This window comes from Alphaproteobacteria bacterium (assembly GCA_017308135.1).
GTDB lineage: Bacteria > Pseudomonadota > Alphaproteobacteria > CACIAM-22H2 > CACIAM-22H2 > Tagaea.
Genome location: JAFKFM010000006.1, coordinates 394,150 through 448,032 on the forward strand (window position 1 = coordinate 394,150; position 53,883 = coordinate 448,032).

Here is a 53,883-nt window from a genome sequence, read left to right on the forward strand (position 1 = left end):
ACGATGTCGCGCGCGAGGTCTGCGGGATAAGGCTCGATCGCCAGGCGCGCACCTTGGCGCACACCGTGGGGGGCGGCATCCGGCTTGGCGATGCGGATGCGCGCGTCGAGCACGATGGCGCCGTCTTCGTCGGCCAGCAGCGGATTGATGTCGAACTCGACCACCGCATCAAGTTCGCAGATCAACCGCGACAAGCGCACGAGGGCGCGTTCGATGGCGGCGAGATCGGCGGGCTTGCGGTCGCGATAACCTTTCAGCAAGCGCGACACGCGCGTCGCCGCGATCATGTCGCGCGCGAGCTTCACGTTCAGCGGCGGCAGCGCCATCGCCGTATCGCGCAGCACTTCGACCGCCACGCCGCCTTGGCCGAACAGCAAGACGGGCCCGAATTGCCGGTCGACCGACGCGCCCAGAATCAATTCATGCGCATGCGGGCGGCGGATCATCTCCTGCACCAGGAATCCCGCGATCGTCGCGTCGGGCTTGTTCGCGCGCACGCGTTCGATCATCGCGGCGGCGGCGACGCGCACCGCATCCGGCCCGTCGAGATTGAGGGCCACACCGCCGACATCGGATTTATGCAGGATTTGCGGCGAGACGATCTTCAACGCCACGCGGCCGCCGATCCGGGCGGCGGCTTGCGCGGCACCTTCGATATCGGCAACCGTTTCGGCCTTGGGCATGCCGAAGCCGTAGCCGCCCAGCACGGCGCGCACTTCGGGATCGGTCAGCCATTCGCGGCCCGATTCGAGTGCGGCCGCGACCGTGCGCTTGGCCGCGTCCGGATCGGGGCAAAGATTGTCCGGTGCGGCTTCGGGCACTTCCATCAGGCTTTCCTGCGCGCGGCGATAGCGCACGAGATGCATGAAGCCGCGCACCGCCTTGTCCGGCGTCTCGTAGGACGGGATGCGCGCATCGGCGAATTTGCCGCGCGCGTCGATGGCGCTTTGCGTATCGCCAAGCCACGCCGACAGCACGGGCACACGCGCCCCCTTCGCGGCTTTGATCGTCGCGTCGGCCGCATCGGTCGACGATGCGATCGCCGTCGGGCAATTCAAGACGAGCAGCGCGTCGAGATTGCGGTCTTGCAACAAGGCTTCGACCGAGGCGGCGTAACGTTCGGGCGGCGCATCGCCGATGATGTCGACCGGATTGCCGTGCGACCACGTCTTCGGCAGCACGGCATCGAGCTTGGCGATCGTGTCGGGGGCGAGATCGGCCAGATGCCCGTCCTGGTCCATCAGCGTATCGGTCGCGAGTACGCCCAAGCCGCCGCCATTGGTGAGGATCGCCAAACGGTCGCCCGCATGTTTGGGCGGATTGGCGAGGGTGGCGACCGCATCGAAGAGTTCATCCACGTCGTAAACGCGCAGCATGCCCGCACGCCGAAATGCCGCATCATAGACCGCGTCGGAGCCCGCCAGCGCGCCGGTATGCGAGGCGGCGGCCTTCGCCGCTTCCATATGCCGCCCGGCCTTGATGACGATCACGGGTTTCAACCGCGCGGCGGCGCGCGCCGCCGACATGAATTTGCGCGCATGGGTGATCGCTTCGACATAAAGCAGGATCGCGCGCGTACGCCCATCGAGGGCGAGCCAATCCAGCATGTCGCCGAAATCGACGTCGGCCATCGAACCGAGCGAGACCATATGCGAGAAGCCGATCTTGCGCGGGTGCGCCCAATCGAGCACGGCGGTCGCCATCGCGCCCGATTGGGTGACGAAGGCGAGATCGCCCTTGGGCGGTGCCAAATGCGCGAAGGTGGCGTTGAGCCCTGCGCCGGGTACAAGCACGCCCAAGCAGTTGGGTCCGACAATGCGCATGAGATTGGGCTTGGCGGCGTCGAGCATCGCCTGTTCCAGCGCCTTGCCCTCGCCACCCGGCAATTCGCCGAACCCGGCCGTCAGCACCACCGCCGCTTTGCATCCGCGCGCGGCCAATTCGCCGATCACGCCGGGCACGGTCTTGGGCGGCGTGCACACGACCGCGAAATCGGGGGCCGTCGGCAGCGACGCCACGTCGGGATAGGTGTAGACGCCCTCGATCGATTTGTATTTCGGGTTCACCGGCAAGATCGGGCCTTGGAACCCGCCGGCGAACAGATTGCGCGCGAGCACATTGCCGACCGAGCCCGGCTTGGGCGAGGCGCCGATCAGCGTCACGGCTTTCGGGGCGAACATATGGTCGAGATTGCGGATCGACATACGGGTTCCTCGCGCTATGCTGCGTCGCAACATAGTCCATTCGCGCCGGTGTCGGGAGTATGACAGAGGCGCGCGCGAAAATGCCGCAGCTTGTGCTAATCACCCAAGAATGCCGGGTTATTCCTCGATTCTGATTTATGTCGGCCTCGATCTGGTCGGCGACGGGCTGCTGAAGCTGCCTTTCGCGCGGCGTCTGCGCGCCAATTGGCCGGACGCGCGAATCGTGTGGTGTGCCGGCAAAGGCCCCAGCGTCTACGCGACCACGCTGAAGCCGCTGGTCGATGGCTTGATCGACCAGACGATCGAGAATGCCGGTTTCGGCGCGTCCTGGGGCGATTTGCTGACAAGGCCTTTGGGCGGCCGCGACTTCGATCTGGTGATCGATACGCAGCGCCGTTTTTCGACGAGTCTGGCCGTGCGCCGCGTGCGGCATAAACGCTTCGTGTCGGGCTCGGCCGGTTGGTACCTGTCGGACGGCAAACCGCGCGACGCCGCCAAGCCGCGGTCGATGGATGCGCAGCTGTCGCAATTGATCGAAGCGGCGGGCGGCGACCCAAATATCGCGACGGCACCTTTGCGTTTGCCGGCGCAAGCCCTTGCCGATGCGCGCACGCTGCTGCCCGACGGGCACGCTTACGTCGTGCTCGCACCCGGTGCCGGCAATCGCGAGAAATGCTGGCCGTTGGATCGCTTCGTGGAACTGGGTGCACGGCTTGCCGCGCGCAATATCGTGCCGGTGTTCCAGCTCGGCCCCAACGAGACCGACTGGGAAGCATCGTGCCGCGCGGTGCCGAATGCGATCCTGCCGATTCAAGATGCGACGACACGCGGGATGGAAACCTCGCCCGCCTTGACCATCGCGCTTGCCCAACGCTGCAAGGCCGCCGTCGCGAACGACGCGGGCGGCGGGCATATGCTGGCGGCGGGCGATGTGGGGCTCGTGTCGCTGTTCGGCCCGACCGATCCCGCGAAATTCGCCCCGGCCGCGAAACGTCTGACCGTGATCCGCGCGCAGGATTTCGGCGCCGAGACGATGGACGCGATACCGCTGGATGCGGTCGAGAAGGCGTTATCCGCTTATCTGTGATCGCTTTCCGGCATCGGGAAACCGGCGCATCAAAACCAGAACCAGCACGATGCCGGGCAACGCCGCGAGCGTCGTCGCGGCGAAGAACAACACCCAATCGAGTTGTGCGGCGAGCCAGCCGCCCCACGCCGAGAGTGTCGTCCGCCCGACCGAAGCGAGGGCCGACAGCAGCGCGTACTGCGTGGCCGTGTAGGCGACGTTGCACAAGCCCGAGAGATAGGCGACGAACGCCGCCGAGCCCATCCCGCCGGTGAAGTTTTCGACGCCGATCGTCACGACCAGCAAGGCCACGTCGTGGCCGACGATCGCTTGCAGGCAGTAGATCAGATTCGACATGGCTTGCAGCACGCCGCAGACGAGCAATGCTTGATAGACGCCGCGCCGATGGACGATTACGCCGCCGGCGGCGAGGCCCGCGAGTGTGGCCGCCACGCCGAAGATCTTGGAGATATTTGCGACCTCGAGCCGCGTGAAGCCGGTCGAGACGTAGAAGGCGTTGGCCATTACGCCCGCCAGCGCGTCGCCGAATTTATACGCGACGACGAAGACCAGGATCAGCACCCAGGACGGGCGCGTGGCGAAATCCGCGAAGGGTCCGACGACGGCGCTTTGGAACCACGCGACGATCGAGCCTTGGGGCTTATCGTCTTGGATCGCCGATTGCGCGGGCTCGCGCGTGAACAACACGGTCAGCGCGCCCACACCCATCAGCGCCGCCATGATCGCGAAGCTGATGGACCAGCCGCCGAACTCCGCCGCGTAAAGCGCCCCCGCCGACGACGCCATCATGCCGAAGCGATACCCGAATTGCGTGGCGGCGGCACCCGCCCCTTGCTCTTCGGGCTTGAGAAGCTCGATACGGTAAGCGTCGATCACGATGTCCTGGCTTGCCGACAGCACCGCGACGATCACGGCGGCGAGCGCCGTCATCGCCGGATCGATGCGCGGATCGGTCGAGCCTAAAAATAGAATCGCGCCGGCGAGCGCCATTTGGATCGCCAGCGCCCAGCCGCGCCGCCGGCCGAGCATTCGCGTCCACGGCCCAAGGCCCAAGCGATCGATCGCCGGCGCCCACAGGAACTTGATCGTGTACGCCATGCCGACCAGCGAGAACGCGCCGATCGCCGTGCGGCTGACGCCCGATTCCGCCAGCCAGAAGCTGAGCGTGCCGAAGGTCAGCGGCAGCGGCAGGCCCGACGAGAATCCCATGAACAGCACCGCAAGCAGACGCGGACGCGCATAGACGGCGAGCGAGGCATACCATGGTGTCTTGTCGGAAACGGAGTCGGTCATTGGGTCAAGTTCGGCCGGTCGAATCGAAGCGCGGAATCATACAAGCCTTCGCGGCGTTCGCGAAATCGACCGCTCGGCGGACGGATTTGTCCGCGGCGGCGGACGAATCCGGGCAGAACATCCGAAGGCTGATAAGTCGTCCTACTAGAGTAGGAAAATAATTCTTCGCGAGAGTGGATATGTCGCCGGACACGATGTTAAGAACGACGACCCCTCGCGTTCGACGACGGAACACGGGTTTTCGATGCCCGCAGAACTGGTACTTCTGAGTCCGCTGCTGCGCCGCCTGTTTGATCATTGGCGCGGTCTATCGCGCGAGATCGACGGCGCTTGGACATTGCCCCAGCCGCGCATGCTCGATCCCGTCGCGGTCAAATGGGCGCTGGGCTGGATTTCGCTGGTCGACGTGAAAGGCGTGCCGCCGGATTGCGAATTCCACTACGCGATCGACGGCACCTGGCAGGCCGAACGTTACGGCTTCGACATGACCGGAAAATCGCTCGATGCCTATCCGGAACCCGAAACGCGCGCGATGATCCGCGAATCCTATCTCGACGTCGCGGCGGCGGCCCAGCCGCGCGCGCATTTGCGCGATCTGACGCTCGACGGGCGGCGCCGGCGTTACGAATCGCTGCTGTTGCCGTTCGGCGAGGCGGGCCGCGTCACACGATTGGCCGTGGCGCTCGATTTCGAAGACCATAAAAAGAGTTAGCCGGCGACATATTTTGTTCTGTGGACGCGACGCGGCGGCGGGCGCAACATCGCGGGGTATGGTATTCGACCCTTCGATCATTCGCGACGCGCGACAAAAACGATTTCACGAGTATTGGCGCGGGAAAGCGGCCGGACGCGAAATGCCCTGCCGCGCCGATGTCGATCCGGTCGATTTCGCCTGGATGCTGGGCTGGGTCACGCTGGTGGAGCCGCTGCCCGACGGCGATTGGCGCTTCGTCGTCGACGGATCCAACATCGCCGCCGTGTTCGGCGACGACATGACGGGCAAACGTTTGTCCGAATACAAGCTGCCGGCGGTGCGCGACGTTCTGGTCGCGACTTTCGCGGCCGCCGCGGCGGCGCGCGGGCCGTATTTCCTGACCTACGACATCGACTACGATCTGCGCCATTGGCGCTACGACGGGCTGCTGCTGCCGCTTGGCGACGAAAGCGGCAGTGTCGTCCGATTGATCTCGACCGTCGTGCTGGAAGGCGGCGGCCGGCGTTAGCCGGCTTCCGCCGTCTTCTCCGCCCGCTTGCGCAGATTGGGATCGAGCAGCTTCTTGCGCAGACGGATCGATTTCGGCGTCACCTCGACCAGCTCGTCGTCGGCGATATAGGCGATCGCCTGTTCGAGGCTGAGAATCTTCGGCGTCTGCAGCACGACGTTCTCGTCCTTGCCCGAGGCGCGGACATTGGTCAGCTTCTTCGCCTTCAGCGGGTTGACCTCGAGATCGTTGTCGCGCGTGTGCTCGCCGATGATCATGCCTTCATAGACCGGCACGCCCGACGTGATCATCATCGGCCCGCGATCTTCGAGGTTCCACAGCGCGTAGGCGACCGCGACGCCGTCGGCGTTGGAGATCAGCACGCCGGTGTGGCGGCCGTCGATCGGCCCCTTCCAGGGCTGATACGAGTGGAAGATCTTGTTCATGATCCCGGTGCCGCGCGTGTCGGACAGGAACTGGCCGTGATAGCCGATCAGGCCGCGCGACGGGACCAGGAACGTCAAACGCACCTTGCCGCCGCCCGAGGGGCGCATGTCGGTCATTTCGCCGCGGCGCTTGCCCAGCGTTTCGACGACGATGCCCGAATGCTGTTCGTCGACGTCGACCTGCACTTCCTCGATCGGCTCCAGCTTTTCGCCGTTCTCGCCGGTCTTCAGCAGCACGCGCGGACGGCCGACCGAAAGCTCGAAGCCTTCGCGGCGCATCGTTTCGATCAGCACGCCCAGCTGCAATTCGCCGCGGCCCGCGACCTCGTAGGCTTCGCCGGTTTCGGTTTCGCGCACGCGGATGGCGACGTTGCCTTCGGCTTCGTTCATCAGACGGTCGCGGATCATGCGGCTCGTCACCTTGGTGCCTTCGCGGCCCGCCAGCGGCGAATCGTTGACCGAGAAGGTCATGACGAGCGTCGGCGGATCGATCGGCTGCGCGGCGATCGGTTCGGTCACCGAAGGCTCGCAGATCGTGTCGGCGACGGTGGGGCCCGTCAGGCCCGCGATGGCGATGATGTCGCCCGCTTCGGCGCTGTCCACCGGCACGCGGTCCAGGCCGCGGAAGGCGAACAGCTTGGTCAGACGGCCGTCTTCGATCAGCTTGCCGTCGCGCGTCATCGCTTTGACGGCCATGTTCACTTTGGCGATGCCGGTATGGATGCGGCCCGTCAGAATGCGGCCGACATACGGATCGTATTCCAGCGTCGTCGCCAGCATCTTGAAGGCGCCGGTCGTATCGGCGACCGGCGGCGGCACGTGGCGCAGGATCAGGTCGAACAGCGGATCCAGATTCTCGCGCGGCGCTTCCAGTGATTCCGCCGCCCAGCCCGAACGGCCCGACGCGAACAGCGTGGGGAAGTCGAGCTGGTCGTCGTTGGCGTCCAACGCCGCGAACAGATCGAACACTTCGTCGTGCACTTCGTGGGCGCGCGCGTCCGAACGGTCGACCTTGTTGATGACGACGATGGGGCGCAAGCCCCGCGCCAGCGCCTTCATGGTCACGAACTTGGTCTGCGGCATGGCGCCTTCGGCGGCGTCCACCAGCACGACAACGCCGTCGACCATCGACATGATGCGCTCGACTTCGCCGCCGAAATCGGCGTGGCCGGGCGTGTCGACGATGTTGATGCGCACGTTCTTCCACACGACCGAGGTGCATTTGGCGAGAATGGTGATCCCGCGTTCGCGCTCGAGGTCGTTGGAGTCCATCGCGCGTTCGGCCACCTGTTGGTTGGCGCGGAACGTGCCGGATTGTTTCAGAAGCTGATCGACCAGGGTGGTTTTACCGTGGTCGACATGCGCGATGATCGCGACGTTACGAATTTCCATATGTGTCTTAGAGCGCGCCTTTGGACGCGGCCAATTCCTTCAACGAAGTTTCGGGACGTGCACCGTAGTGCGAGATGATTTCGGCGGCGCAGATGGAGCCCAGACGCGCCGCTTGCGCGAGATCGCGGCCTTGCGCCAGGCCCAGCAGGAAGCCGGACGCGTAAAGATCGCCCGCGCCGGTGGTGTCGACGACCTTGACGCCCGGCTCGGCGGGAACGGCGACGACCTTGTCGCCCTGGATCGCGACCGAGCCCTTTTCGGAGCGCGTGACGGCGAAGATGCGATCCTTCTTGGCGCGCGCGAAGGGCAAAGCTTCTTCGAACGACTTCACCTGGTAAAGCGACAGCAGCTCCGCCTCGTTGGCGAAGACGATGTCGCAATGATTGTCGGCGAGGTCGCGGAAATCGGCGCGGTGACGATCGACGCAGAAGGAATCCGACAACGTCAGCGAAACCTTGCGGCCGTGCTTGTGGGCAAGCTGTGCCGCTTTGCGGAACGCGTCCTTGGCGGCCGGCTTATCCCACAAATAGCCTTCCATGTAGGTGATGCCCGAGGCCGCCACGACCGCTTCGTCGATCTGGTCGGGGCCGAGATCGACGCAAGCGCCCAGATAGGTCTGCATCGTGCGCTGCGCGTCCGGGGTCACGAAAATCAGGCAGCGCGCGGTCGAGGGACCCGACGTCGCGGGTGCGGAGTCGAACGCCACCCCTTGCGCGCGGATGTCGTGACGGAAAATCGTGCCGAGCTGGTCGTCGCGCACGCGGCCGATATACGCACCCTTGCCACCCAGATTGGCGAGGCCGGCGATCGTATTGCCCGCCGAGCCGCCCGAGCATTCGCGCCCCGGGCCCATCGCGGCGTAAAGTTCGCCGGCGCGCGCCTCGTCGATCAGCGTCATCGCGCCCTTGGCCAGATTATTGGCCGCCAGGAACGGATCTTCGCAGCGCGCGATCACATCGACGATGGCATTGCCGATACCCAGCACGTCGTACTTGGTGCTCGTCATAACGACTCCGGAGAGGGCGGAAAATTGCGCCGGACCATATAGGCCGTTGCGGCGGCGCACAAGAACCGATTGGCGGGCCAAAAATGGCGCCTTATCGGGCACTTGCGCCCCAACCGGGTTACCGCCATATCCCCGGTCATGGCTTCGTCATCCGCCGGCGGCATGTCGCTCTTCCGCGCCCTGTTCCTCGCTTTCGCCCAATTGGGCGATCCGCGTTTACGCGCCCCCCTGGTCAAAAGCCTGGTGCTGACGATCGCAAGCTTCGTCGCGATCTGGGTGGCGATGGGCTGGGTCGTGGCCCATACGCGGATCTTCGAGACGCTGTGGCTCGACTGGACGATCGATGCGCTGGGCGGGCTCGCCTTGGCGGTGCTGAGCTTCGTGCTGTTCCCGGCGGTCGTCGTCGCGTTCGTCGGCCTGTTCCTGGACGAGGTCGCCGACGCGGTCCAAGCGCGCCACTACCCCGACGCCCCAAGCCCGCGCCGCCGTCCGCTGATGATCGAAATATTTTCCTCGCTGCAGCTCGTGGCGCTGGCGATCGTGCTCAATCTGCTCGTGCTGCCGCTCTACTTCGTGCCCGGCCTCAATCTCGTCATCTTCCTGGCGACGAACGGCTTTCTTCTGGCGCGCGAATACGTCACCATGCTTGCCGCACGGCGCCTCGATTCGCACGAAGCGCGCCGATTTTGGAAATCCCGGCGCGGCCAAGCGTGGCTCGCGGGAATTTCCTTCGCGGCTTTGTCGGCGATCCCGGTCGTCAATCTGGCGGTTCCGGTACTGGCGGTGGCGGCGACGGCGCATCTGGTCGAATCCTGGCTTCCTGCATCCGGCGAATGAGCCCCGGAAGCGGGGGGAAGGAACGGAACCATGTTTCGACGCAAAAAGGACGAGAGTGACGAAATGAAGACGCCCGCCGCCCCGCCGCAGGCTTCCGCTCCCGCTTCGCCGGCCGAGCCCGAAGCCGAAGCCATTCCTTCGCGCCCCTTCCCGCGCCCGACCGCGCCGGCCGCGGGCTCGCTGGCGCGTTCGCCCGTCAGCCCCGTCGCCACGCGCCCCGCGATCCCCGCGTCGCGCGCCAACGAACAGGCCGAAGGCCGCAAGCTGATCGTCGGCAAGGAGATCGTTCTCTCCGGCCAGATCACGTCCTGCGAACGCTTGGTCGTCGAAGGCCGGGTCGAAGCCTCGCTCAGCGACAGCCGCTCGATGGAAATCGCCGATAGCGGCGTCTTCAAGGGCATGGCGGAGATCGAGAACGCCGATATCGCCGGCACGTTCGAAGGCACGTTGACCGTGCGCGAGAAGCTGGTCATCCGGGCGGGCGGGCGCGTCACCGGCACGATCCGCTACGCGCGCATCGAGATCGAGGAGAACGGCCAGATCGCCGGCGAGGTCTCGGTCGATACCAGCCGTCTCGCCAAGGCGGATACCGGCAACGACGGCGGTTGATCGCTTGAAGCGGTTGGCGATCGCGGGAATGGCCCTGACCCTGGCGGCATGCGCCGGGGCGGGCGAACCCGTTCCCGCCGCCGCACCCGCGACACCATCGCCTGCGCCGGTCGCGGCGCAAAGCCCAGCACCGGCCGCACCCCAACAGCAAGCAACGCCCCAGATCGCCGCCGTCGCCCCCGTCGCGGGCGTGCGCGGCTTGATGGGTATGACGCGCGAAGCGATCGGCGCGCGTTTGGGCCAAGCGGGCTTCGTGCGCCGCGACGGCCCGGCCGAAGTGCTGCGCTTTCGCGGCAATACGTGTCTGCTCGACGTCTTCGTCTATCGCGAGGCGGACAACACCCAGCGCGTGACGCATGTCGACGCGCGCACGTTGCAGGGCCGGCCGACATTGCCGGACCCGTGCCTCGACTCGCTGGAAAAAGAAAAGAAGGGCTAAGCGGCGGGCGGCTGCGTCTTCGGTTTGAAGGCGCAGATATCCGCGACGACGCAGCGCCAGCATTCGGGCTTGCGCGCCTTGCACACGTAACGCCCGTGCAAAATCAGCCAGTGATGCGCATGTAGTTTGAAATCGGCGGGCGTGACTTTCTCGAGCTTGTCTTCGACTTGGCGCGGGTTCTTGCCTTTGGCCAATCCCGTGCGATTGCCGACGCGGAAGATGTGTGTGTCGACCGCGATGGTCGGCTCGCCATAGGCGACGTTCAGAACGACATTCGCGGTCTTGCGCCCGACGCCGGGGAGTTCTTCGAGTTTCTCGCGCGCGCGCGGAATGCCGCCCGCGTAATCGCGCAGCAGGATTTCCGACAGCGCGATCACGTTCTTGGCCTTGGTGTTGTAAAGCCCGATCGTCTTGACGTGGTCCTTTAGCCGGTCGAGACCGAGTGCCACCATTTCGGCCGGCGTTTTGACGATCTCGAACAATTTGCGCGTCGCCTTGTTGACGCCGACATCGGTCGCCTGCGCCGACAACACGACGGCGACGAGCAATTGATAGGGATTGCCCCACAGCAATTCCGAGGTTGGCTCCGGATTTCGCTTGGCAAGGCGCGAATAGAACTCGCGAATAGCGTCAGGCTTCATGGCGCGGTCACATCGAACGAGGCCGGTTTGAGACCGGCGCGCGCGCGTTCGATCATTGCCGCGAACGCCGCTTCGACATGCCGCGCCATGCGCGAAGCGTCGAAGGGCAAGTTCACGGCGACGGAAGCGTCGAGCCGGGCGCGCAAAGCGTCGCGCGCCGCCTTGTCTTGCGCCAAGCCAACGGCGCGCGCAACGAAATCCTCGACCGTCGCCGCGATCAATTCCGGCAAGCCCAGCGCCGACAGGAACGACGCCGCGACATTCGCATGGGCTTGCTGGCCGCGCTTGGTCAGCACCGGCAAGCCCGCGCCCAGCGCATCCAACGCGGTCGACGCGGCCGAGACGGCGAAGGAATCGAGGAATAGATCGGCCGCGCGATGGCGCGCGAGATGCGCGGCTTTGTCCGCCGCATGGGGGGCGAAGATCAATCGTGCCGGATCGATGCCCGCCACTTGCGCGCGCGCGCGCAACTGGCTTTGCGCGGGCGTATAGGCTTTGCGCCCCGCGAGCCACAACACGCTGCCGGGCACGCGCTTCAGCACGTCGAGCCACGCGGCGAAGCACACGGGCTCGATCTTCAACGGATTGCAGAAAGCGGCGAAGATGATCGCGTTTTCGGGTAGGCCCAATTCGGCGCGCGTCGGCGCGGGCCCCGCCGGGAAGCGATCGGCCGGGTGATAGCAAACCGGCAGGCGCGCGATGGCTTCGACATGCCCCGCCGGATCGAGGGCCACGATCGCGTCGGCGATCGTGTAGTCGATATAGGGCGCTTCCAAGAAGCCGCCATGCCCGATCCAGTAGACCTGCACGGGCGCGGGCCGCGCGGCGAGAATCTCCGGCCGTCCGCCGGCCATGTAGCCCGACAGATCGACCAGCACGTCGATCTTGCGCGCCCGAGTCGCGGCGGCGGCTTTCGGCGAATCCATGGCCGACAGATCGACGAAATCGTCGGCGGCGCGTTTGAGATCGGCAAGCCACGGCCCCGGTTCGGACGAACGATCCTTCAACGACAGCAGCACGATTTCGAAACGCGATTTGTCGTGAGCGGCGATCATCGAACGCAGCACATGGCTCATCGCGTGATTGCCAAAATCGGGCGACAGATAGCCGACGACGATCTTGCCGGTGCCCGGCATCACCGGCGGCAATTTCGTCGCAGCGCGCGCCAGCGCCGCGCCCAAGGCGGTCTGCGCTTTTTTCACGCGCGCCGGATCGTCGGCCATGAAAGGCAGCGTGTAGGCCAGCGAATAAAGCGCGTTGGTCGCCATGCCACGGGCGAGGCGCGCATCGAGTTCGCCGAGCAATTCCAACGCGCGATCCCAGCGGCAGGCATGCCACAGCGTCGAGATCGCCTCGGCATAGGCGTCGTCGCGCGCGGGATTTTTGGCGAGCACGCGCAAGAACAGATCGGCGGCTTTGTCCGGATCATCGACGCGCGAGGCTTGCGCGAGGTTGACCAGCGTCGAGGCGTGATCGGGGTCGATCGCCAGCGCCTTGCGCCACGCATCCTGCGCGTCGCGCGCAAGGCCGAGCTGGCCACACGCGACACCCAGATTGTTCCAGGCCGTAACGTTCGAAGGTTCGAGTTCGACCGCCTTCAACGCGGCATCGCGCGCGGAACCGGGCTTATGCGCGTCGAGCAAGGCGGCGGCGAGATTGGCGTGGATCAGCGCGATCTGCGGCGCCAACGCCGCCGCTTTCGCGTAATCGGTGGCGGCCTCGGCGGCACGGCCGAGCATATGGAACGTCACGCCGCGATTGACCAGCGCCATCAGATCGCCGGGATTTGCGGCCAAGGCTTGGTCATAGGCGGCGAGTGCGCCCGACAGATCGCCCTTGCCGCGCCGCGCATCGCCGTCCGCGACGCTCATGCGGCTTTCGTCGCGATCACGTTGAGGGAGATCGGCACGCCGAAGGATTTCCAAATGCTGGTGTCGTCGAACAGGCCGAAGGCTTCGACGCGGCGCGCTTGCGCGAAGCCTGCGCGCGCCAGAAAGCCGGTCAGGATGTCCCAATTGAAGCCGACGCGATGGAAATCATGCGCGTCGGTCTGATCGCCGTAGAGATGGCACATCAAGGTTTCGCGCGCTTGGGCCGGCATCGCGTCGCTCGCCCACATGCGGCAGATGATATCGAGATCGGGCACCGCGATTTTCAATTCGCCGCCGGGGGCGAGCACGCGATACGCCTCGCGCAGCGCCTTGGGCAATTCCTGGCGGAAGCCCAGATGCTCGTAGACATGCGAGGCATAGATTTCCGCGACCGTGCCGTCGGCGAAGGCGGACAGATCGGCGCAGTCGCCGACGATGTCCACACCCGGCCCCGGCAGAACGTTGAGCAACGTCCAGCCCGGCTTCGCTTCGGTTCCGCCCAAATGCAAACGAATCATGGGGCGCGATCATAGCTGGATTCGCGCCCGCGTCGGACTATCATCGTCGCCATGACGGACCCCGCCCCGCTGCTGGACCTGACGTTGCGCCCGCATCGCAGCCTCAGTCCGCGCGGCTTCTGGTGGCTGATGGCGCTGCTCTGCGCCGTCAGCTTCGTCGCCGGAATCGTCTTTTATGCCGTCGGCGCGTGGCCGGTGATCGGATTCCTGGGCGTGGACGTCGCGTTAATCTGGCTGGCGTTCAAGGCGAGCTACGCCGCCGGGCGGCGCTACGAGCGCGTCGTCCTGCGTGCAGATCGGCTGGAGATCGAGCGCGTCGATCCGTGGGGCAAGGTCACGCGCGAGTCGTGGCAGCCATATTGGCTGAAGGTCGATCTGATCGCGCGGCCCGGCCACACCGCCGCCGTGCGCCTTTCCAGCCACGGCAAGGTCACGTGGCTGGGGGGCTTCCTGCCGATCGACGAGCGCGAGCCGGTCGCGCGGATCATCGACGACGCGCTACGCGGCTTGCGTCACAGCCCCAGCACGTCGCGCATCGAATAGAGGCCGGGGGCGCGGCCCTTGGCCCAAAGTGCCGCCCGCACCGCACCGCGCGCGTAGATCTGGCGGTTGGACGCTTTGTGCACGATCTCCAGCCGCTCGCCTTCCGCCAGGAACATGACATTGTGCTCGCCGGTTTCCGAACCGCCGCGCGCAACCGAAAAACCGATCGGGCCGGTGGGACGCGCACCCGTATGGCCGTCGCGCGCGCGGATCGTGTCTTTGTCGAAATCGATCCCGCGGCCCTTGGCGGCGGCACGACCCAAACTCAACGCCGTGCCCGAGGGGGCGTCGACCTTGTGACGATGATGAACCTCGAAAATCTCGATGTCGTAATCGGGGCCCAGGCGGCGCGCGGCTTCCTCGACCAGCGCGAAGCTCAGCACCACGGCCGGCGAGAAGTTCGTCGATTGCACAATGACCGCCGACTTGGCCGCCGCGTCGATCTTCGCCTGATCGGCGGCCGTGATTCCGGTCGTGCCCAGGATCAGCGCCTTGCCCTTCGCGGCCGCAAGACCGGCATGCACGACGCTGGCGGCGGGGGCGGTGAAATCGATCACCGCGTCGCACGCGTCGAACAAGGCGGCGGGATCGGACCCGATTTTCACTTGAAGGGGGCCGAGCCCCGCGATCTCGCCCGCATCGCGGCCGATCGCGTCGGAACCCGCACGCTCGACCGCACCGCCCAGTTTCGCGGTCGCGTTGCCGTGCACTTCGCGGATCAGCATCTGGCCCATCCGGCCGGCGGCACCCACGATTCCGATACGCATTGGTCTTCCCCGATCAGATGTTCAGTTTTTTGAAAATACGTTCCGGGATGTGCTTGATGATCGTCATGATGCCCCACCAGAAGAAGGGCGCGTAGACGATATCGCGTTTCTTGGCCGCCGCCGTCAATGCGGCCTTGGCGATGGCGGCCGGGGACGCGACCAGGAACAGGCCCGGCAAGCCCCAGGTCATCGCGGTATCGACGAAGCCGGGTTTCAGCGTGACGACATGCGCCCCCGACCGGACGAGGCGCGCGCGCAAGCCCTGGAGATAGGCGTGCAGCCCCGCCTTGGCGGAGCCGTAGACATAGTTTTTGAGCCGCCCGCGATCGCCCGCGACGGAGCCGAGCGCGATCACCGTGCCGGATTTCTGCGCCTCGAAGACGGGGGCGAAACGCTGCAACAGCAGCACCGCCCCGGTGTAGTTCGTGACGATCGTCGCGGCGGCAAGGCCCGGATCGGCGTCGATCTCGGCTTGCGCGGGCATCGTCCCGGCGGCGAGGAAGAGATTGATCTCCGCGCCGTTCGCGAAGCTTTGCGCGGCGTCAAGCAAGACGGCATGTTCGCTGGCGTCGGCCACATCGAAATGCTCGACGCGGACGGCCACATTGGCGCGCGTCGCAATATCGGCCGCGTTGGCGGTCAGATCGTCGCGGTCGCGCCCGGCGAGCAGAATGCCCGCCCCTTGCATCGCCGCTTGGCGCGCGAATTCCCGTGCGATGGTGGAGGACGCGCCGATCACGACCCAGATCATGCCGGCCCCCTTCGAATACCCAAGCGCCGCGACAAATCCGATTCGAAGCGCTTCTCGGGATCGAATTCCGCCAACACGGCTTCGAACTCGGCCAAGCGCGGATAGGTCGTGCGGAACGTGGCCGCCGATTGATGCGAATCCTTGGCGAGATAAATGCGCCCGCCCGCATCGCGCGCGATCGCTTCCAGCGATGCGAGCAATTCGTCGGCCCCGGGCGCGTTGGGAATATCGAGCGCGAGCGTCACGCCGCGCATCGGGAAGGAGAGCAAGCCATGCCCTTCCCCGCCCAATGTTTTGAGCACGGCGAGGAACGAGGCGTTGCCGGTCGCCGCGACTTTTTCCAGCATGTCGCGCACCGCGTCGCGCGCCGGGCCGTCGGGCACGACCGCCTGGAATTGATGGAAGCCGCGCTTGCCGTAAAGCCGGTTCCAATCCGCCAGCGAGTCGAGCGGATAAAGGAAGCGGTCGAGGGCGCGTTCGCCCGTACGGCCCGCTTCGGGTACACGGCGCCAATAAAGTTCGTTGAAGCCACGCACGATGGGGGCGGACAAGGCGAAGCCCGGCAGGTCGAACGGGATCGGCTTGGGCGCGCGCAAACCCGGCGGACGCTGGGCGGCGTCGGGCGCGTATTCCGCCGTTTCGAAAATGCCGCGGCCGAGCTGCCCGCCTTTGGCGAGCGCATCGACCCAGCCGACGGTGAAAGTCGCGGAGTCGCGCGACGCGGCGAATTCCTCGAAGAATTCGTCCAGATCGTCGATCCGCGATTCTTTGACGCGCACAAAGGGCGATGCGGGTGCGAGGCGCAGCGCCAAGCGGCGCACGAAGCCGGTCAAACCCATGCCGCCGATCGTCGCGCGAAACAGATCGGCGTTTTGATCGCGCGCGCACCGCAGCGTCTCGCCGTTCGCGATCAGCAGATCGATCCATTCGACATGCGCGCCGAACGATCCCGCGCGATCGTGGTTCTTGCCATGCGCATCGGCGGCGAGCGCGCCGCCCAACGTGGCGTACATCGTGCCGGGCGAAACCGGCGCCGCCAGCCCGCGCGGCAGGAAGGCGGCCAGAATATCGGCGAAGGTCACACCCGGCTCGGCGACCAGCAGATTCGTCGCCGGATCGAAGGACACGAACCGGTCGAGCCGCGTGCCGAGGATCAACGCACCATCGGTGACTTGCGCCGCGTCGCCGTAGGACCTTCCGTTGCCGCGCGGCAGCGTGGCGCCGAATTCCTTCGCCGTCGCGAACGCGGCGTCGAGCTCGGCTTGGCGTTCGGGCCTTGCGGCACGCGCCAAGGCAGGGGCCGTGCGGCCCCAGCCGGCGAAGCGATCGGTCTTCCAGCGAATCATGCGTAGATCAGATAACCGAAGACGGCGAGCCAGCCCAGCACGCAAACGATCAGGAATCGGTCGGAGAGGGCGATTTCAGTCGGGGAGCCCGAGCGCTTTTCGACAAGCGCGATCTGGAGATAGCGCAGGATTCCGGCGACCACAAAGGGGGCCGTCATATAAAGCCGTTCGGTGCCGAACTTGCGCAAGACCGCGTCGTCGGTCGTGTACATGAGGTACCCGACCAGCAACGCGCCGAGCACCACGGCGATCGCCGTATCGATGAAGGGCAGATTGTAACCGGCAAGCGACTTGCGGTGTGCGGCGTCCAGATCGCTGGTCAGGTCGTCGCGCCGCTTGGCCAGCGCCAGGAACAACGCCAACAAGCCGGTGCAGACCAGGATCCACACCGTGGGCACGATTCCGATCGCCACCGCGCCGGCCTCGACGCGCAAGACGAAGCTGACCGCGATCACCAGCACGTCGAGCAGCGAGATATTTTTGAGCCCGAGCGAATAGGCGATGTTGAGGACGGCGTAGCACGCCAGGATCGCGCCGAACTCGGGCGGCAAACGCAGTGCGAGCGCGCTGCCGGCCAGCAGCAGCAGGGCCGCGAAAACCAGCGCCGCATGGGGCGCTACGGCGCCGGACGCGACCGGGCGATGGCGCTTCTCGGGATGCAGGCGATCGGCTTCGCGATCCATCCAGTCGTTGAAGGCGTAGATCGCCGACGCGACCAGGCTGAAAGCGAGCACCGCCTGCACGACAATCGCCGCCGACGCCCAGGACAAGGCGCTGGGCGTGAAAAACAGCGGAGCCGCCACGAAGGCGTTTTTGACCCAATGCTTGGGCCGGGCGAGGCGAAGGAACGGGGCGATCATCCCCCGCCAAATAGCATGCCCGACGCCCCGGGGCGAGATGGGGTCAGTACGCGAGGTCGCGCATGAACAGGGAAATTTCCGGCACGTAGGTGATGATCATCAGGCAGGCCAGGATGACCAGAACGAAATGCGCCAGCGAGCCCACGATTCGGTCGAGGGAGATCTTCGCCACCGCGCAGGCGGCGAACAGGTTCACGCCGAAAGGCGGCGTGATCATGCCCAGCGCCAGATTGACCACCATGATCAGGCCGAAATGCACCGGGTCGATCCCCAGATGCATCGCGACCGGGGCCAGGATGGGGGCGAGCACGATGATCGAGGCCGAGGTTTCGATGAACATGCCGATGATGAACAGGAACACGTTCACCGCCAGCAGGAACGCCCAGCCTTCGTGGAAGTTCTCGACGATCCAGGCGCCGATCTGCGCGGGAATTCCGGCGCGCGTCAGCAGGAAGCTGAACAGCCCCGCCATCGCGATGATGAACATGATGACGGCGGAGGAGATCACCGATTTGTGCAGGATCGCGTAGATCTGGCCCAGGCCGATTTCGCGATAGACGAAGCAGCTGACGAACAGCGCGTAGAACACCGCGACGATCGACGCTTCGGTCGGCGTGAACACGCCGCCATAGATGCCGCCCAGGATGATCACCGGCATCATCAGCGCCAGTCCTGCGCGCCGCGTGGCGACCATCAAGGGCATGCGGCCCTCGGCGTCGCGTTTGCCGTAGCCGCGAATGCGGCACCAGATATAGACGAAGGCCATCAGCGCGACGCTGATCAGGATGCCCGGCCCGAAACCGGCGATGAACAGCTCGCCGATCGAAACTTCGGCGGCCACGCCGTAAAGGATCATCGGGATCGACGGCGGGATGATCACGCCAAGCTCGGCGGCCGTCGCCTGCAACGATGCGGCGAAGGGCACGGGGTAGCCGTGGCGCACCATCGCGGGGATCAGGATCGCGCCGATGGCGAAGGTCGTGGCGACGCTCGATCCCGACACGGCGGCGAAGATCATGCAGGTGAGGATGCAGGTACAGGCAAGCCCGCCTTGCACGCCGCCGACCAGGCACTTGGCGAATTCGACCAGGCGCGCGGAAATCCCGCCTTCGCCCATCAGATTGCCGGCGAGGATGAAGAACGGCACGGCGGCGAGCGGGAATTTGTCGAGCGAGGCGAAAGCCTGCTGCGCCACCAACACCAGCGGCAGCGGCGTGAACAGGCCCATACCCGCGATGGCGGCCAGCCCGATCGACACCGCGACCGGTATCGACAGCACCAGCAATACGCACATCGTGATCAACATCGTCGCGGCCATCGTCGCGTCTCCTAAACCGCGTTTTCGAGTTCTTCGCGCTTGGGATCGAAATAATGCGCGAGCACCGCGAGGATCGACACCGCCGCCCCCACGGGAATCGCGGCATAGGCCCAGCTGACGGAAATTTCCAAACCCGCCAGAATTTGGAACTGCACGCGCTGCGTCAGGATCGCGCCGTACCAGACCAGGATCGCCAGCAGCGAAATCGACGATGCGGCGATCGCGGCTTGCAACGCACGGCGCGCCGTGCCCTTGCACATGCGATAGAGTACATCGACCGAGACCAGCGCGCCGGTGCGCATGGCGCCGCACAGGCCCATATAGGCCATCCAGATCAGCGCGACGCGCACGAAGGATTCCGACCACGTCACCGGTTCGGCCAGCAGGAACCGCGCGAGAACTTGATAGAAGCCGACGCACGCGGCAGCGGCCAAGAAGCCGCATGCCGCGAACACCGACACGCGCGTGACCGCCCGCTCCGTCGACAGGAGCAGGCGGATCGCGACGTTGGGAGTCGTCACTTGAAGTCCTTGATGCGGTTGATCGTCGACTCGCCGAAGCGCTTGGCGAGATCGGCGAAGGTCGGCGCCAAGGCGGCTTGGAACTTGGCCGTATCGACCTTCTCGACGACCTGGAGACCCATGCCGCGCAGCTGATCGACGCCGGTCTGCTCGACCTTGGCGACTTCGGCCTTGGTCACGGCCATCGCGGCGGTCGCTTCTTCCTGCAGCACTTGGCGATCGGCGGGCGAGAGCGCGGCGAATGCGGCCGGCGAGATCACCAACGCCACCGGCGTGAAGGCGTGATTGGTGATCGTCAGATGCTTCTGCACCTGACCGAAGCGGTTGTTGATGATGGCGCCGATCGGATTTTCCTGGCCGTCCATCACGCCCTGTTGAAGCGCGGTGAAGACTTCGGGGATCGCCATCGGCGTGGGCTGCGCGCCCAGGGCACGCCAGACCTGGATATGGATCGGGTTTTCCTGGGTGCGGATCTTCAGGCCCTTGACGTCGTCGAGATCGGCCACGGGGCGGCGGCTATTGGTCAATTGACGGAAGCCGATGCCGCCCAGCGCGAGACCCTTGAAGCCGCGCGCGTCGAACTTGGCGAGAAGCTCCTTGCCGACCGCGCCGTCGAGCACGCCTTGCGCGTGGTTGAAATCGCGGAACAGGAAGGGGATGTCGAGCACCTGCACGTCGGGCACGAAATTCGCGAAGATCGAGGTCGACGAGATCGTCATTTCGACCGTGCCGATCTGCACGCCTTCGATCACTTCGCGATCGCCGCCCAGCGCACCGCCAGGGTGCAGCTTGATATCGACGCGCCCGTTGGTGCGCGCCTTCACCTTCTCGGCCATCGTCGTCATGCCGATGCCTTCGGGGGCGGTCTGGCGGCCGACGAAGCCGAGATTGAGCACCTTCGTCTGCGCGACGGCGTCGTGCGCGAGCATCGCGCCGGCGGCGATCATCAAAGCGGCGAGCGTGTTGAACTTGGTCATGGCGTTCCTCCGGTTTATTGGTTTTCGGTTTTCATTGCACGGTCCAGTGCTGGACCAGAAGCGAGTCGAACTTCGCGGGATCGATATCGACGCCGATACCCGGCGCATCCGACACGGCAACGGTGCCGTTCGCATCGACCGGGTTGGCGCTGAATTTCGTGCGCAGCGGATTGTAGGAATAGTCGTATTCGAACATCGGACACGGCATCGCGTGGCCGCCGCGCGCGGGCAGCGTCGCCGCGAATTGAAGTGTGGCGTTGAAATTGACCGCCGTGCCCCAAACATGCGGGACAAGCGCCAGGCCGAAGGCCTCGGCGAGGCCGGCGATCTTGAGCATCTCGGTGACACCGCCGCACAGCGCCATATCGGGCTGCAAATAGGTGAGTGCGCCCGACGCCACCGCATCGCGGAAGGCTTCGACGCCGAACAGCGATTCGCCCGCCGCGAGCGGAATCGTGCCGCCATCGGCAAGGCGTTTGTAGCCGACGAGATTGTCGTGGGCGATCGGCTCCTCCAACCAGCGCACGTCATGCTCGGCCAAGCGCTTCGCGAGATCGCTCGCGGGCCCGATGGTGAAACCTTGGTTGAGATCGACCATCAACGGCATATCGGCGCCGATGCGCTGGCGCACTTGGCGCGCGATGTCGGCATCGCGCTTGGGCGTGGTGCCCAAACGCAGCTTCACCGCGCGGAACCCGGCCTCGAGATAGGTGTCGAGATCCGCCATATAGGTATGAAACGGATCGGCGCCCGGTTTCAAAAACGGCCCGCTGACATAGGCGGCCATGCGATCGCGCATCGCCCCGCCGAGCATCGCCGAGAGCGGCTTGTTCGCCGTGCGCGCGGCGGCATCCCACACGCCGATATCGAGCGCGCTGACCGCCATCAACGGCACGCCATGCCGTTCGGGCAAGGAACGCAGCATCAGATCGTGCAAGCGGCGCGGGGCGGCGGCGTCCTGACCGATCAGCTTGGGTGCGAGATCGCGGCGCACGATGGCGCCGGCCGCACCCGGATAGGCCCAGGTTTCGCCCCAGCCGGTCACGCCGGCATCCGTCGTAATCGACACAAGCAATGCGCCGCGGCTTTCGAAAAAGCCGCGCGCATTCCCGATGCGCTCGGGCAAGGGACAGAACAGCTCGTAACCATCGATACGGACGATTTTCGCGGTCGGCGCGGCAGGCGGCGTGATTTTCATTCTTTGGCGCTACTCGGGTGTTTCTCCATCGCGAGTGGTAACGCCGTGCAGGCATACAAATCCAATTGGATTATCTGAGCCTGTCGTATTAGAAAATCCTATGCGTTTGACCTTGGCGCAGCTGGAAGCTTTCCTTTGGGCGGTGGATCTGGGCTCGGTCCAGGCGGCCGCACGCCAATTGAACCTGGCCCAGCCGACGGTTTCGCTGCGGCTGCGCGATCTGGAAGCGGCTTTGGGCGTCGAGCTTTTCGAGCGCGCCGGGCGCGGCATCCGCCCCACCCCCGCCGGCCTTAGCCTTCTCGCCCGCGCGCGCACCGTGCGGCGCGAAATCGATCGCATCCGCGAAACGCCCGACCCGTCGCCCGTCTCGGGCACGACGCGCGTGGGCATCGCGGAAGGTGTGGCGATGGTGTGCCTCGCCCCGCTGGTCAATTCGTTGCGCCGCGACTATCCGCAGCTGCGCCCCGAATTCACCGTCGCGACCACATCGGCGCTGGAGCCGGAACTGGCACGGCACAATCTCGACTTGGCCGTGCTGGTCAATCCGGTCGGGCATCCCGGCGTGCGGCTGATCCCGCTCGGCTTGCAGCCGAACTCGTTCATGGCGGCGCCCTCTTGGGGCTTGCCCGCGAAAGTGCGCCCGGCCGATCTGCGCGACGTGCCGATCGTGTCGAACCCGCCGCCCTCGGCGATGTATCGCCAGACCCAGGATTGGTTCGCCGCCGCCGGGATCGAGCCCGCGCGCATCGACATGTGCAGCAGCGTCACCGTCTCCGCGCACTTGATCGCGGCGGGTGTCGCGGTCGGCGTGTTGCCGCACAAAATGGTGGAGAAGGAAATCGCCGACGGCACGCTGATCGTGCTGACGACCGATCCGCCGGTCGGCGACGGGCGCGTCTATGCCGCCTATCGCGACGGCAGCGAGAACCGCGCGATCGACGCGATTCTGCACAGCCTGCGCGGCGTGCTCTCGGCGATGGATTACCTGGTCGTGGCGTGAAGGATCTGCGCGGGGATTACCCGCGCAGATCGTCCCACAGCTCCTTCACCTTGGCGAAGAAGCCGGCCGATTCGGGCGAATGCGATTTGTCCGCACCACCGGTCCCTTCAAATTCCTTCAGCAGATCCTGCTGACGCTTCGTCAGGTTCACCGGTGTTTCGACCACCGCTTCGATGAACATGTCGCCGCGCGCGGTGGAACGCAGCACTGACATGCCCTTGCCCTTCAGGCGGAATTGCTGCCCCGTTTGGGCACCCGCCGGGATCGTGACCTTGGCGCGCCCGCCATCGACCGTCGGCACTTCGACCGAGCCGCCCAGTGCGGCCGTCGTCATCGCGATGGGGACGCGGCAATAGATGTCCGCGTTCTCGCGATGGAACAGCTTATGCGGCTTGATCTGCAGGAACAGATACAAGTCGCCTTGCGGGGCCCCGCGCATGCCCGCTTCGCCTTCGCCGGCCAAGCGGATGCGCGTGCCGTCTTCCACACCCGCCGGGATGTTGACGTTGAGCGTGCGTTCCTTGCGCACGCGGCCCTGACCCTGGCAGGTCTTGCACGGCTTCTCGATGATCTGACCGCCGCCGCCGCATTGCGGGCAGGTGCGTTCGATCGTGAAGAAGCCTTGCTGGGCGCGCACCTTGCCGTGACCGCGACAGGTCGGGCAGGTGACGGGCTTCGAGCCCGCTTCCGCACCGGTCCCTTTGCAGGTCTCGCAGGAATGCAGCGACGCGACTTTGACGGTCGCTTGCTTGCCGTGGAATGCGTCTTCCAGGCTGATTTCGAGATTGTAGCGCAGATCGGAGCCGCGCTGCGGCCCGCCACCGCGCCGGCCGCCGCCCATGAACTCGCCGAACATCTCGTCGAAGATGTCCGCGAACCCGGCATTGCCGCCGCCGAAATCGAAACCGCCGGCGCGATTGCCCGCACCGCCGCCGCCCTGCTCGAAGGCGGCATGACCGAAGCGATCATAGGCCGCACGCTTCTGCTCGTCCTTCAGGACGTCATAGGCCTCGTTGATCTGCTTGAACTTGGCTTCGGCTTTCTTGTCGCCCGGATTCTTGTCCGGGTGATACTGCATGGCGAGCTTGCGATAGGCCTTCTTGAGTTCGTCTTGCGACGCCCCCTTGGCCACGCCCAGCAGCTCGTAAAAATCTTCCTTCGCCACGGCCGACTCCGTCGAGCGTCAGGCGGGCGCCCGGAAAGGCGCCCGCCTTCTAAGCTCAGTTCTTCTTGTTCTTGTCGGACACGTCTTCGAACGTCGCGTCGACGACCTTTTCGTCCTTCGGCGCGTCGCCCTTGGGCGCTTCGGCCGACGGACCGGCATCGGCGCCGCCCGCGGCGGCTTCGGCCTGCGACGCCTTGTACATGGCTTCGCCCAGCTTCATCGACGCTTGGGTCAGCGCGTCGGTCTTGGCCTTGATCGCCTCGACGTCGTCGCCGTCCTTGACGCCCTTCAGGTCGGCGATGGCTTGCTCGATCACGGCCTTATCGGCCCCGATCTTGTCGCCATGCTCCTTCAGGTTCTTTTCGACGTCGTGGATCATGCCTTCGGCGCGGTTCTTCGCCTCGACCAGATCGCGGCGCTTCTTGTCCTCGGCGGCGTTCGCCTCGGCGTCCTTCACCATCTTCTGGATTTCGGCGTCGGACAGGCCGCCCGAGGCTTGGATGCGGATCTGCTGCTCCTTGCCCGTGCCCTTATCCTTGGCCGAAACCTGGACGATGCCGTTGGCGTCGATGTCGAACGTCACTTCGATCTGCGGCACGCCGCGCGGGGCGGGCGGCAGACCGACGAGGTCGAACTGGCCGAGCATCTTGTTGTCGGCGGCCATCTCGCGCTCGCCCTGGAAGACGCGGATCGTCACGGCCGATTGCGAATCCTCGGCCGTCGAGAAGACCTGCGACTTGCGGGTCGGGATCGTGGTGTTGCGGTCGATCAGGCGCGTGAACACGCCGCCGAGCGTTTCGATGCCCAGCGACAGCGGCGTCACGTCGAGCAACAGCACGTCCTTGACGTCGCCCTTCAACACGCCGGCCTGAATGGCGGCACCGATCGCGACCACTTCGTCGGGGTTGACGCCGCGATGCGGCTCGCGCCCGAAGAACTGCTTCACGGTCTCGATGACCTTGGGCATGCGCGTCATGCCGCCGACCAGCACGACCTCGTCGATTTCGCTGGCCTTGAGGCCGGCGTCCTTGAGGGCCGCACGGCACGGCTCGATCGTGCGCTGGATCAGCGCATCGACCAGGCTTTCGAGCTTGGCGCGCGTCAGCTTGATGTTGAGATGCTTCGGGCCCGAGGCGTCCGCCGTGATGAAGGGCAGGTTCACTTCGGTCTGCACCGCCGACGACAGCTCGATCTTCGCCTTCTCGGCGGCTTCCTTCAGCCGCTGCAAGGCAAGCTTGTCGGCGCGCAGGTCGATGCCCTGCTCCTTTTTGAACTCGGCCGCCAGATAGGTGATGATCTCGTTGTCGAAATCTTCGCCGCCCAGGAACGTGTCGCCGTTCGTGGACTTCACTTCGAACACGCCGTCGCCGATTTCCAGCACCGACACGTCGAACGTGCCGCCGCCCAAATCGTAGACCGCGATCGTGCCGGCCTTCTTCTTCTCAAGGCCATAGGCCAACGCGGCCGCCGTCGGCTCGTTGATGATGCGCAGAACTTCGAGACCCGCGATCTTGCCGGCGTCCTTCGTGGCTTGGCGCTGGGAGTCGTTGAAATAGGCGGGGACGGTGATCACGGCTTGCGTGACCGTTTCGCCCAGATACGCCTCGGCCGTCTCCTTCATCTTCATCAGCGTGAAGGCGGAGATCTGCGAGGGCGAATACTTCTTGCCCTTCGAATCGACCCACGCGTCGCCGTTGTCGGCCTTGACGATCTTGTAGGGCACGAGGCCCACATCCTTCGAGACCATCGGGTCTTCGAAGCGGCGGCCGATCAGACGCTTGATCGCGTAGAACGTGTCCGAAGGATTGGTGACCGCCTGGCGCTTGGCGGGCTGGCCGACCAGACGCTCGCCGGAATCGGCGAAGGCGACGATCGACGGCGTGGTGTTCGCCCCCTCGGCGTTGGGGATGACCTTCGGCGTGCTGCCTTCCATCACGGCGACGCAGGAATTGGTCGTGCCGAGGTCGATGCCGATAACTTTGCTCATGTCCGTCCTCTTATGCGGCGGTCCAGGTCGCCGGCCCTCTTGCGCGAGGCACCGGCAGGTCGGACCCCATTGGGGTAACTCGATGCGTCTTCCGGGGTGAAATCCAAGGGATTCGGGCCCTCCCACCCCCGGCGCGCATCGCCACTTCCGGGAAGACCCTACCGTTGCCAGCGATATAGGCGGATCGCGCGTTTCCCGCAACCGGCCGCGGCGTTTTGCGCAGTTTTTGTGGCGCGGGCCCGACTCGACCGAAAATCATGCTGTGGAATTGACTCCAAACGCCGTTCGTATTATATAAGCCGTGAGGAACATCTCGTCTTCGTGATTTACGTCCCTTTCGCCAGAACGGCGGGGAGCGACGGCGGGACCCTCAGAACTTCGAGAAGCGAGGTTCGTGTCATGAGTACCGTTCAGAGTATCGCCAGCACCGCCCCGATCGCCGCGTTCGCGGAACCCCGCGTCGCCCAAACCGCGCCGGCACAGAGCCCAGCGCCGGCGCAGACCCGTGCGGAATCGCAAGGCCGCTCGACCGTGGCCGACCAGGTGCAGATCAACGCGCTGGAAGCGCGCGACGCCGCGCGCGAACGCGCCAAGGAAACCAAGGCCGCCGCCGAACAGCCGGCGAAATACGCCAGCAAGGTCGGCTTGGTCGACGGCACCCTCGACGCCTTCGTCGATATCGTGGACGCCCGTTTCCAGCGCAAAATCGCGCGGATTTTCGGGCCGTCGGAGGCACCCGCACCGGCCGCCGACGTGCCGCCCGCCGCGGTCAGCAAGGCCTATGAACACGCGGCCGAAACCGCGTCGGGCAATCTGCGCCAAAGCGCCTGAATCACTCGGCGTCGACGAGCAGATCGGCGAGACGTTCGAAACTTTCGACCCAGCCTTGGCGGGCCATATCGCGCTCGGCCAGCAGATTGGGATGCTTGGCCGCCAGTAGCGGGCGCACGGCTTGATGGACCGTGAGCTTGGCGCGATGGCCGGCATCCTCGAACGCGACGGTCGTCAGGAAGGTCGCGTCGAGCGGCCAATCCTCGTACATCGGATGCGCGGCGGGGGCGCCCTTTTCGTCGGTGAACCATAGCGCGAAGACCAGGCGATCGGGCTCCTGCACCTCGCGGAACCGGCCTTTCAGCCAGATTTCGCGCCCGTCGTCGTAGCGCATGCACAGCCGCAGCAACCCGCCGGGGCGCGGCTCCAGATCGCAGACCGGCATATCGGTGCGCGCCGGGCCGAACCAGCGGATGAAGTGCCGCGGCTCGGTCCACCAGCGGAATAGCCGGTGCGGCGGCGCGTCGAATTCGCGCGTCACCGATATCGCGGCTGCGTTGGCGTCCCGTTTGGACATCGAGTCCCCTTGGATTCCCGCAAATCTGCGGCCCCAAAGGGAATGCGTCAACTGATAGCGGTTAGGCCTGCGTATCGACCGTCGCACCGGGGGCGGCGGGCGCCCCCTTGGCGACCGTGACCATCGCTTCGCGCAACAAGCGGCCGTTGAGCGTGTAACCGGCCTGGAAGACCTGCGCGACCGTGCCGGGGGCCGCCGTCGGGTGATCGACCTGGGCGACCACCTGATGGAAATTCGGATCGGCCGGCTTGCCGACGGGGTCGAGCTTCACCACGCCGAATTTCTCGAAAGCGCTCAGCAACTCGCGCTCGGTCAACTCCACGCCCTCGACCAGCTTGCCAAGGACGGGATCGGCGGCTTTCGCGTCGGCCGATACGGTATCGAGCGCGCGGCGCAGATTATCCGCGACCGCCAGCAACGCCTTGGCGAAACCCGAGACCGCGTATTTCTCGCGCTCGACGATTTCGCGCTCGGCGCGCTTCTTGACGTTCTCGGCATCGGCCATCGCGCGCAACGCGCCGTCCTTGACGCGCGCAAGCTCCGCCTCGGCCGCTTCGGCGCGCGCCAGCGCTTCCGCCAACGGATCGGCGGCTTCCGGCGTTTCGGCCGTCTGCGGCGGGATTTCTTCGGGCGTGGGCTGTTGCGGATCGGTCATGGCGCTGCTTCGGTGAACTGAAGGACCGGGGGGATTTGGGGGAAAAATCCGCCCGGCGCAAGTGTGAATTCAGCCGACGAGGCGCCCGACGATCTTGGCCGTGTAGTCGACCGTGGGAATAATCCGCGCGTAATTGAGGCGGGTCGGCCCGATCACGCCGATGGCGCCGACGATGCGCGCGCGCGAATCCGTATAGGGCGCGATGACGGTCGAACAGCCCGACAAACCGAACAATTCGTTCTGCGCGCCGATGAAGATCTGCACGCCCTGCGCTTGCTGCGCTTGATCGAGGATCTTCGCCAGCGATTCGTGCTGCTCCAGCGCTTCGAACAAGCGGCGGATACGCTCCAAATCTTCCATCGCGTGCACATCGGCCAGCAGCTTCGACTGGCCGCGCACGATCAAATACGCGTCTTGCGCGGGCTTGCCGTCGTCCGACGACCACACCGCGAGGCCTTCCGCCGCGACTTTGCGCGAAAGCTCGTCCAGCGCCGCGCGCTCGGCTTCGAGCTGCTCGACGATTTCCGCGCGCGCTTCGGCCAGCGTGCGGCCGACGATGCGCGCGTTGAGGAAATTGCCCGCTTGCGACAATTGCGCGGGCGTCAAGCCGATCGGCGTTTCGATGATGCGGTTTTCGACCAGGCCCGAGCCTTGGACGAGTACGACCAGCGTGCGGCCCGGCGCCAACGACACGAACTCGATATGCTTGAGCGGCGATTCCGCCTTGGGCGCGATGACGAGCCCCGCCCCCTGCCCCAGCCCCGCCAGCATTTGCGAGGCTTGCTCGAGCACTTGGGCGGGGGCGCGGCCGGTGGCGGCGCATTGCACTTCGATATTGTCGCGCTCTTCGCTCGACAAGCGGCCGACTTCCAGCAGCCCGTCGACGAACCAGCGCAAGCCCACATCGGTCGGCAAGCGCCCGGCCGAGGTATGCGGCGAATAGAGCAGGCCCAGATCCTGAAGATCGGCCATGACGTTGCGGATCGTCGCGGGCGACAGGCGTTCGGCCAATTGGCGCGACAGCGTGCGCGAGCCGACCGGCTCGCCCGTCTCGACATAGGCTTCGACGACGCGGCGGAACACGTCGCGCGAGCGCTCGTCCAGGGCCCGAATGGCGGAATCGGCGGCTTTCGCCGACAACACGGCGGGACCGGCCGTTTCGGCGGCCGTCGTCGGCGTCTTACGCTCGAAAGGAACGACGGGGGTGCTGCGCATACCGAAAACGTTAGGCGTCGCATACGGGGGCGTCAAGGTGCGGGATTGGCCTCAGCCAGCCATTGCGACCCAGTTCCGAAGCGCGCAGCGCGGCGATGGCGGCCAAGTCATCGGGGATGTTTGTTCGTAAATCACTCTGAAATTATTGCCCCGCTGAACGAAGCCGACAAAAGTTTCATAGTCATTTCCGATATAGGCGCCACGCCAAAAAATCCGAAGCCGCGCGCTTTGCGTGGCATCCCACATGATGCCCTGCTGCCAGGGATATTGAACGACATCGACGGCAACGAACGTGGCGCTAGGGTGATAGCACTTGATGATCAGTTCGGCTGATTCGGCGATGCTCTGGGGTGGAACGATGATCGGCGTCGCTTGACCAGCCTGGGGGCGGCCCCGTGATGGCGCCGTCAAGCCGCGTGCGAGATCGGCAAAGCACATCAAGTTCGCCGGGCTGAGTTGACCCGAAACAAGAGCGGTCACGGCGCATACTACCGTTTGCGCATCTGGGCCTCGACGATCCTGAGCGTTTACGGACTCAACGAATCCGATGATCAAAGCGAGACTAGCTAACAAAAACCGCATACGAAGGTTATATTTGAAACTCGGAATTCCGCCAAGATCGACGAGAGCAATTCGATGGATGATGGCCCAATGAGTCCCAACGAAAAGCAACAGCGTCTGATCGAAGAAGTTCGACGCGGGATCGACGCCATCAAACGTGGCGAATACGACGCCATAGAAGCCAAGGATATTAGTGCCTATATCGCGAAGCTCGCCCCCAAAAGCCGCAAAACGAAATAGGTCCGGCGGGCGCATGCCCACCCTGGACCGACCGGGCGCTCTCCCCTATGGTCGCGGCCGAAATTCCATCCGTCGAAAGAGTAGGCCCATGCGCCCCTCCGGCCGCAAAAACGATCAACTTCGAGACGTCAGTCTCGAGCCCGGCTTCACCAAACACGCCGAGGGCTCGTGCCTGATCCGCTTCGGCGACACGCATGTGCTGTGCACCGCCTCGGTCGACGAAAAGGTCCCGCCCTTCCTGCGCAATTCGGGGTCGGGCTGGGTGACGGCCGAATACGGCATGCTGCCGCGCTCCACCCACACGCGCACCGACCGCGAAGCCGCCAAGGGCAAGCAATCGGGCCGCACACAGGAGATCCAGCGCTTGATCGGCCGCTCGTTGCGCTCGGTGCTCGACGCGAAGGCTTTGGGCGAACGCCAGATCAAGATCGATTGCGACGTGCTGCAGGCCGACGGGGGCACACGCACCGCGTCGATCACCGGCGCCTGGGTGGCGCTCCACCAAGCGCTGACCAAGCTGGTCGTCGCCAAGACGATTCCAGCCGTGCCGCTGCGCGACCATGTCGCGGCGATTTCCTGCGGTATTTCCAACGGCACGGCCGTGCTCGATCTCGATTACGTCGAGGATTCGGCCTGCGAGGTCGACGCGAATTTCGTGCTGACCGGTTCGCAAGCCATCGTCGAAGTTCAGGGCACGGCGGAGCGCGATCCCTTCGCCAAGGATCAATTGCTGGCGATGCTGGGCCTCGCCGAGAAGGGCATCGGCGAACTCGTCGCGTTGCAGAAGAAGGCGATCGCCGCATGGGCCGTCGCCAACTAACCGAGCCCACGCTCGTCATCGCGACCCACAACAAGGGCAAGCTGGTCGAGATCGCCGACCTGATGCGGCCCTTCGGCGTGGCGTGCGTATCGGCGGGCGACAAGGGCGTGCCGGAGCCCGAGGAAACGGGCACGACCTTCGAAGCGAACGCGGAGCTGAAAGCGCTGCATTCGGCGCGCGCCACCGGCTTGCCCGCCCTCGCCGACGATTCCGGCCTGTGCGTCGCCGCGTTGAACGGCGATCCCGGGCTCTATTCGGCGCGCTGGGCCGGGCCCGCGCGGGATTTCGGCTTCGCCATGCGTAAAGTCGAAGAGGCGCTGGCCGCAAAAAACGCGAAGGACCGGAGTGCCTTCTTCGTCGCATGCCTCACGCTCGCCTGGCCGGACGGGCATTGCGAGACGTTTCGCGGCGAGGTGCACGGCCATGTCGTTTGGCCGCCGCGCGGGGACAACGGATTCGGCTACGACCCGATGTTCGTGGCGGAGAACGAGACGATCACCTTCGGCGAGATGGATCCCGCGCGCAAACATGGGATGAGCCATCGCGCGCGCGCCTTCGCCGAACTGGTGGCGGGCTGCTTCGCCGGACGGCGCGGATGAACGAGATCGGCCCGCCCGCCGAGTTCGCCGTTTACGTCCACTGGCCCTTCTGCAAATCGAAGTGCCCGTATTGCGATTTCAATTCGCATGTCCGCGAGACGATCGACGAGGCGGCGTGGGAACAAGCGCTGCTGGCCGAGCTCGACTACTACGCCGCCCTCACGCCCAACCGCACGATCACGTCGATCTTTTTCGGCGGCGGCACGCCGTCCTTGATGGCGCCGCGCACGGCCGCCGCCGTGCTCGACCGCATCGCGACGCGCTGGCGCATCGCCGACGAGCCGGAAATCACGCTCGAAGCCAATCCCAATTCGGCCGAGGCCGAACGCTTCGCCGGGTTCAAAGCGGCGGGTGTGGAGCGCCTGTCGATCGGCGTGCAGGCGCTGGACGACAAGGCGCTGAAATTCTTGGGGCGCGGCCACGACGTGCGCGAAGCGCGCCACGCGATCGATCGCGCGGCGGCGTTGTTCGATCGCTTCTCCTTCGATCTGATCTATGCGCGGCCCGATCAGAACGAAAACGATTGGCGCCAGGAATTGAAAGCCGCGTTGGCGCTGGGGCCGTCGCATCTGTCGGTCTATCAGCTCACGCTGGAAGCGGGCACGCGCTTCCAGCAAATGGCCGCGCGCAGCGAGTTGGTGCTGCCGTCGGAAGATCGCCAGGAAGCGTTGTTCGACGCCACGCAAGCCGCGCTGAACGACGCCGGCTTACCCGCCTACGAAGTGTCGAACCACGCCAAGCCGGGGCATGAGTCGCGGCATAACCGCGTCTATTGGCGCTACGACGACTATGTCGGCGTGGGCCCCGGTGCGCATGGCCGCATCACGGTTGAGGGCGTCAAACGCGCGACGCGCCAAGAAAAAGCGCCAGAGACGTGGCTGAAACAAGTCGCCGAGCGCGGCCACGGCACGGCGGAAGACACACCGCTCGCGCCCGCCGATCAGGCCGACGAAGCGTTGATGATGGGCTTGCGGCTGGTCGAAGGGATCGATTCGCGGCGTTTCGAACGCGTGACGGGCACGAAGCTGGAGGGCGACGGCGGGATGCTCGACACCGCGCGCATCGACCGTTTGGTGCGCGACGGGTTCCTGGTGCGCACGCAATTCGGCTTTCGCCCGACGCCGCAAGGGCTGAAGCTGGTCAACGCGCTGCTCTCGGCGTTGATGGGTTAATTGACGGGCGCTTCGAAGCTGTCGCGCGCGGGCGAGATCGCGAACGGCCCTTCGCGGCGCACTTCGATCACCGCAAGGCCGCGATCGACTTGTCCCGACGGCAGGAAGCGGAAAATCCCTTCGATGCCCGCGAAGCCCGTGGGCACGGTCAGCACCGGCAGCGAATAATCGGCACCGTCGGCACCCTTGTCGCGCGCCAGCACGGCGGCCAACGCCACCGCATCGTAAGCCAGCGTGGCGACGCGCGGCGGAGCGCGGCCGAACACCTCGCGATAATGGCGTTCGAAATTCTGCCGCGCTTCGGGCGGCGGACCGGCGAACCAGCCGCCGAGCAACGAGGGCTCGCGCAACGAACGCGCATCATCCCATTGCGGAATGCCGAGGAAGCGGATGCGCGCGGGATCGATCTCGTGCAGATGCAGCTGACTTGCGACTTGCGCCAAGCGGTCGCCCAAATCGGGCAGCAGGATCGCTTCGAAATCGAGTTCCGGCGGCTCGCGCGCCGCTTCGCCGCGTTGGGCCCGCGGCGGCGGCGGGCCGACATTGCCCGCGCGGCGCACCCAGGGTGTCACGTCCAGCGTGCCGGGATCGTAGCGTTCGACACGCACCAGCGTGCCTTGCGTGGCGATCAGCGCGTCGCGGAACGCCGCTTCCGACGCCAAGCCGATCGCGTTGTTGGGCACCAGCGCCACGAATTTTTCGAGGCCGCGCGAGCGCGCGAAATCGACCGTGCGGCGGATTGAGGCTTGCGGGGCGAGGCCCAGCACGAACACGTTGGAACTGGCGGCGGCGACGTCGTTGGAAAACGCCAGCGCCGCGATGCCCGCTTCGCGCGCGCGCGGGGCGATCGCTTGCGCTTCGGCCGACAACAACGGGCCGACGACCAAGCGCGCCCCCTGTTCCACCGCCCAATCGAACGCGGCAACCGCCCCTTCCGGCGTGCCGCCGGTGTCGCGCGGCAGCAGCACGAAATCGTCGTCGGCGACGTCGTAAAGCGCCAGCGTCGCGGCGTCGAGCAACGCGCGGCCCACGGCGGCGTTAGGGCCGCTTAAAGGGACAAGGAACGCCACACGCGGCGCGCCCTTCGGGCCCGGCGGGATCGTGGGCATCGCTTCCTGTTGCACCGGTGCGGGGGCCGGGGCCGGTTCCTGCACGACGGGTGCGGCCGGTGCAGGCATAATCGGCGGCGGCGGCGTCACCACCGGTGCGGGGGCCGGGGCTTGCGTCGTCGGCTGGCTTCGGCCGAAAACGCCCGCTACCCTCGGGTCGTCGCACGCGGCGAGCAAAGGTGCTGCGACAAGCAGGGCGAAGAAGGCGATCAGGCGGGAGCGCAAAGTTTTATGTCCTCAGACGACGAGCCGGAGACTAGCTTCGAAGCGCCGCCAAATCCAGGCGCGATAAAGCCCGGGCTTTATCTGGTCGCGACACCTTTGGGCAATTTGGGCGACATCTCCGCCCGGCAAAAAGCCGTGCTGGCGGCCGCGACGACGATCGCGGCCGAGGATACGCGCGTCGCGCGCCGCCTGCTCTCGGCGATGGGCTTGATCGCGCCACGCCTGATCCGTTGCGACGAGCGCGAGAGCGCAGCCGTCGCCGAAAAATTGATCGCGCGCGTGCGTGGCGGCGAGATCGTCGCCTTCGTGTCCGATGCCGGCATGCCCGCCATCGCCGATCCCGGGGCGGCGTTGGTGCGCGCGGCGCGCGATGCGAATATCTCCTTCACGGTGATTCCCGGCCCGTCGGCACTGACCACGGCGCTGGCGCTGTCCGGCCTGCCCGCCGAGCCCGCGTTGTTTTTGGGATTCCTGCCGCCCAAGCAAGGCCCGCGCGCGCGGCGTTTGCGCGAATTCAAAGATCTGCCCGCAACACTCGTCGCGTTCGAAGCGCCGCATCGTTTGGTCGAAACGCTGCACGCGATGGCCGAGGTGCTGGGCCCGCGTGACGCTTGCGTGGCGCGCGAATTGACCAAGCGACACGAGGAAGCGCGGGCCGGCACGCTGCCCGAGCTTGCCGTACATTACGAAGCGGCGGGCGTGCTGGGCGAATGCGTGATCGTCGTCGCCCCGCCGGTGGAAAGCGACGCGCCCGCGACCGACGCCGAAACGCTCGACGCGAAACTGCGCGCGGCGCTGGAAACCTTGGGCGTGCGTGACGCGGCCGATCGCGTGGCGGCGGAAACCGGCCTCAAACGGCGCGAGGTCTATTCGCGCGCCCTGGAACTGGGCGGCAAGAAACGGTGACGTCCAAGCGCCATGCCCGCCACCAGAAGCGCGGTGCCTGGGCCGAGATTTTGGCGGCATGGCGCTTGCGGTTGGCGGGCTGGCGCATCGTCGGCCGCGATTTGCGGCTGGGTCCCGCACAAATCGATATCGTCGCCGCGCGGCGCGGCGTTCTCGCTTTCGTCGAGGTGAAATTGCGCGCCGATCTGGATGCGGCGGCCGAAGCGCTGCACCCCGCCCAGCGCCAACGCATTGTTCGCGCGGCGGAAATTTTCCTCGCCAAGAATCCCGCTTTCGCCGCATTCGAGACAAGATTCGACGCCATCCTTGTGGCGCCCGGACGCTGGCCCAAACATCTGCAAGATGCTTGGCGCGACTCGAATTCAAGCCTTACATAGGGCGTTTCCGGGGAACGAAGGGATCGCACGACATGCGGGGTTTCCTGTCCAAAGCGAAAATCGCCGTGGCGCTGACGGGTTTGGCGCTGCTGCCGGGCTGCGTGGGCGTGGTCGCGGGTGCGGCCGCCACCGGCGGTGTCGCCGCCGTGCAGGAGCGCGGCTTCGTCGGCACGGCGAACGACAACGGCATCGCGCTGGAGATCAATCATTATTGGTTCCAAAAATCGACCAGCATGTTCGGCGCGCTGTCGACGCAGATCTATGAAGGCCGGGTGCTGATCACCGGCGCCGTCACCGATCCCGATATGCGCGCCGAGGCCGTGCAACTCGCCTGGAAGGCCAAGGGCGTGCGCGAGATTCTGAATGAGATCGAAGTGACCGACGAAGGCGGGCTGAAAGCCTACGCCAAGGACACGTGGGCCGCTAACGAGCTGCGCTCGCGCCTGTTGTTCGCGCGCGGCGTGAACTCGATCAATTTCTCGGTCGAGGTCGTCAACGGCACGGTCTATCTGCTGGGCGTGTCGAACGATCAGGCGGAACAGGACCGCGTGCTGGCGATCGCGCGCAACCTTGCCAATATCCGCCGCGTCGTCAGCCACATCATCAACAAGGACGATCCGCGCCGCACCCGTCCGCCGCCGGGCGAAGAAGGGGCCAAGAGCGCGAGCGCTTCTTGATCCCCGCCTACCCGCCCGCCGGCCGAGCACCGGAGGCCGAGCGCAAATTGCGCGAGGCCGCGCAAGCGGGCGACGCCGATTTCGCGATCGGCGAGACCGCGTTGGCCTTGTCGCTGGCGGCGCGTCCCGCCCTCGACCTTTCGCCCTATCGCGCGCATTTGTCGGAAATCGCGACGAGCGTGGCGGCCGAAGCGCAAGGCAAGCCTGACACGATCGCCACGCGCGTGATGGCGCTGCACAACGCGCTGGTCGAGCGTTTGGGTTATCGCGGCGATAGGGATACGTACGACGATCTTCGCAACGCCGATCTGGCCCATGTGATCGATCGCCGGCGCGGCCTGCCCGTGTCGCTCGCCGTGTTGTGGATCGACGCGGCGCGCGCCCAAGGCTGGGCCGCGTGGGGCTTGTCCTTCCCCAGCCATTTCCTGGTGCGCGTCGACGGGCCCGATGGGCGCGCGATCGTCGATCCGTTCAATTTCGGCCAGGCGTTGGACACCAAGGCGCTGCGCGGTTTGCTGAAGCGCCTGCAGGGGCCGGATGCCGAGCTGCAAGCCTATCACTACGCGACCGTGCCCGACCGCACGGTGCTGCTGCGCTTGCAGAACAACATCAAGCTGCGGCTGATGAAGGGCGAGGATTTCCGCGGCGCGCTGGCGGTGCTGGAACGCATGCTGATGCTCTCGCCCGGCGACCCCGCCTTGTGGCACGAAACGGGGCTCGTTCACGGGGGGCTCGACAATCTCCGGGCCGCCGTGATGTGTTTGGAACAAGCGGCGACGCTGATCGAGGCCCCGCAGGCCCGGTCGCGCATCGCCATGGAGATCCAGGCGCTCAAAAGCCGCCTGAATTAGGAGTACCGGTACATGGCGGGTTTGGTCGTGGCGGTCCAGATGGACCCCATCGAGAACATCAATATCGACGGCGATTCGACCTTCGCGATGATGCTGGAAGCGCAGAAGCGCGGCCACACGCTGTATCACTATTTGACGCAGCATCTGTCGATGCGCGGGCGCGACCGCATCACCGCCAAGGCGCATCCCGTGCGCGTGAAGGCCGAACGCGGCAAGCATTTCGAATTCGGCGCGCTGGAGACGATCGATCTCGCCAAGACCGATGTGGTGCTGATGCGCCAGGACCCGCCTTTCGATATGGCGTACATCACCGCGACGCATATCCTGGAGCATATCCACCCCAAGACGCTGGTCGTGAACGACCCGGCCGAAGTGCGCAACGCGCCGGAAAAGCTGTTCGTCACGCATTTCCCGGGCTTGATGCCGCCCACGCTGATCACGACCGACCGCGCCGAGATCGACGCGTTCCGTGACGAGTTCAAAGATATCATCATCAAGCCGCTTTACGGCAACGGGGGTGCGGGCGTGTTCCGCATCAAGCCCGACGACGAGAATCTCGGCTCGCTTTACGAGATGTTCACCCAGCGCAGCCGCGAGCCGATGATCGTCCAGCGCTACGAACCCGCCGTGCGCGCGGGCGACAAGCGCATCATTCTGGTCGACGGCAAGCCCGCCGGCGCCATTTTGCGCGTGCCCGCGCAAGGCGAGTCGCGGGCCAACATGCATGTCGGCGGCAAGGCGATCAAAACCGCGCTGACCAAGCGCGAGATCGAAATCTGCGAAACGATCGGGCCGGAACTGGCCAAGCGCGGCCAGATCTTCGTCGGCATCGACGTGATCGGCGATTGGCTGACCGAGATCAACGTCACCTCGCCCACCGGCATCCACGAAGTGCGCCGCTTCGACGGCACCGACATCGCCGTGCTGATCTGGGACGCGATCGAGAAGCGGCGCCGCTAAGCGTCGCAGCGCGCCCAGCGGCCGATATCGAGATGGAAATGGTCGCGATGCGCGGCGTCGGTCTTCGGCGTCAGCACCATGTTGAAATGGTTGCACGCCCCTTGCGCCACTTCGCGCAGGAAAGCGCCGCGCGGCCCCCGTTCGCGCCAATGGTCCTTGACCGAGATCCGGATATTCCCGGCGAGTTCGAATCCGCCGATATCGAAGGCACGGCCCATCCCGTGTTCCGATAGACGGCTGGCGCGCCCGGTCTGCGGGCGGCAGACATATGCGCCGTAATGGACGATCTGCGCCACCGGCCGGTTGAAATGGCGCTGGGCGGCGGGCTGCACCACGTCGCGCTCGAATTCCGCCAGCGCTTGGGCCAGCGGACACGTCATGAGCGCCGGGCGGTTCAGCGGGATCGTCGCCTGTTCGAGCATCACCGGCTCGTCGATGAAACAGCCTTGGGCGTTGCGCGGCATGTTCTGGCGCGCTTCGAATTTGGCACCGAGCTGGGTCAGCGCGTCGTAGCAATTTTGCGGGACGGCGACCGGCGGCGGTTGAATTTGGACGGGCGGCGGCGTCACCACGCGCGGCGCGCACGCCACCGACAGGGCGCCGAGGCCCAGCACGAACAGAAGCCGGAGAATGGAACGCATACCGATTCGATTCCGCGAATCGACCCGCGCGGTGCGGGCGTACTATACGCGGGTGCCGCCGCTTCGTGAATCGCGCGCGATAGCCTGCGCGAGCAGCCGGAACTCACTCGCCCGCGCCGTGCCCTTGCGCCAGACGAGGCCCAGTTCGCGCGACGGATCGCCGTCGACGGGTACGGCGACCAGATCGGTGCCGCGCAGAATGCCGGCGTCCAGCGCCAGATCGGGCAGCAGCGTCACGCCCAGCCCGTTGGCGACCATCTGAACGAGCGTGAACAGCGACGTCGCGGCGAAGGCATCGCGCGGGCGCGCCGATTTGATACCGCAGGCCGATAGCGCATGGTCGGTCAGACAATGCCCGTCTTCGAGCAGCAGCAGCGGCTCGCCGCGCACCATCGCGGGCGAAACGCGCTTGGCCTTGGCCAGCGGATGCGCCTTGGGCACGACCAAGCGGAACACATCCGCTCCGATCGATGCGCTATCGACCGGCCCCGTGTCGTAGGGCAAGGCGAGCAACGCGCAATCGATCGTGCCATCGCGCAAACGCGCGATCAGGCGTTCGGTCTGATCTTCGACCAGAAACAGCTTCAGTTTGGGATGCGCCTTGCGCAGGCGTGGCAAAACGCGCGGCAGCAAGAAGGGCGAGACGGTCGGGATCACGCCCAGGCGCAACTCGCCGGTCAACGGTTCGCGCGCCGCACTCGCCTCGCGCGCCAATTCCTCGGCGTCGGCCAGCAGCGATTTGGCGCGCTCCAGCACGCGCTCGCCCAAAGGCGTGAACACCACGCCACGCTTGCCGCGATCCACCAGCGGTGCGCCCAAAATCGCTTCCAGCTCCTGGATCGACGCCGACAGCGTCGATTGCGTGACGCCGGCCGCTTCCGCCGCGCGGCCGAAATTGCCCTTCTCGGCCAAGGCGGCGTAGTGGCGCAGCTGTTTGAGCGTGGGCAGATGGATCATCGGTTTCCTCGATGGATATCAACGAAAATACTCGTTGGATCGATTGGTTGCAATGCGGCATTTTCCGTCCCGGCTCGTTTCGACCCAACCCTTGAGGACACACACAAATGCTGACCATTGGCGACAAGTTCCCCGCGTTCGACCTTCAGGCCGTCGTTTCGATCGATATGGCGAAGGCGTTCACGCGCATCAACAACGAGACCGACAAGGGCAAGTGGAAGGTCGTGTTCTTCTGGCCGAAGGATTTCACCTTCGTGTGCCCGACGGAAATCGCGGCGTTCGGCAAGCTCGCCGGCGACTTCAAGGACCGCGACGCGGTCGTCTATGGCGCGTCGACGGACAGCGAGTTCGTCCACCTCGCCTGGCGCCAGAACCACGCTGATCTGAAGGCGCTGCCGATCCCGATGCTCGCCGACATCAAGCGCGAGCTGTCGACGGCGCTGGGCATCCTCGACAAGAACGAAGGCGTCGCCCTGCGCGCGACCTTCATCGTCGATCCGGAAGGCATCATCCGCTTCGTGTCGGTCAACGATCTGAGCGTGGGCCGCAACCCGACCGAAGTGCTGCGCGTGCTCGACGCGCTGCAAACGGACGAGCTGTGCCCCTGCAACTGGAAGAAGGGCGACGAAGTTCTGAAGGTCGCCTAACCACCATCCCAACGGGAAGGACCAAGACGATGTCGCTCGAAAGCCTCAAGACCGCGTTGCCTGAATACGCGCGCGATCTGAAGCTGAACCTCTCGTCGCTCGCGACCGATACCGGTCTCGACGACAAGACCCGGGCCCTCGTGTTCGTCGCCTCGGCCCTGGCTTCGCGCCAGGGCCAGGTGCGCGACGCGGTGCTGGGCGAGTTTGGCGCCATGCTCACGGCCGAGGAGTTGCAGGCCGCCAAGATCGCCAACGCGATCATGGGCATGAACAACATCTACTACCGCTTCACCCATCTCGTCTCGGCGCAGGATTACGGCACGCTGCCGGCCAAGCTGCGCATGAACGCGATGGCGAAGCCGGGCGTGGAGAAGATCCCGTTCGAGCTGATGTCGATCGCCGTGTCGGCGATCAACGGCTGCGGCATGTGCATGGACAGCCACGAGAAGATTCTGCGCCAGCACGGCGTGGAAGCGGTGGCGATCCAGACGGCGGTGCGTATCGCCGCGACGCTGCATGCGGTGGCCGCCACGCTCGACGCGGAATCCGCCGGCGACCAAGCGCAAGCCGTCGCCGCCTGATTCCGCACCCCCCGGGCGGAATCGGCATAAAGGGCTCCGCCGCCAGGCGGGGCCCTTTTTCGTGGCCGGTTGAACAACCAGGGATACGGCCGTATTAATGGCGCCTGCCTCGTGAGGTTCCATTGGTCGCACGCATTTCCACCGTCGCGTTTCAGGGCATCGAGACCGTGCCGGTGGACGTGCAAGTGCAGATCGCGGGCGGTGCACCCGCCTTCGCCGTAGTCGGCTTGCCCGACAACGCGATCAAGGAGAGCAAGGAACGCGTGCGCGCGGCTTTGTCCGCTATCGGCCTCGCGCTGCCGGGCAAGCGCATCACCGTCAATCTGGCCCCCGCCGATCTCGCCAAGGAAGGCGCGCATTTCGATCTGCCGATCGCGCTGGGCCTGCTCGGCGCCATGGGCGTGTTGCCGCCGGAAGCGGTCGAAAGATTCGTGGCGCTGGGCGAGTTGACGCTCGACGCGCGCATTCTGCCCGTGCCCGGCGTATTGCTCGCCGCGATCTCGGCGAACGGCGAAGGCAAGGGCTTGATCTGTCCCGAGGCGGCGGGCGGCGAAGCGGCCTGGGCGGGCGACGAGCGGCGCTTCGAGATCGTCGCCGCCCCCACGCTGATGTCGTTGGTCAACCATCTGCTCGGGCGGCAGATGCTGGCCCAGCCGCGCCAGACCAGCATCCGATCCGCCACGCCCGGCCCCGACCTCAAAGACGTGAAAGGCCAGGAGACGGCCAAGCGCGCCTTGGAGATCGCGGCGGCCGGCGGCCATAACCTTTTGATGATCGGGCCGCCGGGCGCGGGCAAATCGCTGCTGGCGAAATGCCTGCCGGGCTTGTTGCCGCCGCTCACACCCGAAGAAGCGCTTGAAACCAGCATGATCCAGTCGGTCGCCGGGTTGCTGGCCGAGGGCCGGATCGAGCGCAGCCGCCCGTTCCGCGATCCGCACCACACGGCGACGCAAGCCGCGTTGATCGGCGGCGGAACCCGCGCCAAGCCGGGCGAAGTCAGCCTCGCGCATCTGGGTGTATTGTTCCTCGACGAATTGCCGGAGTTCCAACGCCCGGCATTGGAGGCCTTGCGTCAGCCGCTTGAGTCCGGCCGTGCGGTCGTGGCGCGCGCCAACGCGCATGTCGCCTACCCCGCACGCATCCAATTGGTCGCGGCGATGAACCCGTGCCGCTGCGGATATCTTGATGATCCGGGTCAGGCTTGCGGCCGCGCGCCCAAATGCGCGGTCGAGTATCAGGCGAAGATTTCCGGCCCGTTGTTCGACCGTATCGACCTGCATGTCGATGTGCCCGCGGTACGGCCCGGCGATTTGTCGCTGCCGCCCGCGGCCGAGGGCAGCCGCGAGGTCGCCGCGCGCGTGGCCGCGGCGCGCGAAACGCAACGCGTCCGCTTCGCCGAATTGCCGGAAGACGCGCGCCCGCGCACCAATGCCGAACTGGACGGCCGGGCCCTCGAAGAGCTCGCCGCCCCCGAACCGGCGGGACGCAAATTGCTCGACGACGCGGCCACAAGGCTTAGCCTTTCCGCGCGCGGCTATCACCGCGTGATGCGCGTGGCGCGCACCATCGCGGACCTCGCGGGCGCCGCCACGCCCGCGCGCGCCCATATCGCCGAAGCGCTCGCCTATCGCCGTTTGAGTCTGGCGCGTTAACGGCTAACATCGGTTTCCGCCACCGGAGAGGACCGATTTTGCGCCCCGCCCCCTGCCCGATCCGTTCGACCGAGGACGCGCCGCCGCGTCCCGCCAAAACGCGGGGCGAGGAATTGCGCGGCCAATTGGCGGACGAGATCGTCCACGGCCGGTTGGCGCCGGGCACGCCGCTCGAAGAAATGGAGATCGCGCGGCGCTTCAACGTGTCGCGCACGCCGGTGCGCGAGGCGCTGCGCGAACTGGCCGCGTCGGGCCTGATCGAATTGCGAGCACACCAAAGCGCGCTGGTCGCCTTGCCCTCGGTCGAGCGCTTGCGCGGCATGTTCGACGTGTTGGCCGAGCTGGAAGCGCTTTGCGCGGGCCTCTCGGCCGTGCATATGAGCCCCCGCGAGCGCGCGGCACTCGAAACCATCCATCGCGATCTGGGCGAGGCGGTGCGCGGCGGCGACCCGAAGCGCTATCACCACCTGAACGAAGAATTCCACGCGGCGATCTACGCCGGCAGCCACAACGAATATCTGGTCGAGATCACGCTGGCGACGCGCACGCGGATTTCGCCGTTCAGCCGCGCGCAATTCGGCTCGCTGGGGCGCATGGCACGCTCGCACGAGGAACACGATCGCGTGGTGAAGGCGATTCTGCGCGGCGATCAGCCCAATGCCGCCGCCGAAATGCGCGGCCATATCCTGACGGTCGAAACCGCCGCGAAGCGGTTTGCCGGGAAGATTTAAATTGTTGATTTCAAACGATAATGAATTTCGTTTGTTTCGGTCGTTTCGTTTATTGCGATTAATGCCATTGCGTTTATAGTTGCCGCCAAGGAGAGCAACGATGACGGCATTGCTGGAAAATTCCGACACGGTCGTGCCGACGGCAAAGGACGTCGAGTTGGCGACGCAGTCGAGCCGCATTTTGTCGGCGGCGGGTTTGGCGAACGCCAAAGCAGACTTCAAAGTCCGGTTGGATAACGGCGCCGAGTTGACGCTGCCGAACGCCGCAATGCGGCTAATCTCCCATCTGCTGACCGAGATGTCGCATGGCAACGCGGTGACGCTGATCCCCATTCACGCGAATCTGACGACCCAGGAAGCGGCCGATTATCTGGGCGTGTCGCGGCCGTTTTTGATCGGCCTGTTGAACGCCGGCAAGATAAAGTTCCACAAAGTCGGCACGCATCGGCGGATACGCTTCGGCGATCTGCAAGCGTATCGCGACGCGCAGGCGCGCGAACGCGACGACGCTCTCGACGCGCTGGCCGCGCAAGCCCAAGAATTGAAAATGGGCTACTGAGTGGCGGCCTATACCGTCATCTTCGACGCTTGCGTTCTCTATCCGGCACCTTTGCGCGATTTTCTGCTGCAGCTCGCGACGGCCAATTTGTTCCGGGCGCGCTGGACGGAAGCGATCCATGACGAATGGATCCGCAATTTGCTCGCGGCACGCCCCGATTTGACGTCCGATCAATTGACGCGGACACGCCAATTGATGGATCGGACCGTGCCGGAAAGTTTGGTCGAAGGCTTCGATCATCTCATTCCGACGATCGTGTTGCCCGATCCGAACGACCGGCATGTCGTCGCGGCGGCCATACATGCGCGCGCCGACGCGATCGTGACATTCAATCTGAAGGATTTTCCCGCCGCGACGCTGGAGCCGCTTCATTTGGAAGCGATCCATCCGGATGATTTCATCAACTTCCAGATCGACCTCGACGAAGCGAAGATTGTCGTGGCGGCGCAGAAATGCCGCGCACGGCTGAAGCAGCCGCCAAAATCGGCGACGGACTATCTCGATACGTTGGCGGCTTGCCAATTGCCGAAGAGCGCCTCGCGTCTGCGCGCATATGAAGCGGTGATTTAGGGCCCGGCTGGTCCGGGGCTTGCTAAGCACTGGATCATGCGGATCGCGATCATCGGCAGCGGCATTGCGGGCTCTTTGCTCGCCAAGAATCTCGACGGCGTTCCCGGCGTCACGGTCGATTTGTACGAGCGTGCCGCGCCCGGCGAGCACGATGGCGCGGGGACGGGCCTGAATCTCGGCCCCAACGGGTTCAAGGCGCTGCGCCTGCACGATCCCGAATCCCATGCGCGCCTGCGCGCCGCGTCGTTCGAGTGGCGCAGCTGGGTCGTCGAATTGGTCGACGGCACGAAGCTGCTCGATCTCGATCTGCTCGACCTCGCCGACGAGCCGGGCGCCAGGCTGCGCTGGTCAGAGCTTTACGCGCTGATGCGCGAACCCGTGCTGGCGCGCACGCGCTATGGCCATGAGTTCATCGCACTGGAGGAAGATGCGGCCCGGCGCCTCGTGCCCGTGTTCAAAACACCGTCGGGCGAGATTGTCCGCAACGGCGGTTACGATCTGCTGGTCGCGGGCGACGGGCGGTTCAGCAAGCTGCGCGAACTCACCTGCGGGCCGATCCAATCGCAACAGATGGGGATCGGCATCTGGCGCTTGCTGACCAGCGATGAAGGCAGCCCGTTCGACGATTACCGGCAATGGTTCCACGGCAATAACCGCCTGCTCGCCTATCGCGTGCCCGGCGGCCATGTTTATGCCTGCGGCGTATTCGCGCTGGGCGGCGAGACGATCGAGGCGCATCACAAGACCGAAGAATTCCGGCGCGCCAATTTCCGGCCGCAGGACAAGCCGCCCTGTCCCTCGGTCGCGTGGATCTTGGAGCGTGCGGCGGCCCAGGAAAGCGAACTTCATTGGGCGCGGCTGCAAGTCTCGCCCTTGCTGCGCGGCGATTCCTCGGGCCGCGTGCTGCTGCTGGGCGATGCGGCGCAAGCGATGGTGCCCACGCTGGGCCAAGGAGCGACGCAAGCGATCGAAGACGGCGCGATCGCCGCATCGATTATCCGTAAAGGCGGCGGTGTTGCGGAAATCGCAGCCGTCCGCGACGCGCGGGTGGAATTCGTGCGCGATTTCTCGCTGGAGGCGACGGATACGATGCTGGGCACCGATCCGGTCGCGGGCACGAAGGCGAAGTCGGGCCCGGATTTCTTGGCAAAGCTAAAGAAGCTTTATCGCGACGTGCCGGGGCCTTAATCGGCGCGGGGCAGCATCCGGCCGAGCTTACGCCCGCCGACGACGTGGAAATGCAGATGCGGCACTTCCTGATTGCCGTCGGTGCCCGCGTTGCTGATGACGCGATAACCCGAATCCGACACGCCCATCTGGCGTGCGACATCGCCGATCGCCTTCATCAGCGCGGCTTGTTCGGCGACGGAGGCGTTGGCGGTGAAATCCGCCATCGAGACGTAAGCGCCCTTCGGGATCACCAGCACATGGACCGGCGCCCCCGGATTGATGTCGTGGAAGGCGAGAACATGGTCGTTCTCCATCACCTTCTTGCACGGGATTTCGCCGCGCAGGATCCGCGCGAAAATGTTGTTCGGATCGTAGGTCATTTGTCCTCGTCGTCGAAGCCGCGCGCGGCTTTCTCGGCGATGCCCGACACGCCTTCGCGGCGGCACAGCTCGTCCCACACTTCCTTGGGATCGATCCGCGCATCCGCCCACAGCACCAGCAGGTGGTACATGAGGTCCGCACTCTCGTCGATCAAGCGCTCGCGCTTGTTGCGGATCGCCTCGATGACGACTTCCACCGCTTCCTCGCCGACCTTCTGGGCGATTTTCTTCGTGCCCTTCTGGAACAGCTTGGCGGTGTGCGACGTCTCGGGATTGGCGCCGCGCCGGGACTCGATGGTCCGGAACAAGCGGTCCAAGATGATATCGGCGGAGGGTTGCGGGGCCGTTTCGGTCATTATCGGAAGAATTTGAGCCCAATCGCCCCAGCGATCAAGTGCGAACCGGCAACCCGGCCTTGGCCAGATATTGCTTGACCTCGCCCACCGTGAATTTGCCGAAATGGAAGACCGAGGCGGCAAGCAACGCCGCCGCATGGCCTTCGCGCACGCCGGCGACGAAATGGTCGAGCGTGCCCACGCCGCCGGACGCGATCACCGGCACGGTGACGGCATCGGCGATGGCGCGCGTCAGCGGCAGGTCGTAACCCACTTTCGTCCCGTCGCGATCCATCGAGGTCAGCAGAATTTCGCCTGCACCATACTCGGCCATGCGCTTGGCCCAGTCGACCGCGTCGAGGCCCGTGGCGGTGCGCCCGCCATGGGTGAACACCTCGAACTTGCCGGGCGAGACTTGCTTGGCGTCGATCGCCACAGTCACGCATTGGCTGCCGAATTTCTCGGCCGCTTCGCGTACGAATTCCGGCCGCGTCACCGCCGCCGTGTTGATCGACGCCTTATCGGCGCCCGCGAGCAGCAGCTTGCGGATATCGTCGACGGTGCGCACGCCGCCGCCGACGGTCAGCGGCATGAAGCAGCGCGCGGCGGTGCGCCCCACCACGTCGTAGATCGTTTCGCGATTCTCGTGGCTCGCGGTGATATCGAGGAAGCAAAGCTCGTCCGCCCCCGCCGCGTCGTAGGCGGCGGCGGCTTCGACCGGATCGCCCGCGTCGATCAGATCGACGAAATTGACGCCCTTCACCACGCGGCCCGCTTTGACGTCGAGGCAGGGAATGATGCGGATTTTGAGCATCAGGCGGCCTCCAGCAAATCGATCGCGGCGCGCAGATCGATCCGCCCGTCATAGAGCGCGCGGCCCGAGATGACGCCCGCGATGCCATCTTTCGCGTGGCGCTTCAGCACGGCGAGATCATCGAGCGACGACACGCCGCCCGACGCGATGACCGGAATCGACACGGCTTTGGCCATCGCCACCGTTGCGTCCACGTTCGGGCCCTGCAACGCGCCGTCGCGATCGATATCGGTATAGACGATCGCGGCCACCCCGGAGTCTTCGAACTTCCGCGCGAGATCGACGGCCTTCATGTCCGAGGTTTCGGCCCAGCCTTGCACGGCGACATGGCCGCCGCGCGCATCGATGCCGACGACGATCTTGCCGGGGAAGGTCTTGCAAGCGCGCTTGACGAAATCCGGATCCTTCAACGCGATGGTGCCGAGGATGACGCGCGTGACACCCGCATCGAGCCAGGCCGCGATCGCATCGTCGTCGCGAATACCGCCGCCGAGTTGCACCGGCACATTCGCGTTTTTCAGGATCGCGCGCACCGCGTCGGCGTTGACCGACTTGCCCGCGAAAGCGCCGTCGAGATCGACGACATGGATCCAGCGCGCGCCCGCCTTGACGAATTGCGCGGCCTGATCGCCCGGGCTGTCGTTGAACACGGTCGCCTGCGCCATGTCGCCCTTGTAGAGGCGCACGCATTTGCCGCCCTTCAAATCGATCGCGGGGAACAGGATCACGGGCGCCACTCGAGGAAATTGGAAACCAAAGCGAGGCCGATCGCCTGGCTTTTTTCGGGATGGAATTGCGTGCCGGCGATGTTGCCCTTCGCCACGGCCGCGACGATGGGCCCGCCGTAATCGGCCGTCGCGATCACGCTGCCCTTATCGGCGGGCGTGAAGTGATAGGAGTTGGCGAAATACACATGCGCGCCCTTCGGCCAACCCTTCAGCAAAGGATGATCGGCGAAGTCGAGCGCGTTCCAGCCGAGCTGCGGCAGTTTGAGCGTGGCGTCTTTGGGTTCCATACGGCGCACGTCGCCACCGAGCCAGCCAAGCCCTTCATACACGCCATGCTCGTAGCCGGTCGCGGCGAGCAATTGCATGCCCACGCAAATACCGAGGAACGGCGCGCCGCGCTTCACGACCGCGTCGTTGAGTGCTTCGACCATACCGGGCACGGCGCGCAACCCCGCCGCGCAATCGCCGAACGCGCCTTGGCCGGGCAGCACGATGCGATCGGCCTTGCGCACGATGTCGGCGTCGGAGGTGACGACGATGTCGGCGCGGCCCTGCGCCTCATGCTCGAATGCTTTGGCGGCCGAGCGCAGATTGCCCGACCCGTAATCGACGACGGCGATTTTCATAGCGCGGCCGGATGGCGGCGGAACCAATCGAGTTCCGCTTCGTCCAAATCGCGGCCCGTGGCAAGGCCGCGTTCGACCCAGCCGCGCCGGTAAAGATCGTCGCGCCGCCAATCATTGGCTTCGAAGCCGACGATCAACGCGAGGCCGATGCCGATCAGCGCATCGGTGAAGGGATCGAGATGCAGCACGTCCACGGCCAAGGCGAGGCACGCATAGGCGACGACGATGCCGAACGCGACCCACCACAGGCGATGATAGAGCGCCCAGAGCGGCAGGAACGCGAAGGCGGCCCAGGAGAAGCCGTCCTTCACGAACACCGCGCCGCGATCCACGTCGCGCGCGAAAGGCCGCAGATGCGCCGTATAGCGCTTCGGGCGCCGCATCACACGTTCTGGCCGTCGGCCGAGCCGCCGCCGAGCACGCCCTTGGTCGACGGAATCGCGTCGGCCTTGCGCGGATCGATGGCGATCGACGCGCGCAAGCTGCGCGCCAGCGCCTTGAAGCTGCTCTCGACGATATGGTGGTTGTTCTCGCCGTAGAGATTTTCGACATGGAGCGTCAGGCCCGCATTCTGTGCGAAGGCCTGGAACCATTCCTTGAACAGTTCGGTATCCATGTCGCCCAGCTTCGGGCGGGTGAAGTTCACCTTCCAGATCAGATAGGGGCGGTTCGACGCGTCGAGCGCCACGCGCGTCAACGTCTCGTCCATCGGGATCGTCGCTTCGCCGTAACGCACGATGCCCTTGCGATCGCCCAGCGCCTTCGACACGGCTTCGCCCAGCGCGATGCCGACATCTTCGGTCGTGTGGTGGAAATCGATATGCAGATCGCCCTTGGCACGCAGATGGATGTCGATCAGCGAATGCCGCGACAATTGCTCCATCATGTGATCGAGGAAACCGATCCCGGTGTGGACGTCGTAGACGCCCGTGCCATCCAGGTTGACGGTCGCTTCGATCTGCGTCTCCTTGGTCGCGCGCTTGACCGTGGCGCGGCGCGCGACGGGCAGAACGACAACGGCGGATTTGGCTTCGGCCATGGCTCTCTCTTAAGTGCCGGAAAACGCCCGAGTTATACGGGATATGAAGGGTATTGGGCCACACATAAGCGCGATTGCGGGCTATCGTCTTGAAGCGCGTTAACCTTTTGCCTAGATGAGTCGCCATGGACAATCCGAAAAACGAGCTTTGGCACGGCACGACGATTTTGTGCGTCCGCCGCGCGGGGTCCGTCGTCGTCGCCGGCGACGGGCAAGTGAGCCTTGGGCCCACGGTCATCAAATCCAACGCGCGCAAAGTGCGCCGCATCGGGCCGGACGGTTCGGTGATCGGCGGCTTCGCCGGCGCCACCGCCGACGCGTTCACATTGTTCGAGCGGCTTGAGGCCAAGCTCGAAAAACATCCGGGCCAGCTCGTGCGCGCTTGCGTCGAGCTTGCCAAGGATTGGCGCACCGATCGGTATTTGCGCCGCCTGGAAGCGATGATGGCGGTCGCCGACAAATCGACGTCGCTGGTACTGACCGGGACGGGCGACGTGCTGGAGCCCGAAGACGGGCTGATCGGTATCGGCTCGGGCGGCAATTACGCCTTGTCGGCCGCGCGGGCGCTGGCCGCCGCCACCGATCTTTCCGCGCGCGAAATCGCCGAGCGATCGATGAAGGTCGCCGCCGATATCTGCGTCTACACCAATACGAATGTGACGATCGAAGAGATTAAATGACCATTCCCGCTTTCACCCCCCGCGAGATCGTTTCCGAACTCGACCGCTTCATCGTCGGCCAGCACGCCGCCAAGCGCGCCGTCGCCGTGGCGTTGCGCAATCGCTGGCGCCGCCTGCAATTGCCCGAGGAGTTGCGCGAGGAAGTTCTGCCCAAGAACATTCTGATGATCGGGCCGACCGGCTGCGGCAAAACCGAAATCGCGCGCCGCTTGGCGAAGCTGGCCCAAGCGCCCTTCATCAAGGTCGAAGCGACGAAATTCACCGAGGTCGGCTATGTCGGCCGCGACGTCGAGCAGATCGTGCGCGATTTGCTCGAAACCGCGATCCAGATGACGCGCGACCGGTTGCGCAAGGAAGTCGAAGCCAAGGCCGAACTCGCCGCCGAAGAACGCGTGTTGGAAGCCTTGGTTGGCGCCAACGCCTCGGCCGACACCAAGCAGAAATTCCGCAAAATGCTGCGCGAGGGCCAGCTCTCCGACAAGGAGATCGAGCTGCAAGTCGCCGACAACGCGGCCGTGCAATTCCCGATGATGGAGATCCCCGGCGCCCCGCCGGGCAGCCAGATGGGGATCGGCAATCTGCAGGAAATGCTCGGCAAGGCGTTCGGCCAGCGCACCAAGCCGCGCCGCATGAAGGTGTCGGAATCCTACGGCGTGCTGCTGCAGGAAGAAGCCGACAAGCTGCTGGACCAGGAGCGCGTGGTGAAGGAAGCCAAGCTCGCGGTCGAGCAGAACGGCATCGCCTTCATCGACGAGATCGACAAGATCGCCGGCCGCGACGGCGTGCGCGGGGCCGATGTGTCGCGCGAAGGCGTGCAGCGCGATCTGCTGCCGCTGATCGAAGGCACGACCGTCAACACGAAGCACGGGCCGGTGAAGACCGACCACATCCTGTTCGTGGCGTCGGGCGCGTTCCACGTGTCGAAGCCGTCCGACCTGCTGCCCGAATTGCAGGGCCGCTTGCCGATCCGCGTCGAGTTGAAGGGCTTGGAGAAGGACGATTTCGTCCAGATCCTGAAGGAGCCGGAGAACTCGCTGATCAAGCAGTACGTGGCGCTGCTCGGCACCGAAAAGGTGACGCTGCGCTTCGAGGATTCGGCGATCGACGCGATCGCGGATTTGGCGGCGGAAGTGAATCGCGGTGTGGAGAATATCGGCGCGCGCCGTCTTCACACGATCCTCGAACGCTTGCTCGAGGAGATTTCGTTCACCGCCACCGACAAGGGCGGCGAGACGATCGCGATCGACGACGCCTATGTCCGCGACAAGGTCGCGGGCCTGGCGAAGAACGCCGATCTGTCGAAGTTCATTTTGTAAGAAAAGGCACCGTCCTGGGCCGGCCGCGCGCAGGCAGGCTCGATCCCAGGACGGTGCGGGGCGCTACCTCGGTTCCCGAGCGCCCTATGCCTATTTCCGTGCGGGCTTCTTGCCGTCGCCCTCGATCGCGTCATAGGCGAGGCCGCCGGCCGTACCGACGATGCCGCCGATAACGGCGCCGGCCCCCATATCGAGGCCACCGGACATGGCGCCGATCACGGCACCCACGCCCGTACCGATCGCCGCACCGGTGACGGCGCGTTCCTCGGTCTTGTTCATCTGACAGGCGGAGAGCAGCAACGCCCCCGCGAGCGCAAAAGCCAGCGTGCCCGATCGCTTGAGAGTTAGAGCGGTCATGGTCGTCTCCTTTCGCTTATTTCTTTTTCGCCTGGTCGTAGAGCCAGCCGCCGGCCGCACCCACGCCCGCACCGACCAGCGTGTTGGTCAGCAGGCCGCCGCCGCCGATGATGCTTGCCGCCGCACCGACACCCGTACCGATCGCGGCACCGGTGGCGACGCGGTTCTCGGTCTGCGTCATTTGGCAGGCGGAGGTGAAAAGGGCCGCGGCGAGGACCAACGCAACCGCGGCCGAGCGCTTCAGCGAGGGACGCTTCAGGGACGAAACTTGGGGGGACATCGGGATTCTCCGTTCTTGTCGTTCCACGCGAACGAGTAGACCGGAGAAATCGGGCCGAAATAAGGAATTTATAAGCTAAAACAAAGAGTTACGAACGGGATGTTCGCGACCTTTTCGCCACAACCTGCGCGTTTTTTAGGCGTTCCAGGAGGTTTGCGGCATCCAGGTCCGACAAACCGTCAATTTTGTCGGCCAACAGGTTGGCAAGCTCCGTCCGGACGGGGTCGAGGCCGCGCGTATCGACCACGACGCGCGGATGCGACAGCCGCGCAAGGCGGTGCATCTCCTCGTAATCGTCCCAGATCAGATGGAAATATTCGCAGATCTGCACGAGCAGTGCGGGGCTGGGCCGCCCGCGATGGCCGTGTTCGAGGGCGGATAAGAACGCCTGGCTGATATCGAGGTCGCCGGCCATGCGCTTCATCGTGATGCCGCGCTCGCGGCGCAACGCACGAACCTTGGCGCCGAAGGGCGTCATCGCTTGCGCCGCAGCAGCACATAGAACGCGCCGCCGCCGCCATGGCCGCGCGCGGCGGTGACGATGCGCAAGATGCGCGACGCATAGGGCCCCGCCATCAGCCATTCGGGCATCTGCCGTTTGAGCACGCCGTCCCCGCCCTTGCCCTTGCCGGTGACGACCAGCAACACGCGCGAGGCTTGGTTCACATGCCGTCCGACGAAGCGATCGAGCGTCGTATGCGCTTGCGCTTGCGTCATGCCGTGCAGATCGATCGTCGCGTCGATGTCCAACAATCCGCGCGTGAGTTTGCGTTCGGTCGAACCGTCGAGCCCCGGCACTTGCGGCTTCGGTGCGGCGGCGGGCTTGGGCGATGGCGGCAGCCCGCGCGGCGCTTTCGCCGTGTAGAGGATCGGCTTCTCGACGACGGGCGCAACGACTTGTGCGGGCTTCGGCACGGCCCGCGCGCGACGCTTGGCCTTCAAGGGCTTCACGTCGCGCATCGAGGCTTCGAACAGATGCGCGTCGGGGACGATCGCCTTGCGCATCCGTCCTGTACCTAATGCCGCAGGCCGAGTTCGCGCTGCGCGTCCTTGCGCACGATCAGATCGCCCCGATCCAGCGTGCGCACATCGGTCTTGCCGCAAAACGCCATGGTGATGTCGAGTTCCTTGCGGATGATCTCCAGCGCCTTGGTGACACCCGCCTCGCCCATCGCGCCCAGGCCGTACAAGAACGCGCGGCCGATGTAGGTGCCCTTCGCGCCGATGGCGATGGCTTTCAGCACATCTTGGCCCGTGCGAATGCCGCCATCCATATGGACTTCAATCTTGTCGCCCACCGCATCGACGATCGGGGCGAGCGCTGCGATCGACGAAATCGCACCGTCGAGCTGGCGCCCGCCGTGGTTCGACACGATCAATGCGTCGGCCCCCGACGCGGCGGCGAGCTTGGCGTCTTCGATATCTTGAATGCCCTTCAAGATCAGCTTGCCGCCCCAGCGTTCCTTGACCCAGGCGACGTCGGCCCAATTCAGGGTCGGATCGAACTGGCCCGCCGTCCACGACGACAGCGACGATACGTCTTCGACGCCCGTCACATGGCCGACGATATTGCCGAAGAAGCGGCGCTTGGTGCCGAGCATGCCCAGGCACCAGCGCGGCTTGAAGGCGAGATTGATCATGTTGGCGAGCGTAGGCTTGGGCGGTGCGGACAAGCCGTTCTTCAAATCCTTATGGCGCTGTCCGAGGATTTGCAGATCGAGCGTCAGCACCAGCGCCGAGCATTTCGCCGCTTTGGCGCGGTCGATCAGCCGTTCCATGAATTTGCGGTCGCGCAGCATGTAAAGCTGGAACCAGAACGGCTTGTCGGTGTTCTGCGCGATGTCTTCGATCGAGCAGATGCTCATCGTCGACAGCGTGAACGGCACGCCGAATTTCGCCGCGGCGCGCGCCGCCAGGATTTCGCCGTCGGCATGCTGCATGCCGGTCAGGCCCGTGGGCGCCAGCGCCACCGGCATCGACACGTCCTGGCCGATCATCTGCGTCTTCAAGCTGCGGCCGTCCATGTTGACGGCGACGCGCTGGCGCAGGCGGATCTTGGCGAAATCCGACGTGTTCTCCCGATACGTCTGCTCGGTCCAGGAACCCGAATCCGCATAGTCGTAGAAC

At 65.4% G+C, this 53,883-nt stretch carries 62 protein-coding genes (2 of these 62 cut by a window edge); 26 read left to right on the forward strand and 36 right to left on the reverse strand.

The genetic code is table 11. The annotated features are described in order from the left end of the window. Positions 1 to 2,204, reverse strand: the 5' portion of a protein-coding gene (locus J0H39_02160) for a bifunctional acetate--CoA ligase family protein/GNAT family N-acetyltransferase (GenBank protein MBN9495532.1). It extends 511 nt beyond the left edge of the window; the window shows 2,204 of its 2,715 coding nt (coding positions 1–2,204); it begins with the start codon at positions 2,202 to 2,204; the stop codon falls past the left edge of the window. A gap of 109 nt (positions 2,205 to 2,313) precedes the next feature. Here J0H39_02160 and J0H39_02165 point away from each other — a divergent pair, with 109 nt between their 5' ends. Then, positions 2,314 to 3,291 carry a glycosyltransferase family 9 protein gene (locus J0H39_02165; GenBank protein ID MBN9495533.1) on the forward strand — a complete coding sequence of 326 codons (978 nt, stop codon included), beginning with the start codon at positions 2,314 to 2,316 and terminating at the stop codon, positions 3,289 to 3,291. On the opposite strand, the gene J0H39_02170 is transcribed toward J0H39_02165, so the two are convergent. Then, on the reverse strand, positions 3,274 to 4,584 hold the full coding sequence (locus tag J0H39_02170) for an MFS transporter (GenBank protein ID MBN9495534.1): 1,311 nt from the start codon (positions 4,582 to 4,584) through the stop codon (positions 3,274 to 3,276). The genes J0H39_02165 and J0H39_02170 overlap by 18 nt on opposite strands. Positions 4,585 to 4,828: 244 nt before the next feature. Here J0H39_02170 and J0H39_02175 point away from each other — a divergent pair, with 244 nt between their 5' ends. After that, complete coding sequence (locus tag J0H39_02175; GenBank protein ID MBN9495535.1) at positions 4,829 to 5,296, forward strand: hypothetical protein; 468 nt, start codon at positions 4,829 to 4,831, stop codon at positions 5,294 to 5,296. Between the two features lie 58 nt (positions 5,297 to 5,354). Next, the gene (locus J0H39_02180; GenBank protein MBN9495536.1) at positions 5,355 to 5,807 is read left to right on the forward strand and encodes a PAS domain-containing protein; all 453 of its coding nucleotides are present in this window, start codon (positions 5,355 to 5,357) and stop codon (positions 5,805 to 5,807) included. On the opposite strand, the gene typA is transcribed toward J0H39_02180, so the two are convergent. Both typA and J0H39_02190 read right to left on the reverse strand, forming a co-directional pair. After that, on the reverse strand, positions 5,804 to 7,624 hold the full coding sequence (gene typA, locus J0H39_02185) for a translational GTPase TypA (protein MBN9495537.1): 1,821 nt from the start codon (positions 7,622 to 7,624) through the stop codon (positions 5,804 to 5,806). The two genes, J0H39_02180 and typA, sit on opposite strands and share 4 nt — an antisense overlap. 7 nt (positions 7,625 to 7,631) lie before the next feature. Further along, a complete protein-coding gene (locus J0H39_02190) occupies positions 7,632 to 8,630 on the reverse strand; it encodes an adenosine kinase (protein MBN9495538.1) in 999 nt (332 codons plus the stop codon). Between the two features lie 138 nt (positions 8,631 to 8,768). On the opposite strand from J0H39_02190, the gene J0H39_02195 reads away from it, so the two are divergent. From J0H39_02195 to J0H39_02205, 3 genes are all read left to right on the forward strand, one after another. Further along, positions 8,769 to 9,467 (forward strand): EI24 domain-containing protein, encoded by a 699-nt coding sequence (locus J0H39_02195; protein MBN9495539.1) that lies wholly within the window; start codon positions 8,769 to 8,771, stop codon positions 9,465 to 9,467. Positions 9,468 to 9,530: 63 nt separating this feature from the next. Next, entirely contained in the window at positions 9,531 to 10,076 is a 546-nt protein-coding gene (locus J0H39_02200) for a polymer-forming cytoskeletal protein (GenBank protein ID MBN9495540.1), read from the forward strand. A gap of 28 nt (positions 10,077 to 10,104) precedes the next feature. Next, entirely contained in the window at positions 10,105 to 10,515 is a 411-nt protein-coding gene (locus J0H39_02205) for a hypothetical protein (GenBank protein ID MBN9495541.1), read from the forward strand. On the opposite strand, the gene nth is transcribed toward J0H39_02205, so the two are convergent. The 3 genes from nth to J0H39_02220 are packed head-to-tail and all read right to left on the reverse strand — an operon-like array spanning position 10,512 to position 13,545. After that, a complete protein-coding gene (nth, locus tag J0H39_02210) occupies positions 10,512 to 11,156 on the reverse strand; it encodes an endonuclease III (protein ID MBN9495542.1) in 645 nt (214 codons plus the stop codon). The genes J0H39_02205 and nth overlap by 4 nt on opposite strands. Beyond that, positions 11,153 to 13,027, reverse strand: a complete 1,875-nt coding sequence (locus J0H39_02215) for a tetratricopeptide repeat protein (protein MBN9495543.1) — start codon at positions 13,025 to 13,027, stop codon at positions 11,153 to 11,155. Before J0H39_02215 ends, nth begins: the two co-directional genes overlap by 4 nt. Then, positions 13,024 to 13,545, reverse strand: a complete 522-nt coding sequence (locus J0H39_02220) for a methyltransferase domain-containing protein (protein MBN9495544.1) — start codon at positions 13,543 to 13,545, stop codon at positions 13,024 to 13,026. The genes J0H39_02215 and J0H39_02220 overlap by 4 nt, the downstream gene beginning before the upstream one ends. A 51-nt stretch (positions 13,546 to 13,596) precedes the next feature. Between J0H39_02220 and J0H39_02225 the strand changes: the two genes are divergently transcribed. Further along, entirely contained in the window at positions 13,597 to 14,088 is a 492-nt protein-coding gene (locus J0H39_02225) for a DUF2244 domain-containing protein (GenBank protein ID MBN9495545.1), read from the forward strand. On the opposite strand, the gene J0H39_02230 is transcribed toward J0H39_02225, so the two are convergent. From J0H39_02230 to J0H39_02265, 8 genes are read right to left on the reverse strand one after another with little or no spacing between them, the layout of a single operon-like run. After that, positions 14,058 to 14,855 carry a 4-hydroxy-tetrahydrodipicolinate reductase gene (locus tag J0H39_02230; GenBank protein MBN9495546.1) on the reverse strand — a complete coding sequence of 266 codons (798 nt, stop codon included), beginning with the start codon at positions 14,853 to 14,855 and terminating at the stop codon, positions 14,058 to 14,060. The genes J0H39_02225 and J0H39_02230 overlap by 31 nt on opposite strands. Positions 14,856 to 14,868: 13 nt before the next feature. Further along, the gene (locus J0H39_02235; GenBank protein ID MBN9495547.1) at positions 14,869 to 15,606 is read right to left on the reverse strand and encodes an SDR family oxidoreductase; all 738 of its coding nucleotides are present in this window, start codon (positions 15,604 to 15,606) and stop codon (positions 14,869 to 14,871) included. Continuing rightward, the gene (locus tag J0H39_02240; GenBank protein MBN9495548.1) at positions 15,603 to 16,952 is read right to left on the reverse strand and encodes an FAD-binding oxidoreductase; all 1,350 of its coding nucleotides are present in this window, start codon (positions 16,950 to 16,952) and stop codon (positions 15,603 to 15,605) included. The genes J0H39_02235 and J0H39_02240 overlap by 4 nt, the downstream gene beginning before the upstream one ends. Continuing rightward, the gene (locus J0H39_02245) at positions 16,949 to 17,812 is read right to left on the reverse strand and encodes a decaprenyl-phosphate phosphoribosyltransferase (protein MBN9495549.1); all 864 of its coding nucleotides are present in this window, start codon (positions 17,810 to 17,812) and stop codon (positions 16,949 to 16,951) included. Before J0H39_02245 ends, J0H39_02240 begins: the two co-directional genes overlap by 4 nt. Positions 17,813 to 17,855: 43 nt before the next feature. Beyond that, on the reverse strand, positions 17,856 to 19,130 hold the full coding sequence (locus J0H39_02250) for a TRAP transporter large permease (GenBank protein MBN9495550.1): 1,275 nt from the start codon (positions 19,128 to 19,130) through the stop codon (positions 17,856 to 17,858). A gap of 11 nt (positions 19,131 to 19,141) precedes the next feature. Further along, a complete protein-coding gene (locus J0H39_02255; GenBank protein ID MBN9495551.1) occupies positions 19,142 to 19,651 on the reverse strand; it encodes a TRAP transporter small permease in 510 nt (169 codons plus the stop codon). Then, complete coding sequence (locus J0H39_02260; protein ID MBN9495552.1) at positions 19,648 to 20,628, reverse strand: DctP family TRAP transporter solute-binding subunit; 981 nt, start codon at positions 20,626 to 20,628, stop codon at positions 19,648 to 19,650. The genes J0H39_02255 and J0H39_02260 overlap by 4 nt, the downstream gene beginning before the upstream one ends. Before the next feature lie 31 nt (positions 20,629 to 20,659). Then, a complete protein-coding gene (locus tag J0H39_02265; GenBank protein MBN9495553.1) occupies positions 20,660 to 21,826 on the reverse strand; it encodes a mandelate racemase/muconate lactonizing enzyme family protein in 1,167 nt (388 codons plus the stop codon). A 100-nt stretch (positions 21,827 to 21,926) separates the two neighbouring features. Between J0H39_02265 and J0H39_02270 the strand changes: the two genes are divergently transcribed. Beyond that, positions 21,927 to 22,826, forward strand: a complete 900-nt coding sequence (locus J0H39_02270) for a LysR family transcriptional regulator (GenBank protein MBN9495554.1) — start codon at positions 21,927 to 21,929, stop codon at positions 22,824 to 22,826. Positions 22,827 to 22,842: 16 nt separating this feature from the next. On the opposite strand, the gene dnaJ is transcribed toward J0H39_02270, so the two are convergent. Both dnaJ and dnaK read right to left on the reverse strand, forming a co-directional pair. Then, positions 22,843 to 23,991, reverse strand: coding sequence for a molecular chaperone DnaJ (gene dnaJ / locus J0H39_02275; GenBank protein ID MBN9495555.1), 1,149 nt, complete (start codon positions 23,989 to 23,991; stop codon positions 22,843 to 22,845). Positions 23,992 to 24,046: 55 nt separating this feature from the next. Then, positions 24,047 to 25,978, reverse strand: a complete 1,932-nt coding sequence (dnaK, locus tag J0H39_02280) for a molecular chaperone DnaK (GenBank protein MBN9495556.1) — start codon at positions 25,976 to 25,978, stop codon at positions 24,047 to 24,049. 399 nt (positions 25,979 to 26,377) lie between these two features. Between dnaK and J0H39_02285 the strand changes: the two genes are divergently transcribed. Further along, positions 26,378 to 26,809 carry a hypothetical protein gene (locus J0H39_02285; protein ID MBN9495557.1) on the forward strand — a complete coding sequence of 144 codons (432 nt, stop codon included), beginning with the start codon at positions 26,378 to 26,380 and terminating at the stop codon, positions 26,807 to 26,809. A gap of 1 nt (position 26,810) precedes the next feature. On the opposite strand, the gene J0H39_02290 is transcribed toward J0H39_02285, so the two are convergent. The 4 genes from J0H39_02290 to J0H39_02305 form a co-directional block, all read right to left on the reverse strand. Next, on the reverse strand, positions 26,811 to 27,326 hold the full coding sequence (locus J0H39_02290; protein MBN9495558.1) for an SRPBCC domain-containing protein: 516 nt from the start codon (positions 27,324 to 27,326) through the stop codon (positions 26,811 to 26,813). A 61-nt stretch (positions 27,327 to 27,387) separates the two neighbouring features. Beyond that, a complete protein-coding gene (locus J0H39_02295) occupies positions 27,388 to 27,981 on the reverse strand; it encodes a nucleotide exchange factor GrpE (protein MBN9495559.1) in 594 nt (197 codons plus the stop codon). A 69-nt stretch (positions 27,982 to 28,050) separates the two neighbouring features. Continuing rightward, positions 28,051 to 29,196, reverse strand: coding sequence for a heat-inducible transcriptional repressor HrcA (gene hrcA, locus J0H39_02300; protein ID MBN9495560.1), 1,146 nt, complete (start codon positions 29,194 to 29,196; stop codon positions 28,051 to 28,053). A 51-nt stretch (positions 29,197 to 29,247) separates the two neighbouring features. Next, complete coding sequence (locus J0H39_02305) at positions 29,248 to 30,012, reverse strand: hypothetical protein (GenBank protein ID MBN9495561.1); 765 nt, start codon at positions 30,010 to 30,012, stop codon at positions 29,248 to 29,250. A gap of 73 nt (positions 30,013 to 30,085) precedes the next feature. Here J0H39_02305 and rph point away from each other — a divergent pair, with 73 nt between their 5' ends. The 3 genes from rph to J0H39_02320 are packed head-to-tail and all read left to right on the forward strand — an operon-like array spanning position 30,086 to position 32,588. After that, a complete protein-coding gene (rph, locus tag J0H39_02310) occupies positions 30,086 to 30,817 on the forward strand; it encodes a ribonuclease PH (protein ID MBN9495562.1) in 732 nt (243 codons plus the stop codon). After that, on the forward strand, positions 30,799 to 31,416 hold the full coding sequence (gene rdgB, locus J0H39_02315; GenBank protein ID MBN9495563.1) for an RdgB/HAM1 family non-canonical purine NTP pyrophosphatase: 618 nt from the start codon (positions 30,799 to 30,801) through the stop codon (positions 31,414 to 31,416). The genes rph and rdgB overlap by 19 nt, the downstream gene beginning before the upstream one ends. After that, positions 31,413 to 32,588 carry a coproporphyrinogen III oxidase gene (locus tag J0H39_02320; protein MBN9495564.1) on the forward strand — a complete coding sequence of 392 codons (1,176 nt, stop codon included), beginning with the start codon at positions 31,413 to 31,415 and terminating at the stop codon, positions 32,586 to 32,588. Before rdgB ends, J0H39_02320 begins: the two co-directional genes overlap by 4 nt. Here J0H39_02320 and J0H39_02325 read toward each other — a convergent pair. After that, entirely contained in the window at positions 32,585 to 33,922 is a 1,338-nt protein-coding gene (locus tag J0H39_02325) for a penicillin-binding protein activator (GenBank protein MBN9495565.1), read from the reverse strand. The genes J0H39_02320 and J0H39_02325 overlap by 4 nt on opposite strands. Before the next feature lie 6 nt (positions 33,923 to 33,928). Between J0H39_02325 and rsmI the strand changes: the two genes are divergently transcribed. The 5 genes from rsmI to gshB are packed head-to-tail and all read left to right on the forward strand — an operon-like array spanning position 33,929 to position 37,693. Further along, positions 33,929 to 34,828 carry a 16S rRNA (cytidine(1402)-2'-O)-methyltransferase gene (gene rsmI / locus J0H39_02330; GenBank protein ID MBN9495566.1) on the forward strand — a complete coding sequence of 300 codons (900 nt, stop codon included), beginning with the start codon at positions 33,929 to 33,931 and terminating at the stop codon, positions 34,826 to 34,828. Then, entirely contained in the window at positions 34,825 to 35,205 is a 381-nt protein-coding gene (locus J0H39_02335) for a YraN family protein (GenBank protein MBN9495567.1), read from the forward strand. The genes rsmI and J0H39_02335 overlap by 4 nt, the downstream gene beginning before the upstream one ends. Before the next feature lie 32 nt (positions 35,206 to 35,237). Then, on the forward strand, positions 35,238 to 35,882 hold the full coding sequence (locus J0H39_02340) for a BON domain-containing protein (GenBank protein MBN9495568.1): 645 nt from the start codon (positions 35,238 to 35,240) through the stop codon (positions 35,880 to 35,882). Beyond that, positions 35,879 to 36,733 carry a transglutaminase family protein gene (locus J0H39_02345; GenBank protein ID MBN9495569.1) on the forward strand — a complete coding sequence of 285 codons (855 nt, stop codon included), beginning with the start codon at positions 35,879 to 35,881 and terminating at the stop codon, positions 36,731 to 36,733. Before J0H39_02340 ends, J0H39_02345 begins: the two co-directional genes overlap by 4 nt. A gap of 12 nt (positions 36,734 to 36,745) precedes the next feature. Then, positions 36,746 to 37,693 (forward strand): glutathione synthase, encoded by a 948-nt coding sequence (gene gshB, locus J0H39_02350; GenBank protein MBN9495570.1) that lies wholly within the window; start codon positions 36,746 to 36,748, stop codon positions 37,691 to 37,693. Here the strand turns inward: gshB and J0H39_02355 are convergent. Next, complete coding sequence (locus J0H39_02355; protein MBN9495571.1) at positions 37,690 to 38,334, reverse strand: extensin family protein; 645 nt, start codon at positions 38,332 to 38,334, stop codon at positions 37,690 to 37,692. The two genes, gshB and J0H39_02355, sit on opposite strands and share 4 nt — an antisense overlap. Before the next feature lie 42 nt (positions 38,335 to 38,376). Further along, entirely contained in the window at positions 38,377 to 39,291 is a 915-nt protein-coding gene (locus tag J0H39_02360; protein MBN9495572.1) for a LysR family transcriptional regulator, read from the reverse strand. 107 nt (positions 39,292 to 39,398) lie between these two features. On the opposite strand from J0H39_02360, the gene J0H39_02365 reads away from it, so the two are divergent. From J0H39_02365 to J0H39_02395, 7 genes are all read left to right on the forward strand, one after another. Next, positions 39,399 to 39,938, forward strand: a complete 540-nt coding sequence (locus J0H39_02365; protein ID MBN9495573.1) for a peroxiredoxin — start codon at positions 39,399 to 39,401, stop codon at positions 39,936 to 39,938. A gap of 29 nt (positions 39,939 to 39,967) precedes the next feature. After that, positions 39,968 to 40,519: a carboxymuconolactone decarboxylase family protein gene (locus tag J0H39_02370; GenBank protein ID MBN9495574.1), complete on the forward strand. Its 552-nt coding sequence runs from the start codon at positions 39,968 to 39,970 to the stop codon at positions 40,517 to 40,519. Positions 40,520 to 40,641: 122 nt separating this feature from the next. After that, entirely contained in the window at positions 40,642 to 42,171 is a 1,530-nt protein-coding gene (locus tag J0H39_02375) for a YifB family Mg chelatase-like AAA ATPase (GenBank protein ID MBN9495575.1), read from the forward strand. 59 nt (positions 42,172 to 42,230) lie between these two features. Then, positions 42,231 to 42,902 carry a GntR family transcriptional regulator gene (locus tag J0H39_02380; protein ID MBN9495576.1) on the forward strand — a complete coding sequence of 224 codons (672 nt, stop codon included), beginning with the start codon at positions 42,231 to 42,233 and terminating at the stop codon, positions 42,900 to 42,902. A gap of 100 nt (positions 42,903 to 43,002) precedes the next feature. Then, positions 43,003 to 43,461: a helix-turn-helix domain-containing protein gene (locus J0H39_02385; GenBank protein MBN9495577.1), complete on the forward strand. Its 459-nt coding sequence runs from the start codon at positions 43,003 to 43,005 to the stop codon at positions 43,459 to 43,461. Next, positions 43,462 to 44,031, forward strand: a complete 570-nt coding sequence (locus J0H39_02390; protein MBN9495578.1) for a PIN domain-containing protein — start codon at positions 43,462 to 43,464, stop codon at positions 44,029 to 44,031. 36 nt (positions 44,032 to 44,067) lie between these two features. Then, entirely contained in the window at positions 44,068 to 45,219 is a 1,152-nt protein-coding gene (locus J0H39_02395) for an FAD-dependent monooxygenase (GenBank protein MBN9495579.1), read from the forward strand. Here J0H39_02395 and J0H39_02400 read toward each other — a convergent pair. From J0H39_02400 to hisB, 7 genes are read right to left on the reverse strand one after another with little or no spacing between them, the layout of a single operon-like run. Next, positions 45,216 to 45,581 carry a histidine triad nucleotide-binding protein gene (locus J0H39_02400; GenBank protein MBN9495580.1) on the reverse strand — a complete coding sequence of 122 codons (366 nt, stop codon included), beginning with the start codon at positions 45,579 to 45,581 and terminating at the stop codon, positions 45,216 to 45,218. The genes J0H39_02395 and J0H39_02400 overlap by 4 nt on opposite strands. Next, positions 45,578 to 45,937 (reverse strand): phosphoribosyl-ATP diphosphatase, encoded by a 360-nt coding sequence (locus J0H39_02405; GenBank protein ID MBN9495581.1) that lies wholly within the window; start codon positions 45,935 to 45,937, stop codon positions 45,578 to 45,580. The genes J0H39_02400 and J0H39_02405 overlap by 4 nt, the downstream gene beginning before the upstream one ends. 34 nt (positions 45,938 to 45,971) lie before the next feature. Then, positions 45,972 to 46,730, reverse strand: coding sequence for an imidazole glycerol phosphate synthase subunit HisF (hisF, locus tag J0H39_02410; protein MBN9495582.1), 759 nt, complete (start codon positions 46,728 to 46,730; stop codon positions 45,972 to 45,974). Next, positions 46,730 to 47,458, reverse strand: coding sequence for a 1-(5-phosphoribosyl)-5-[(5-phosphoribosylamino)methylideneamino]imidazole-4-carboxamide isomerase (gene hisA / locus J0H39_02415; protein ID MBN9495583.1), 729 nt, complete (start codon positions 47,456 to 47,458; stop codon positions 46,730 to 46,732). Before hisA ends, hisF begins: the two co-directional genes overlap by 1 nt. Beyond that, on the reverse strand, positions 47,455 to 48,084 hold the full coding sequence (gene hisH, locus J0H39_02420; GenBank protein MBN9495584.1) for an imidazole glycerol phosphate synthase subunit HisH: 630 nt from the start codon (positions 48,082 to 48,084) through the stop codon (positions 47,455 to 47,457). The genes hisA and hisH overlap by 4 nt, the downstream gene beginning before the upstream one ends. Beyond that, on the reverse strand, positions 48,081 to 48,467 hold the full coding sequence (locus tag J0H39_02425) for a DUF2628 domain-containing protein (GenBank protein ID MBN9495585.1): 387 nt from the start codon (positions 48,465 to 48,467) through the stop codon (positions 48,081 to 48,083). Before J0H39_02425 ends, hisH begins: the two co-directional genes overlap by 4 nt. After that, positions 48,467 to 49,123, reverse strand: coding sequence for an imidazoleglycerol-phosphate dehydratase HisB (gene hisB, locus J0H39_02430; GenBank protein MBN9495586.1), 657 nt, complete (start codon positions 49,121 to 49,123; stop codon positions 48,467 to 48,469). Before hisB ends, J0H39_02425 begins: the two co-directional genes overlap by 1 nt. A gap of 125 nt (positions 49,124 to 49,248) precedes the next feature. Between hisB and hslV the strand changes: the two genes are divergently transcribed. Continuing rightward, positions 49,249 to 49,803, forward strand: coding sequence for an ATP-dependent protease subunit HslV (gene hslV, locus J0H39_02435; GenBank protein ID MBN9495587.1), 555 nt, complete (start codon positions 49,249 to 49,251; stop codon positions 49,801 to 49,803). Continuing rightward, positions 49,800 to 51,119, forward strand: coding sequence for an ATP-dependent protease ATPase subunit HslU (gene hslU, locus J0H39_02440; GenBank protein MBN9495588.1), 1,320 nt, complete (start codon positions 49,800 to 49,802; stop codon positions 51,117 to 51,119). Before hslV ends, hslU begins: the two co-directional genes overlap by 4 nt. A 90-nt stretch (positions 51,120 to 51,209) precedes the next feature. On the opposite strand, the gene J0H39_02445 is transcribed toward hslU, so the two are convergent. The 5 genes from J0H39_02445 to J0H39_02465 all read right to left on the reverse strand — a co-directional run. Next, on the reverse strand, positions 51,210 to 51,476 hold the full coding sequence (locus J0H39_02445; protein MBN9495589.1) for a hypothetical protein: 267 nt from the start codon (positions 51,474 to 51,476) through the stop codon (positions 51,210 to 51,212). Positions 51,477 to 51,492: 16 nt separating this feature from the next. After that, positions 51,493 to 51,735 (reverse strand): hypothetical protein, encoded by a 243-nt coding sequence (locus J0H39_02450; GenBank protein MBN9495590.1) that lies wholly within the window; start codon positions 51,733 to 51,735, stop codon positions 51,493 to 51,495. Between the two features lie 109 nt (positions 51,736 to 51,844). Continuing rightward, complete coding sequence (locus J0H39_02455) at positions 51,845 to 52,234, reverse strand: helix-turn-helix transcriptional regulator (GenBank protein MBN9495591.1); 390 nt, start codon at positions 52,232 to 52,234, stop codon at positions 51,845 to 51,847. Further along, positions 52,231 to 52,761, reverse strand: a complete 531-nt coding sequence (locus J0H39_02460) for a Smr/MutS family protein (GenBank protein MBN9495592.1) — start codon at positions 52,759 to 52,761, stop codon at positions 52,231 to 52,233. Before J0H39_02460 ends, J0H39_02455 begins: the two co-directional genes overlap by 4 nt. A gap of 11 nt (positions 52,762 to 52,772) precedes the next feature. Further along, positions 52,773 to 53,883: the 3' portion of an alpha-hydroxy-acid oxidizing protein gene (locus J0H39_02465; protein ID MBN9495593.1), read on the reverse strand. The gene runs 62 nt beyond the window's last position; only the last 1,111 of its 1,173 coding nucleotides appear in the window; its start codon lies off the right edge, out of view — the gene reads right to left on this strand; the stop codon is at positions 52,773 to 52,775.

What these genes read in the sequence shown, in the direction of transcription:
- hisH (MBN9495584.1), bottom strand. Translation starts at nt 48,084, where the DNA reads ATGAAAATCGCCGTCGTCGATTACGGGTCGGGCAATCTGCGCTCGGCC.
- J0H39_02365 (MBN9495573.1), top strand. Translation starts at nt 39,399, where the DNA reads ATGCTGACCATTGGCGACAAGTTCCCCGCGTTCGACCTTCAGGCCGTC.
- J0H39_02260 (MBN9495552.1), bottom strand. Translation starts at nt 20,628, where the DNA reads ATGACCAAGTTCAACACGCTCGCCGCTTTGATGATCGCCGCCGGCGCG.
- J0H39_02320 (MBN9495564.1), top strand. Translation starts at nt 31,413, where the DNA reads ATGAACGAGATCGGCCCGCCCGCCGAGTTCGCCGTTTACGTCCACTGG.
- J0H39_02240 (MBN9495548.1), bottom strand. Translation starts at nt 16,952, where the DNA reads ATGATTCGCTGGAAGACCGATCGCTTCGCCGGCTGGGGCCGCACGGCC.
- J0H39_02215 (MBN9495543.1), bottom strand. Translation starts at nt 13,027, where the DNA reads ATGAGCGTCGCGGACGGCGATGCGCGGCGCGGCAAGGGCGATCTGTCG.
- hslV (MBN9495587.1), top strand. Translation starts at nt 49,249, where the DNA reads ATGGACAATCCGAAAAACGAGCTTTGGCACGGCACGACGATTTTGTGC.
- J0H39_02195 (MBN9495539.1), top strand. Translation starts at nt 8,769, where the DNA reads ATGGCTTCGTCATCCGCCGGCGGCATGTCGCTCTTCCGCGCCCTGTTC.
- J0H39_02405 (MBN9495581.1), bottom strand. Translation starts at nt 45,937, where the DNA reads ATGACCGAAACGGCCCCGCAACCCTCCGCCGATATCATCTTGGACCGC.
- typA (MBN9495537.1), bottom strand. Translation starts at nt 7,624, where the DNA reads ATGGAAATTCGTAACGTCGCGATCATCGCGCATGTCGACCACGGTAAA.
- J0H39_02360 (MBN9495572.1), bottom strand. Translation starts at nt 39,291, where the DNA reads ATGATCCATCTGCCCACGCTCAAACAGCTGCGCCACTACGCCGCCTTG.
- J0H39_02385 (MBN9495577.1), top strand. Translation starts at nt 43,003, where the DNA reads ATGACGGCATTGCTGGAAAATTCCGACACGGTCGTGCCGACGGCAAAG.
- J0H39_02425 (MBN9495585.1), bottom strand. Translation starts at nt 48,467, where the DNA reads ATGCGGCGCCCGAAGCGCTATACGGCGCATCTGCGGCCTTTCGCGCGC.
- J0H39_02445 (MBN9495589.1), bottom strand. Translation starts at nt 51,476, where the DNA reads ATGACCGCTCTAACTCTCAAGCGATCGGGCACGCTGGCTTTTGCGCTC.
- J0H39_02305 (MBN9495561.1), bottom strand. Translation starts at nt 30,012, where the DNA reads ATGCGCCCGCCGGACCTATTTCGTTTTGCGGCTTTTGGGGGCGAGCTT.
- hisB (MBN9495586.1), bottom strand. Translation starts at nt 49,123, where the DNA reads ATGGCCGAAGCCAAATCCGCCGTTGTCGTTCTGCCCGTCGCGCGCCGC.
- J0H39_02395 (MBN9495579.1), top strand. Translation starts at nt 44,068, where the DNA reads ATGCGGATCGCGATCATCGGCAGCGGCATTGCGGGCTCTTTGCTCGCC.
- J0H39_02250 (MBN9495550.1), bottom strand. Translation starts at nt 19,130, where the DNA reads ATGGCCGCGACGATGTTGATCACGATGTGCGTATTGCTGGTGCTGTCG.
- J0H39_02340 (MBN9495568.1), top strand. Translation starts at nt 35,238, where the DNA reads ATGCGGGGTTTCCTGTCCAAAGCGAAAATCGCCGTGGCGCTGACGGGT.
- J0H39_02370 (MBN9495574.1), top strand. Translation starts at nt 39,968, where the DNA reads ATGTCGCTCGAAAGCCTCAAGACCGCGTTGCCTGAATACGCGCGCGAT.
- J0H39_02225 (MBN9495545.1), top strand. Translation starts at nt 13,597, where the DNA reads ATGACGGACCCCGCCCCGCTGCTGGACCTGACGTTGCGCCCGCATCGC.
- J0H39_02290 (MBN9495558.1), bottom strand. Translation starts at nt 27,326, where the DNA reads ATGTCCAAACGGGACGCCAACGCAGCCGCGATATCGGTGACGCGCGAA.
- J0H39_02460 (MBN9495592.1), bottom strand. Translation starts at nt 52,761, where the DNA reads ATGCGCAAGGCGATCGTCCCCGACGCGCATCTGTTCGAAGCCTCGATG.
- J0H39_02285 (MBN9495557.1), top strand. Translation starts at nt 26,378, where the DNA reads ATGAGTACCGTTCAGAGTATCGCCAGCACCGCCCCGATCGCCGCGTTC.
- rdgB (MBN9495563.1), top strand. Translation starts at nt 30,799, where the DNA reads ATGGGCCGTCGCCAACTAACCGAGCCCACGCTCGTCATCGCGACCCAC.
- hslU (MBN9495588.1), top strand. Translation starts at nt 49,800, where the DNA reads ATGACCATTCCCGCTTTCACCCCCCGCGAGATCGTTTCCGAACTCGAC.
- gshB (MBN9495570.1), top strand. Translation starts at nt 36,746, where the DNA reads ATGGCGGGTTTGGTCGTGGCGGTCCAGATGGACCCCATCGAGAACATC.
- hisF (MBN9495582.1), bottom strand. Translation starts at nt 46,730, where the DNA reads ATGCTCAAAATCCGCATCATTCCCTGCCTCGACGTCAAAGCGGGCCGC.
- rsmI (MBN9495566.1), top strand. Translation starts at nt 33,929, where the DNA reads ATGTCCTCAGACGACGAGCCGGAGACTAGCTTCGAAGCGCCGCCAAAT.
- J0H39_02265 (MBN9495553.1), bottom strand. Translation starts at nt 21,826, where the DNA reads ATGAAAATCACGCCGCCTGCCGCGCCGACCGCGAAAATCGTCCGTATC.
- J0H39_02295 (MBN9495559.1), bottom strand. Translation starts at nt 27,981, where the DNA reads ATGACCGATCCGCAACAGCCCACGCCCGAAGAAATCCCGCCGCAGACG.
- J0H39_02220 (MBN9495544.1), bottom strand. Translation starts at nt 13,545, where the DNA reads ATGATTCGTTTGCATTTGGGCGGAACCGAAGCGAAGCCGGGCTGGACG.
- J0H39_02270 (MBN9495554.1), top strand. Translation starts at nt 21,927, where the DNA reads ATGCGTTTGACCTTGGCGCAGCTGGAAGCTTTCCTTTGGGCGGTGGAT.
- hrcA (MBN9495560.1), bottom strand. Translation starts at nt 29,196, where the DNA reads ATGCGCAGCACCCCCGTCGTTCCTTTCGAGCGTAAGACGCCGACGACG.
- dnaK (MBN9495556.1), bottom strand. Translation starts at nt 25,978, where the DNA reads ATGAGCAAAGTTATCGGCATCGACCTCGGCACGACCAATTCCTGCGTC.
- J0H39_02205 (MBN9495541.1), top strand. Translation starts at nt 10,105, where the DNA reads ATGGCCCTGACCCTGGCGGCATGCGCCGGGGCGGGCGAACCCGTTCCC.
- J0H39_02165 (MBN9495533.1), top strand. Translation starts at nt 2,314, where the DNA reads ATGCCGGGTTATTCCTCGATTCTGATTTATGTCGGCCTCGATCTGGTC.
- J0H39_02190 (MBN9495538.1), bottom strand. Translation starts at nt 8,630, where the DNA reads ATGACGAGCACCAAGTACGACGTGCTGGGTATCGGCAATGCCATCGTC.
- J0H39_02170 (MBN9495534.1), bottom strand. Translation starts at nt 4,584, where the DNA reads ATGACCGACTCCGTTTCCGACAAGACACCATGGTATGCCTCGCTCGCC.
- rph (MBN9495562.1), top strand. Translation starts at nt 30,086, where the DNA reads ATGCGCCCCTCCGGCCGCAAAAACGATCAACTTCGAGACGTCAGTCTC.
- J0H39_02245 (MBN9495549.1), bottom strand. Translation starts at nt 17,812, where the DNA reads ATGATCGCCCCGTTCCTTCGCCTCGCCCGGCCCAAGCATTGGGTCAAA.
- J0H39_02400 (MBN9495580.1), bottom strand. Translation starts at nt 45,581, where the DNA reads ATGACCTACGATCCGAACAACATTTTCGCGCGGATCCTGCGCGGCGAA.
- J0H39_02230 (MBN9495546.1), bottom strand. Translation starts at nt 14,855, where the DNA reads ATGCGTATCGGAATCGTGGGTGCCGCCGGCCGGATGGGCCAGATGCTG.
- J0H39_02200 (MBN9495540.1), top strand. Translation starts at nt 9,531, where the DNA reads ATGAAGACGCCCGCCGCCCCGCCGCAGGCTTCCGCTCCCGCTTCGCCG.
- J0H39_02235 (MBN9495547.1), bottom strand. Translation starts at nt 15,606, where the DNA reads ATGATCTGGGTCGTGATCGGCGCGTCCTCCACCATCGCACGGGAATTC.
- J0H39_02355 (MBN9495571.1), bottom strand. Translation starts at nt 38,334, where the DNA reads ATGCGTTCCATTCTCCGGCTTCTGTTCGTGCTGGGCCTCGGCGCCCTG.
- J0H39_02175 (MBN9495535.1), top strand. Translation starts at nt 4,829, where the DNA reads ATGCCCGCAGAACTGGTACTTCTGAGTCCGCTGCTGCGCCGCCTGTTT.
- J0H39_02180 (MBN9495536.1), top strand. Translation starts at nt 5,355, where the DNA reads ATGGTATTCGACCCTTCGATCATTCGCGACGCGCGACAAAAACGATTT.
- nth (MBN9495542.1), bottom strand. Translation starts at nt 11,156, where the DNA reads ATGAAGCCTGACGCTATTCGCGAGTTCTATTCGCGCCTTGCCAAGCGA.
- J0H39_02455 (MBN9495591.1), bottom strand. Translation starts at nt 52,234, where the DNA reads ATGACGCCCTTCGGCGCCAAGGTTCGTGCGTTGCGCCGCGAGCGCGGC.